At 38.8% G+C, this 46861-nt stretch carries 37 protein-coding genes, 2 pseudogenes and 1 riboswitch; of the genes and pseudogenes, 31 read left to right on the top strand and 8 right to left on the bottom strand.

Annotated elements, in window-relative coordinates; genetic code table 11:
- Nucleotides 1–460 precede the first annotated feature (460 nt).
- The 4 genes and pseudogenes from ESZ39_RS10820 to ESZ39_RS10805 all read left to right on the top strand — a co-directional run bounded on the left by ESZ39_RS10820 (nucleotide 461) and on the right by ESZ39_RS10805 (nucleotide 4466).
- On the top strand, nucleotides 461–1507 hold the full coding sequence (locus tag ESZ39_RS10820; protein ID WP_146879924.1) for an NAD(P)-dependent alcohol dehydrogenase: 1047 nt from the start codon (nucleotides 461–463) through the stop codon (nucleotides 1505–1507).
- A 171-nt stretch (nucleotides 1508–1678) separates the two neighbouring features.
- Nucleotides 1679–2656 (top strand): transposase, encoded by a 978-nt coding sequence (locus ESZ39_RS10815; RefSeq protein ID WP_146879922.1) that lies wholly within the window; start codon nucleotides 1679–1681, stop codon nucleotides 2654–2656.
- A 240-nt stretch (nucleotides 2657–2896) separates the two neighbouring features.
- Nucleotides 2897–3016 (top strand): annotated as a pseudogene (locus tag ESZ39_RS18050) (transposase); the annotation flags it as partial.
- A gap of 532 nt (nucleotides 3017–3548) precedes the next feature.
- A complete protein-coding gene (locus ESZ39_RS10805; RefSeq protein WP_146879921.1) occupies nucleotides 3549–4466 on the top strand; it encodes a histone deacetylase in 918 nt (305 codons plus the stop codon).
- Nucleotides 4467–4555: 89 nt separating this feature from the next.
- Here ESZ39_RS10805 and ESZ39_RS18045 read toward each other — a convergent pair.
- Nucleotides 4556–4951, bottom strand: a pseudogene (locus tag ESZ39_RS18045) (transposase); the annotation flags it as partial.
- Between the two features lie 511 nt (nucleotides 4952–5462).
- Here ESZ39_RS18045 and ESZ39_RS10795 point away from each other — a divergent pair.
- The 9 genes from ESZ39_RS10795 (at nucleotide 5463) to ESZ39_RS10755 (ending at nucleotide 16395) form a co-directional block, all read left to right on the top strand.
- Nucleotides 5463–5780 (top strand): hypothetical protein, encoded by a 318-nt coding sequence (locus tag ESZ39_RS10795; protein WP_223270350.1) that lies wholly within the window; start codon nucleotides 5463–5465, stop codon nucleotides 5778–5780.
- 151 nt (nucleotides 5781–5931) lie between these two features.
- Nucleotides 5932–6450 carry a DUF411 domain-containing protein gene (locus ESZ39_RS10790; protein WP_146879918.1) on the top strand — a complete coding sequence of 173 codons (519 nt, stop codon included), beginning with the start codon at nucleotides 5932–5934 and terminating at the stop codon, nucleotides 6448–6450.
- A complete protein-coding gene (locus tag ESZ39_RS10785) occupies nucleotides 6450–7919 on the top strand; it encodes a TolC family protein (protein WP_146879917.1) in 1470 nt (489 codons plus the stop codon). The genes ESZ39_RS10790 and ESZ39_RS10785 overlap by 1 nt, the downstream gene beginning before the upstream one ends.
- A complete protein-coding gene (locus tag ESZ39_RS10780) occupies nucleotides 7919–9499 on the top strand; it encodes an efflux RND transporter periplasmic adaptor subunit (RefSeq protein ID WP_191321761.1) in 1581 nt (526 codons plus the stop codon). The genes ESZ39_RS10785 and ESZ39_RS10780 overlap by 1 nt, the downstream gene beginning before the upstream one ends.
- Nucleotides 9500–9501: 2 nt before the next feature.
- On the top strand, nucleotides 9502–12654 hold the full coding sequence (locus tag ESZ39_RS10775; protein WP_146879916.1) for an efflux RND transporter permease subunit: 3153 nt from the start codon (nucleotides 9502–9504) through the stop codon (nucleotides 12652–12654).
- 106 nt (nucleotides 12655–12760) lie between these two features.
- Complete coding sequence (locus ESZ39_RS10770) at nucleotides 12761–13081, top strand: hypothetical protein (RefSeq protein ID WP_146879915.1); 321 nt, start codon at nucleotides 12761–12763, stop codon at nucleotides 13079–13081.
- A gap of 67 nt (nucleotides 13082–13148) precedes the next feature.
- Nucleotides 13149–13682: a c-type cytochrome gene (locus ESZ39_RS10765; protein ID WP_146879914.1), complete on the top strand. Its 534-nt coding sequence runs from the start codon at nucleotides 13149–13151 to the stop codon at nucleotides 13680–13682.
- A 67-nt stretch (nucleotides 13683–13749) separates the two neighbouring features.
- Nucleotides 13750–16014, top strand: a complete 2265-nt coding sequence (locus tag ESZ39_RS10760) for a heavy metal translocating P-type ATPase (protein ID WP_146879913.1) — start codon at nucleotides 13750–13752, stop codon at nucleotides 16012–16014.
- Between the two features lie 15 nt (nucleotides 16015–16029).
- Nucleotides 16030–16395 carry a cupredoxin domain-containing protein gene (locus ESZ39_RS10755; RefSeq protein ID WP_191321760.1) on the top strand — a complete coding sequence of 122 codons (366 nt, stop codon included), beginning with the start codon at nucleotides 16030–16032 and terminating at the stop codon, nucleotides 16393–16395.
- Between the two features lie 674 nt (nucleotides 16396–17069).
- On the opposite strand, the gene yfaE is transcribed toward ESZ39_RS10755, so the two are convergent.
- The 5 genes from yfaE to ubiG form a co-directional block, all read right to left on the bottom strand.
- Nucleotides 17070–17327, bottom strand: a complete 258-nt coding sequence (gene yfaE / locus ESZ39_RS10750) for a class I ribonucleotide reductase maintenance protein YfaE (protein ID WP_146879911.1) — start codon at nucleotides 17325–17327, stop codon at nucleotides 17070–17072.
- A gap of 5 nt (nucleotides 17328–17332) precedes the next feature.
- Nucleotides 17333–18463: a class Ia ribonucleoside-diphosphate reductase subunit beta gene (nrdB, locus tag ESZ39_RS10745; RefSeq protein WP_146879910.1), complete on the bottom strand. Its 1131-nt coding sequence runs from the start codon at nucleotides 18461–18463 to the stop codon at nucleotides 17333–17335.
- 340 nt (nucleotides 18464–18803) lie between these two features.
- Nucleotides 18804–21074, bottom strand: a complete 2271-nt coding sequence (gene nrdA, locus ESZ39_RS10740; protein WP_146879909.1) for a class 1a ribonucleoside-diphosphate reductase subunit alpha — start codon at nucleotides 21072–21074, stop codon at nucleotides 18804–18806.
- Between the two features lie 835 nt (nucleotides 21075–21909).
- Nucleotides 21910–22587 carry an HAD family hydrolase gene (locus ESZ39_RS10735; RefSeq protein ID WP_146879908.1) on the bottom strand — a complete coding sequence of 226 codons (678 nt, stop codon included), beginning with the start codon at nucleotides 22585–22587 and terminating at the stop codon, nucleotides 21910–21912.
- A gap of 132 nt (nucleotides 22588–22719) precedes the next feature.
- Nucleotides 22720–23427: a bifunctional 2-polyprenyl-6-hydroxyphenol methylase/3-demethylubiquinol 3-O-methyltransferase UbiG gene (gene ubiG, locus ESZ39_RS10730; RefSeq protein WP_146879907.1), complete on the bottom strand. Its 708-nt coding sequence runs from the start codon at nucleotides 23425–23427 to the stop codon at nucleotides 22720–22722.
- A gap of 479 nt (nucleotides 23428–23906) precedes the next feature.
- Here ubiG and gyrA point away from each other — a divergent pair, with 479 nt between their 5' ends.
- From gyrA to ESZ39_RS10680, 10 genes are all read left to right on the top strand, one after another.
- The gene (gyrA, locus tag ESZ39_RS10725) at nucleotides 23907–26645 is read left to right on the top strand and encodes a DNA topoisomerase (ATP-hydrolyzing) subunit A (RefSeq protein ID WP_146879906.1); all 2739 of its coding nucleotides are present in this window, start codon (nucleotides 23907–23909) and stop codon (nucleotides 26643–26645) included.
- Nucleotides 26646–27074: 429 nt separating this feature from the next.
- Nucleotides 27075–28157, top strand: a complete 1083-nt coding sequence (serC, locus tag ESZ39_RS10720) for a 3-phosphoserine/phosphohydroxythreonine transaminase (RefSeq protein WP_146879905.1) — start codon at nucleotides 27075–27077, stop codon at nucleotides 28155–28157.
- Between the two features lie 109 nt (nucleotides 28158–28266).
- Nucleotides 28267–29625, top strand: coding sequence for a 3-phosphoshikimate 1-carboxyvinyltransferase (gene aroA / locus ESZ39_RS10715; RefSeq protein ID WP_223270349.1), 1359 nt, complete (start codon nucleotides 28267–28269; stop codon nucleotides 29623–29625).
- A gap of 41 nt (nucleotides 29626–29666) precedes the next feature.
- The gene (cmk, locus tag ESZ39_RS10710; protein ID WP_146879903.1) at nucleotides 29667–30359 is read left to right on the top strand and encodes a (d)CMP kinase; all 693 of its coding nucleotides are present in this window, start codon (nucleotides 29667–29669) and stop codon (nucleotides 30357–30359) included.
- 96 nt (nucleotides 30360–30455) lie between these two features.
- Complete coding sequence (gene rpsA / locus ESZ39_RS10705; RefSeq protein ID WP_146879902.1) at nucleotides 30456–32123, top strand: 30S ribosomal protein S1; 1668 nt, start codon at nucleotides 30456–30458, stop codon at nucleotides 32121–32123.
- 98 nt (nucleotides 32124–32221) lie between these two features.
- A complete protein-coding gene (gene ihfB / locus ESZ39_RS10700; protein WP_077286743.1) occupies nucleotides 32222–32509 on the top strand; it encodes an integration host factor subunit beta in 288 nt (95 codons plus the stop codon).
- 70 nt (nucleotides 32510–32579) lie between these two features.
- Complete coding sequence (locus ESZ39_RS10695) at nucleotides 32580–32831, top strand: lipopolysaccharide assembly protein LapA domain-containing protein (RefSeq protein WP_146879901.1); 252 nt, start codon at nucleotides 32580–32582, stop codon at nucleotides 32829–32831.
- Between the two features lies 1 nt (nucleotide 32832).
- On the top strand, nucleotides 32833–34002 hold the full coding sequence (gene lapB, locus ESZ39_RS10690; RefSeq protein ID WP_146879900.1) for a lipopolysaccharide assembly protein LapB: 1170 nt from the start codon (nucleotides 32833–32835) through the stop codon (nucleotides 34000–34002).
- A 265-nt stretch (nucleotides 34003–34267) separates the two neighbouring features.
- Nucleotides 34268–34966, top strand: coding sequence for an orotidine-5'-phosphate decarboxylase (pyrF, locus tag ESZ39_RS10685; protein WP_146879899.1), 699 nt, complete (start codon nucleotides 34268–34270; stop codon nucleotides 34964–34966).
- A gap of 132 nt (nucleotides 34967–35098) precedes the next feature.
- The gene (locus ESZ39_RS10680) at nucleotides 35099–35401 is read left to right on the top strand and encodes a ComEA family DNA-binding protein (protein WP_146879898.1); all 303 of its coding nucleotides are present in this window, start codon (nucleotides 35099–35101) and stop codon (nucleotides 35399–35401) included.
- A gap of 114 nt (nucleotides 35402–35515) precedes the next feature.
- On the opposite strand, the gene deoD is transcribed toward ESZ39_RS10680, so the two are convergent.
- Entirely contained in the window at nucleotides 35516–36220 is a 705-nt protein-coding gene (gene deoD, locus ESZ39_RS10675; RefSeq protein WP_146879897.1) for a purine-nucleoside phosphorylase, read from the bottom strand.
- Nucleotides 36221–36391: 171 nt separating this feature from the next.
- Complete coding sequence (add, locus tag ESZ39_RS10670) at nucleotides 36392–37396, bottom strand: adenosine deaminase (RefSeq protein ID WP_146879896.1); 1005 nt, start codon at nucleotides 37394–37396, stop codon at nucleotides 36392–36394.
- A gap of 230 nt (nucleotides 37397–37626) precedes the next feature.
- On the opposite strand from add, the gene aroG reads away from it, so the two are divergent.
- The 8 genes from aroG (at nucleotide 37627) to ESZ39_RS10625 (ending at nucleotide 46360) form a co-directional block, all read left to right on the top strand.
- Nucleotides 37627–38682: a 3-deoxy-7-phosphoheptulonate synthase AroG gene (aroG, locus tag ESZ39_RS10665; protein WP_146879895.1), complete on the top strand. Its 1056-nt coding sequence runs from the start codon at nucleotides 37627–37629 to the stop codon at nucleotides 38680–38682.
- A 559-nt stretch (nucleotides 38683–39241) separates the two neighbouring features.
- Nucleotides 39242–39610 carry an HIT domain-containing protein gene (locus ESZ39_RS10655; RefSeq protein ID WP_146879893.1) on the top strand — a complete coding sequence of 123 codons (369 nt, stop codon included), beginning with the start codon at nucleotides 39242–39244 and terminating at the stop codon, nucleotides 39608–39610.
- A 150-nt stretch (nucleotides 39611–39760) separates the two neighbouring features.
- Nucleotides 39761–39875: riboswitch (TPP riboswitch) on the top strand.
- Nucleotides 39876–40008: 133 nt separating this feature from the next.
- A complete protein-coding gene (locus tag ESZ39_RS10650; protein ID WP_146879892.1) occupies nucleotides 40009–42102 on the top strand; it encodes a TonB-dependent receptor in 2094 nt (697 codons plus the stop codon).
- A gap of 143 nt (nucleotides 42103–42245) precedes the next feature.
- Complete coding sequence (locus tag ESZ39_RS10645) at nucleotides 42246–42512, top strand: hypothetical protein (RefSeq protein ID WP_146879891.1); 267 nt, start codon at nucleotides 42246–42248, stop codon at nucleotides 42510–42512.
- Complete coding sequence (gene pnuC / locus ESZ39_RS10640) at nucleotides 42512–43192, top strand: nicotinamide riboside transporter PnuC (RefSeq protein WP_146879890.1); 681 nt, start codon at nucleotides 42512–42514, stop codon at nucleotides 43190–43192. Before ESZ39_RS10645 ends, pnuC begins: the two co-directional genes overlap by 1 nt.
- A gap of 105 nt (nucleotides 43193–43297) precedes the next feature.
- Nucleotides 43298–44380, top strand: coding sequence for a phosphotransferase (locus ESZ39_RS10635; protein ID WP_191321759.1), 1083 nt, complete (start codon nucleotides 43298–43300; stop codon nucleotides 44378–44380).
- A gap of 85 nt (nucleotides 44381–44465) precedes the next feature.
- A complete protein-coding gene (locus ESZ39_RS10630) occupies nucleotides 44466–45539 on the top strand; it encodes a sensor histidine kinase (protein ID WP_146879888.1) in 1074 nt (357 codons plus the stop codon).
- Nucleotides 45536–46360 carry a LytR/AlgR family response regulator transcription factor gene (locus ESZ39_RS10625; RefSeq protein WP_146879887.1) on the top strand — a complete coding sequence of 275 codons (825 nt, stop codon included), beginning with the start codon at nucleotides 45536–45538 and terminating at the stop codon, nucleotides 46358–46360. The genes ESZ39_RS10630 and ESZ39_RS10625 overlap by 4 nt, the downstream gene beginning before the upstream one ends.
- The last annotated feature ends 501 nt before the right edge of the window (nucleotides 46361–46861 follow it).

Below are 46861 nucleotides of genomic sequence, written 5' to 3'. Positions count from 1 at the left end.
GTTAAAATAGCTCAAGGCTGTGTTGCTCTCACTCCCAATAGCCAGCTATTGCTCAATCGAGCGCCTTACCTTGAGTTATTTTTCCTGCGCACAACAAGATCACAAACTTAATGGAACTGGTATTAGAGCGATATAACAGCAAGTAAAGAATAACAACTGGTTTATTGTGAGTTTCAAGTCTTTAAAGTATGCGACAAATTTTTTCATTTTAGGCACCTATTAATAAGTGCCGTTACATTACATAAGTAAACTTAGGGTAAGCTGAACATTAGCTTAGATTAAACTGAATATTGTATAAGAAGTTAGATGCTAATAGTGAAGTATTGCCACTGGCTATCGTTAAGGTCGAGGTCTATTTGAGTTAAATATTAGCTTTAAATTCGGGTACATTTAGGTTTACATTCAAAACACATGTACCATACTGTCTGTGTATTAAATTTTTAAAAACTATGGAGTTATGATGAAGACAACTGGATATGCAGCAAAAAGCCAAGGCGCTAAACTCACTGAGTTCTCTTTTGAACGCCGGGTTTTACGAAATAACGATGTAGAAATAGAAATTTTATACTGTGGTGTTTGCCATACAGATTTACATGCAGTACGAAACGATTGGGGTGGCAGTGATTACCCCTTAGTACCTGGACATGAAATTGTAGGTACAGTAATGTCGGTAGGTAGCGACGTTATAAAATATAAGCGGGGTGACACGGTTGCTGTTGGTTGCATGGTCGATTCATGTAAAAGTTGTGACCAATGTGATAACAACGAAGAACAGCTTTGCCGTGAGGGCATGGTTGGAACCTACGCAGGTAAAGACAGAATAAGTGGCGAGATGACCCAAGGTGGTTATTCAAAACATGTTGTTGTACGTGAAGAGTTTGTTCTCTCCGTTCCTCAGAGCCTAGAGCTTTCGCGCGTTGCACCACTATTATGTGCAGGTATTACTACCTATTCTCCGTTACACAAATGGGGCGTAAAAGCAGGCAGCCGTGTTGCAGTCGTCGGCTTAGGTGGACTTGGCCATATGGCGGTTAAAAATGCTGTCGCTATGGGAGCAACCGTTACAGTCATTGGCCGTACTGAGTCTAAAAAAGAAGACGCTATTAACCTAGGCGCACAACATTACTTAGTGTCAACAAATGATGATGAAATGGAAGGCTCAAAGTCTGCATTTGATCTAATTATTGATACGGTACCTGTAAAACATGATTTATCAATTTATACACCACTACTCGATATAGACGGTACGCTTGTTATTGTTGGTCAAATAGGTCCTGTTGACGAAGTTAACACTGTGCCGTTGTTAATGGGTCGCCGCCGTATTGCGGGTTCATTAATTGGTGGTATTAAAGAAACTCAGCAAATGCTTGATTTTTGTGGTGAAAATAAAGTATTGCCAGAATGCGAAATAATCAATATTGACGAAATAAACACAGCATATGAGCGAATGGAACGCTCTGATGTTCGCTATCGTTTTGTTATTGATATGGCGTCGTTAAGCGCATAATTATTTAATGAGTCATTAATAACTAAAACCAGTACTGCTTAGCAGCGCTGGTTTTTTTATGAGCAAGTGTAACAATAACATGGCTAACAATAACATGGCCACCCATGATTATTGGCTAAATAACAAACAATAAACTACGCTTTATTTACCCTTTCAAAATGGTAATTAAAGATGGCCAGACCAAGACAAACAATTGTTAGCCTAGACGACACGCCTTATTATCATTGTTGCTCACGGGTAGTGCGTAAAGCCTTTTTGTGTGGGATCGATAATTCAACAGGTGATAACTTTGAGCATCGGCGTGAATGGGTTGATTCTCGCATACTTGAACTTGCTACCATCTTTGCCATTGATATCTGTGCTTACGTTGTGATGAGTAATCACTTGCATGTGGTGCTAAAGGTCGATGCTGATAAAGCAAAGCACTGGTCAGATAAAGAAGTGTTAGTGCAGTGGCACAAAGGTTTTAAAGGGACATTATTGACGCAAATGTTTGTTAAGGGTGAAGACCTAAACGAATTTGAACTTAAAACAGTGAATGATTGTATTACCCAATACCGACAACGCTTGGTTGATATCAGTTGGTTTATGCGCTCCTTGAGTGAGCCAATTGCTCGAATGGCTAACAAGGAAGATAAGTGCACTGGCAGATTCTGGGAAGGGCGCTTTAAATCACAAGCATTATTAGATGAAGCCGCAGTCTTAGCTTGTATGGCCTATGTTGATTTGAATCCTATCCGTGCCAAAATGGCTACCACACCAGAAACTTCAGACTACACCAGTATTCAACGCCGAATAACCTCAGCGATAAAAGGTGAGCAACCAAAAGACTTACTACCTTTTGTCGGTAATGAACGCCAGGATATGTCAAATGGCCTGCCGTTCAGTGTTAAAGACTATATTGTGCTGGTGGAAGATACAGGGCGAATTATTAGAGAAGATAAACGCGGTGCCATTAGTGCCAGTAGCCAACACATTCTAAATAGGCTTAATATTCCAGCCGAGAACTGGCTAAAAATCACTACAGAGTTTGGCTCATTATTCAAAGGTGCAGTAGGTTCGATACCGGCATTAACAAAATATTGTGAGCATCTCGAGCGCAAACGACGACAAGGGGCATCAAACTGCCAGCGTTGGTTGTGTGCTTAAGGCTTACTATCTAAAAATCTAGAACTAACACGAATACAATACTCTCATTTTAAGCTTGATATCAATCAAGCCGACAGTGCTGCTTTGAATCTGCCACATTGCTTACTATTTTTTATCTAACGTTCAGTTTGTTGATAATTTCCGTTTAATTTATACATTTGAATAGTGCTGAAGGCTACCGTAATCAAGGTTAAAAGCAGTTATGTTAATTCATAATAAAAATGGGTGGCTATGTTTTCTTATGGCTCATTATTCAAAGGTGCAGTAGGTTCGATACCGGCATTAACAAAATATTGTGAGCATCTCGAGCGCAAACGACGACAAGGGGCATCAAACTGCCAGCGTTGGTTGTGTGCTTAAGGCTTACTATCTAAAAATCTAGAACTAACACGAATACAATACTCTCATTTTAAGCTTGATATCAATCAAGCCGACAGTGCTGCTTTGAATCTGCCACATTGCTTACTATTTTTTATCTAACGTTCAGTTTGTTGATAATTTCCGTTTAATTTATACATTTGAATAGTGCTGAAGGCTACCGTAATCAAGGTTAAAAGCAGTTATGTTAATTCATAATAAAAATGGGTGGCTATGTTTTCTTAGCTATGTTTTCTTATAGCTATGTTTTCTTACAATGTTTTTCTTGAAATAAAATAAAAAAATAATCATAATAACTCACATTAAGTAAGCCTAAAGTGCAACAAAAAATAGTCACTTTTCCCATCAACTTTTGGAAGATTTAAAACACTGACAAACCTCTTTTATCTTACTAATGTATAAAGTTATTAGAGAAGGAGGAGAGAAAAACCCCCTGATTACTAAGCGATTAAGACACGTGGTTTAAGCGGTTTTGTTAGTTAGTATTCATCCCTTAACATATTATGGCACAGCTATGTCTCTTCCTCTCGTTACCCATCCACACTACAGTTATTTATTTAAGGAAGCGCATCGTTTCCCTATGCAAAAATTTCGTCTCTTGCATGAGTGCTTGCAAGAGCAGGGAATTGCTAGCGCGGCAAATACTTATCGGCCAGGCACCGCCAAGCGGCAATTACTTGAAGGGACACACTGCCCCGATTATTTGACGCGATTTATTAATAACACTATGGAAAAACCTGAGTTGCGACGCATGGGGCTGCCTTGGAGTGAGGGACTTGTAAAACGCACGCTTATCTCACCAGTGGGTACTTTACTCGCTTGTCAACTTGCTTTAAAAAAAGGAATTGCTTGCCATTTAGCAGGTGGAACCCACCATGCGCACTATGACTTTGCTTCAGGTTTTTGTATCCTTAATGATTTAGCCATTGCTGCAAAAACCTTACTGCTGCAGGGAAAAGTTAAGAAAGTACTGATCTTTGATGCCGATGTGCACCAGGGCGATGGCACTGCGAGGATTTTAGCTAATCAGGGGAATGTATTTACTTGCTCGGTACATTGCGAAAAAAACTTCCCCACGCGAAAAGCGCAGAGTGACTTGGATATTAATATTGGCAAAGGTACCTCTACCGACTCTTATTTAGAGAGTATGGCTCAAGGGTTTGAGGAAGCTATTAGATTAGCTCAGCCAGATTTTATTATTTACGATGCTGGCGTCGATGTTTTTACCGATGACCCCCTAGGGTTACTCAACGTCAGTTTAGCAGGAATTAGAGCGCGTGATAAATACGTATTAAATAGGTGTGTAGAGTTAAATATTCCGGTGGCTACTGTTATAGGTGGAGGCTACGATAAAGATGAGAAGGCCTTGGCTCAAAGACATGCTATTGCAGTACAAGAGGCTTCGAAATTGTTCGACATATTACACGCCTAACCTCAGGTTAGAAAAAGTTCTAATTACCAAGGGATTAATACGTATGATCCCCCACAAGTCATTAGGCCACCCACATCAATACTATTGGCTTTACGCTTTTGATAACGGTAATAGTTATTACTTTTTACACCCAGTACGTGACACATTAGCGCCACTGGCCAGATCTTCTTATGTTGGGCAATAAACGCGTATTTTACTTCTTTTTTTTGGCAAAGAAGACCGTCGCTTTTTTTAAGATCTCACGCTCCATTTTAAGACGTTTTACTTGTGCTTTTAAGTTTCTGATTTCTTCTTGCTCAGGTGTCAGTTTGCCGTTACCACGAAAAGCGTAACCATCATCGTTGTCAGCTTCCTTGATCCAACGACCAAGCATCTTGGGATTGACCCCTAAGTTTCTAGCGGCTTCAGCTTGAGAATAATCTTGGTCACGACTAAAGCAATAGCGTCGATTTTAAATTCTTTGAATACTTTTTACGTTTTGTCATTTTTTATCTCCAGTTAAGTTCATTATACCAGTTCCATTAAGTTTGTGATCTTGTTGTGCGCAGGAAAAATAACTCAAGGTAAGGCGCTCGATTGAGCAATAGCTAGCTATTGGGATTGAGAGCAACACAGCCTTGAGCTATTTTAATTAGTACAAGTGAGCAATAACTTAATGGGATTGGTATTACTCCTTAACTAGCTAGTTGAATCCATTAAACCATGTCAGATTTTTACTTAAATTATTGTAGTGTGTAGTATAAACTTTTAATAACTGTCACTTAATAACTGTCACTTAATCACTGGAATTTGTTGACAGAAAATATAATGAAAGGATAGGGGGCATCAGGATAATATTCTATTTCATCTATTTAAAAACTGTTATTGCATTGAATATAAACAGGGGTTATGCGAATATTCGTCCTAAGTATAATATTTTGTTGGTTTCTTGTGATTTTTAACTGCTCTAAAACATTAATGGTATTGCTGGTATGTTTGACTTTTGTGGGTCAGGCAATGGCGTCTGCTATGATGCCTTACCACATGATAGGTATGGCAGGAATGACGGCACAGTCACAAGATATGCCGATGACAGCTCACAGTAACCATAATATGGCCAGTGATGCTGTTGATGATACAACAGAGTCAACAGAAGATTGTTGTACTCAAGTATGTAACTGCTTTATGGGGGGCTGCTCAAGTGTTGCTGCTTTCATGAAGAACCTATCAAGTGATGCACCAATCGCTGACTTACCCGCCAAAATACTTTCCCATTCTACTTTGGCGTTAAGCCAACAAGCTAGATCATTATATCGTCCGCCAATATTAAGCTAAATACAGCATAAATGTTTCCAAAAATCGGTTCATTTATAACGAACGTCTGTATTAGGCTTTTTGATTTTGTGTGGGTATAAGCACTTCTAACTTCATCAAAAATAACCTAGTTAATTAAAAAATATTAATTAATATCCCTATTGGGGGGGTTATGTTTTCCAATAAATTTCCTTTAAAATTTATAACTACCTTTGTTGTAGTCATTGCGCTTGCAAGCTGTTCAGATAAAGAAGCTGCTACGGCTAAAACTCACAAGGCTACCTCGCAATCTATTGTCCTAGATGTATATAAAAGTCCGACATGTGGCTGTTGTAAAAAGTGGATAAGTCATATCAATGATAATGGTTTTGAATCTAAAGTTCATAGCTCTCAAAATTTTTCAGTCATTAAAGAAGAAAAAGGCATAGCGCCTAGATATCGCTCTTGTCATAGCGCTATTTCAAAAGAGGGTTATGTGTTTGAAGGACATGTACCGGCAAAATTCATCCAACAATTTATGCAAGAGACACACACCGATGATGTTATTGGCTTATCCGTTCCCGCTATGCCTGTAGGCACACCAGGAATGGAAGTTGATGACAAGTTTCAGCCTTACAGAGTCCTACTTTTGAAGTCGAATGGTACGGATGAAATTTATGCCAATGTTCAATCGTATAAGGAACAATTCTAATGAATAAACTTAACCAGCACAGTAAATTTGCTCTCAAGTTTAGTATTAAGCTTGGTGCAGGGGTTTTAGCTTTTTCTGTTTTTTACCTTAGTGCGGCTCAGTCTCCTGTGATGAGTGATAGCACTGCTTTATCTTTTAAAAATGCCATTGCAATGGCTCAAGAAAATGACCCTTGGTTAACGGGCAATAAACATAAACAAAGGGCCGTTGAATTAATGAGTACGGCGGTAAATACCTTACCCAATCCTAAGGTGTCTATTGGTTTGGCTAACTTGCCAACTAACGGCTTTAATTTTACTCAAGAAGGCATGACACAGGCCAAGGTGGGCATTGCACAAATGTTTCCTCGTGGAGATACTTTAGCGATTAAAAGCCAACAATTAAAAACGCAAAGTGAAGCGTTTCCCTATCAAAGAAAAGACCGAGAATCAAAAGTAGCGGTTACGGTAGGAAGTTTATGGTTGGACGCTTATCGAATTCAGCAAAGTATTGCCTTAATTGAAAAGAACAGGTCGTTGTTCGAGCAGTTAGCCGATGTAGCAACAGCAAACTATTCGTCGGCGTTAGGTAAAATTCGTCAACAAGATATTGTTCGAGCACAAGTAGAGCTAACACGTTTAGAAGATAGGTTAGCGCAACTGGTACAACAGAAAAGCGGTTTTTTTGGCATGCTTACTCAATGGTTGAGCCAATTTTATAGCGAAAATAGTGCAGATGAACCGGTATTATTAGCCTCCGAATTTTCTTTACATAAGTTAGTGCTTAGTCAAGAATTGCCTGAAATAGGCTTAATTAACCATACTTTAGTCGCCAAAGAAACCTGGCTTGAGCCAAGAGCGTTAATTCCATACTTTTCAAACCATCCTGCGGTTATGGCGTTAGAAAAAAACATCAAGGCGACTAAAACAGGCATTAAATTAGCGCAGCAAAAATATCAAGCTGAATGGGGCATAAACGCAAGTTATGGCTATCGAGCCAATGATCCTATGGGCAGCAGCCGAGCTGATTTATTCTCTGTTGGTGTGACCTTTGATCTGCCAATTTTTACTCATAATCGACAAGATAAAGAAGTGCAATCAGCGGTATCTGCAACAGCAGCGGTGAAGACTGACAAAATTTTATTACTCAGACAATTATTGGCTGCTTATTCAAGTGCCAAAGGCAGATTATTACGCTTAAAAGAGCGACAAACGCTTTATAAATTTAAGTTACTCCCTCAAATACACGATCAAGCAGCAGCCTCTTTATCTGCCTATACCAACGACGATGGTGACTTTGCTGAAGTTGTGCGTTCACGAATTGCTGTGCTAAATACTGAAATAGACCTACTAACACTGAACGTAGAAGAACAGAAAATAGGCTTAGAGCTTAATTATCTTTTTATCGGCAGTCTCAATACGGCAGACACCTACAACAAATCTAATTTAATTAATAACAATCAAACTGTTGTTTATTCGGGACAAAAATAATGAGTAAAAATATCATAAACAATAATATTCAAACCATCATTATTGGCATGGTTATTGGCTCAATACTCACTCTGGGTGCTTATAGTTTTATAGTTCCTGCAGAAAATGAGCAAGCCAATAGCGCTAAAACGGCTGAGAAAAAACCGCTTTATTGGGTGGCGCCGATGGATGCAAATTATATCAAAGACAAGCCAGGTAAATCACCTATGGGTATGGATTTAGTGCCGGTTTATGACGATGATGGCAAAGGACCTAATGAAGGTGTTGGTACCATCCGTATTTCTCCTGATGTGGAGAATAACTTAGGTGTAAGAACAGCTATAGCGAACTTTAGCTCACTGCACAGTGAAATAAACACCATGGGCTATATTACTTTTGATGAAAGAAAAATTGTTCATATTCATCCACGTGTTCAAGGTTGGATAGAAAAGCTCTATGTTAAGGCGGTAGGTGATCCTGTTAAGAAAAATCAAGCACTTTATGATATTTACTCGCCTGAGTTAGTCAATGCTCAAGAGGAATTATTATTGGCATTAGAGCGGAAAAACAGTCGCTTAATCACTGCGGCTGAAAATAGACTGATGGCATTGCAGTTACCTCAGTCGGCGATTGTAAAGCTGAAAAAAACCAAGCAAGTTCAGCAAAAAATAACTTTTTACGCACCGCAAAATGGTGTGGTAAAAATGCTAAACATACGTGAAGGTTTTTTTGTTAAGCCGGATACTACTTTGTTGTCAATTGGCGACTTGTCTGAAGTTTGGCTTGAAGCAGAAGTTTTTGAACGACAAGCGCACCAAGTTAAAACTGGTACACCGGTCACTATGACATTAGATTATTTACCCGGTAGAACATGGCAAGGGCAAGTAGATTTTATTTACCCAACGCTCGATGCTAAAACACGAACGGTGAAAGTACGCTCACATTTTAGCAATGAAGAGGGTGAGTTGAAGCCTAATATGTTTGCACAAATTGTTATCCATTCTACCGGTGATGAACAAGCGTTGTTAATTCCACAAGAAGCTCTGATTAGAACGGGTAAGCAAAATAGAGTGGTGCTAGCTTTGGGTGAAGGTAGTTTTAAATCTATTGCCGTCACTGTAGGTCGATATGACCGCGATAATGTTGAAATACTTAGCGGACTTGATGCTGGTGAAAAAGTGGTTAGCTCAGCGCAATTTTTATTAGATTCAGAATCAAGTAAATCATCTGATTTTAAACGTATGCATCATGAAGCTGACCAAGCAGAGCCTAGCCAAGACAAGCCGAGCGAAATGGATATGAGTAACAGCGCTTCTGTTGACACAGTTTCCTCAGCGACTGTCAACGGTACAGTCGTTAACGTAATGGCTGCTCATAGAATGGTCACCATTGACCGTGAAGCCATCGTAAAATGGGACCGTGCAGCAGGCAGAGTTGACTTTATGGTTGATGACAATGTTGATATGGCCTTATTTTCAAATAATGCTTATGTCATGTTCACCTTTGAAATACGTGAGGGCATTTTTATTATTGTCAGTGCGATGACAATGCCTAAAACTGACGCGGTAATGAAAAATACTGCAAACGACAAAGGAGCATAATAATGATCACTGCTATTATTCGTTGGTCGGTTAGTAATCGATTTTTTGTCTTACTAGCGACAATATTACTGGTGGGTGCTGGATTATATTCTGTCAGTAAAACCCCGATTGATGCATTGCCTGATCTATCCGATGTGCAGGTAATAATAAAAACAAGCTACCCAGGTCAAGCACCACAAGTGGTTGAAGATCAGGTCACCTACCCAATGACTACCGCCATGTTGTCAGTACCGGGTGCGGTTACCGTACGAGGCTTTTCGTTTTTTGGTGATTCATATGTTTACGTTATTTTCGACGAAGATACCGACCTTTACTGGGCAAGATCAAGAGTACTTGAGTATTTAAGTCAAGTTGCGCCTAATCTACCTAGCGATGCTCGTCCACAACTGGGGCCTGATGCGACGGGCGTTGGTTGGGTCTATTTGTATGCGCTAACAGATAAAACAGGCCAACATGATTTAAGCCAACTACGCAGTATACAAGACTGGTTTTTAAAGTTTGAGTTACAAACTGTGCCTGGCGTATCAGAAGTTTCTGCGCTTGGCGGTATGGTTAAGCAATATCAAGTTAGGGTCAGTCCTGATAAATTACGCGCCTTTGGTATACCGCTGTCACTTATTCAAACCGCCATTAAACAAGGTAATCAGGAGATAGGTGCTTCAGTGGTAGAAATGGCTGAAGCCGAGTATATGGTCAGAACTACCGGCTATATAAAAAGTATTGAAGATCTTGAAAATATTCCACTAGGGTTTAATAAAAATGGTACGCCGTTACTGTTAAAAGATGTCGCAGATATTGGTACTGGCCCGCAAATGCGTCGTGGTGTCGCTGAACTTAATGGTGAAGGCGAAACGGTTGGCGGTATTGTCGTGATGCGCTTTGGTGAAAATGCTCAGCAAGTGATTAACCGCGTAAAGGCAAAGCTTGAACAGCTTAAAAAAGGCTTACCTGATGGCGTAGAAATAGTACCAGTTTATGACCGTTCTGCATTGATAGAACGAGCAGTCGATAACTTGGCCTCTAAGTTATTAGAAGAATTTGGTGTAGTTGCCTTAGTTTGCGTTATTTTCTTATTTCATGTGCGTTCTTCTTTAGTGGCGATTGTTAGTTTACCTGTAGGTATTTTAACCGCCTTTATTATCATGCACTTGCAAGGACTTAACGCAAACATTATGTCATTAGGTGGCATCGCTATTGCTATTTGCGCGATGATTGATGGTGCTATCGTCATGATAGAAAATATGCATAAACACATGGAACGACTCACGGCTAAAGGGAAAGCACTCACCAAAGAGAACCGCTGGCAAGTAGTCACTGAATCAGCCAGTGAAGTAGGGCCTGCATTATTCTTCAGTTTATTAATTATTACCGTGAGTTTTGTGCCAGTGTTTACCCTAGAAGCACAAGAAGGGCGTATGTTTGCCCCGCTAGCATTTACCAAAACTTATGCTATGGCGGCATCTGCGGCATTAGCCATCACTTTAGTACCGGTATTAATGGGCTATTTTATTCGAGGTAAAGTACTACCTGAGCATAAAAATCCGGTCAATAGATCGCTAACTTTTATCTATATGCCAGCCTTGAAAACTGTTTTACGTTTTCCCAAAGTGACACTAGTTGCTGCATTAGCTGTGCTTGCGGTTGGTATTTATCCACTGGATAAAATCGGTAGTGAGTTTATACCACCGCTTGATGAAGGTGACTTGATGTACATGCCCACCACTTATCCCGGCATTTCGATAGGTGAGGCCCGACAACTTCTGCAACAAACTGACAAGTTGATTAAAACGGTACCCGAAGTAAAAACCGTATTTGGTAAAGTAGGTCGTGCTGAAACCGCAACCGATCCTGCGCCATTAACCATGATAGAGACTTTTATTCAGTTTAAGCCCCATGATCAATGGCGTGAAGGGGTAACAACTGAAAGTTTGAAAAAAGAACTTGACGCGCTAATTCAATTGCCAGGCGTAACTAATGCTTGGGTGATGCCGATTAAAACCCGCATTGATATGCTAGCAACAGGCATTAAGACCCCTGTCGGTATAAAAATAGCAGGGCCTGACTTATTGGCTATTCAAGACATTGGCAAACAATTAGAGCAGATATTAAAAGACGTACCTGGCACAACATCGGTTTATTCAGAACGTGTTGTCGGTGGTCGATATATAAAAGTTGATATTGAGCGAGCGAAAGCGGCTCGATACGGTTTGAATATCGCTGAAATTCAGCAAGTAGTAGCCACCGCTGTCGGTGGCATGAATGTTACTCAAACCGTTGAGCGCTTAGAGCGTTATCCGGTTAATGTGCGTTATCCGCAAGACTATCGTGACTCCCCAGAGCAATTATCATTGTTACCTATTGTTACACCAAATGGCCAAAATATTGCCTTAGGGGACGTAGCCAATATTTATATCGAAGATGGCCCTCCAGGCATTAAATCTGAAAATGCGCGCTTAAACGGTTGGGCTTTTATTGATATTGACGGCGTTGATGTCGGCACTTATGTTGAAGCTGCCAAGAAAGTAGTTACAGATAAATTAGTACTACCTGCCGGTTACTCAGTGACCTGGGCGGGACAATACGAATATATGCAGCGTGCTAAGGCGAAGTTGGCTTATGTGGTGCCATTAACCTTATTTATTATTGTTATTTTACTTTATCTTAACTTTCGTAACGTGATTGAAGTGGTGATAATTATGGGCACTTTACCATTAGCCATGGTGGGCAGCATATGGTTAATGTATTTAGAAGGCTTTAACTTCTCAGTAGCCGTTGGCGTTGGCTTTATTGCGCTCGCAGGGGTGGCGGTAGAAATTGGCGTTATTATGCTGGTGTATTTAAATCAAGCGTATCAAGCCATGCTTGATGAACACCACTCAAAAGACATTGTGACAACGAAAGAAGATGTATTACAAGCAGTGCTGTATGGCGCAGGTAGGCGTGTTCGTCCGGTGATGATGACGGCAGCAGCGATTATTCTTGGTTTATTACCGATTTTATATGGCACAGGCACAGGGTCTGAAGTGATGAGCCGCATCGCAGCGCCGATGGTTGGCGGCATGATGAGTGCCGTGTTATTAACCTTGCTGGTATTGCCGGTATTGTTTTATTTATGGCGTTCATCATCAATAAAGCTTACAGGGTCGAAAGCCTAGAGCTATAAATTGATAAAAAACGCAGAACTTTGATGGCAATAATACGGCAGTTAATGAATTTATCTAGAAAATGTTAAATATTAAATAACTAACCCAGGAGTAAAACATGAAAACAGGCTTAATTAACACAATCAGTAAAATCGCTTTGGTATTAATACCAACCATTACTTTGTCAATGGCAGCGACTGCACATGATCCCAGTATGCACGTAAAAAAGGCTGAAAAAGCGGATTGTAGCAAAATGGATCATAGCAAAATGGATATGAATGATCCGGTCGCTATCGCCATGATGAAAAAATGCATGCAACAAGCTGAAAAATCAAATGAGAAGATGGACCATAGCAAAATGGACAAAAAAATGGACCACAGCAAAATGAAAAAAATGGATGACAACAATATGAAAAAAGATGAGCACAATAACCATTAATTAAATTTGAAAAGTCACTTAGCGTAAATACATGCACTAAGTGATTTTCAATGTAGTAGGAATATCCATGAAAAAACTTAAATTAGTACTATTTCTGTCAGTTTTAGGCGTTGGAGTTACTGCCGCAGTAATATATTCGGGAATTGTTAATGTGGCTGCCGATGAACCTCACAGTGACTTAGTTTATTGGCTTTTAGAAGCAACAAGAGAAAATTCAATAACAAAGGCTGCTGAAAATATTAAAGTGCCAGATTTAACCGACCCTGAATTATTGTTATCCGGCGGTGTTGACTACGAATTTATGTGTGCTAGTTGTCATTTAAAACCAGGACAGCGTAAGAGTGATATGAGTTTAGGTTTATATCCAACACCACCAAATTTAGCTGTTTCTAATGATAGTCATGAAGGACATGAACATGGTGATGACAGGCAAGCTGATCGTAATAATTTCTGGGTTATTAAGCACGGCATTAAAGCCTCAGGAATGCCCGCTTGGGGTAAAACTCATGATGATCAGCGTATCTGGGCAATGGTGGCTTTTATAAAACGCCTACCAAGCTTAACACCTGAACAATATCAAATACTTACAGCTATAGAGTGACGTTCAGCTATAATAAGTATAAAAGAAAAGTATAAAAGCGAAGACAACAGACACCAAGGAGGTAACAATGAATAAGTTAACTGGCAGCACGGGTAATCAAAATACCCAAGAGCTGATCATCGAAGGCGCAGGCTGTGCAAGCTGCGTTGGTAAAATTGAAACCGTGTTAAAAAACATTAATGGCGTAGACAGTGCAGAAATGAATTTTGCCTTGCGCACGGTTTCTATAGCCGGAAATGTTGCCCCTGAAATACTTATAAAAGCTATTGAAACTATAGGTTACAACGCTAGCAGTGCCAGTGATCGTAGTGATGATGAATTACTGGATGAAAAAGATATTGCCGACCAAAAATACTACACCAACCTAATGAGGCAGGTTTGGGTTGCTCTGGTTCTGGGTGTGCCATTGATGATTTACAGTATTTTTGGTGGTCCTATGACTGTTGAAACACCGCTAGAGCGCGTTATTTGGTTATTTATTGGTGTTTTATGCGCTGGCATTATGTATTTTGCAGGTAAACATTTCTATATAGGTGCTTGGAAATCATTGGTAAATCACACGGCTAATATGGATACCTTAATTGCGCTTGGAACAGGCACCGCGTGGATCTATTCCATGGTCGTTGTGTTCTTTCCTATGGCATTGCCAGAGATGGCACGACATGTTTATTTTGAAGCGACAGCCATGATTATCGGGTTAATCAACTTAGGGTTAGCACTTGAAGTGAAAGCAAGAGGCAGAACGAGTGAAGCGATAAAGCGTTTAATTGGTTTACAAGCTAAAACTGCACGTGTTGTGCGTGACGAGAAAGAAATGGATATCGCTATTGAGCAAGTTTTACTCAATGACATTGTACGAGTAAGGCCAGGAGAAAAAATTCCAGTCGACGGTATTGTAACGCAAGGACACAGTTCAATCGATGAGTCGATGTTAACGGGTGAGCCTATGCCGGTTGAAAAAGTTGCAGGCGATACCATCGTTGCAGGTGCTTTAAATAAAACCGGTTCAATTTTATTTAAAGCAACGCGGGTGGGTAAAGACACGGCCTTAGCACAAATCATTAATATGGTTAAAAGAGCACAAAACTCTAAACCGCCGATTGGCCGTTTAGCTGACGTTATTTCAGGCTATTTTGTTCCAATAGTGATGATTATTGCTATCGTCAGCGCGTTAGTCTGGCTTAACTTTGGTCCTGAGCCAACATTAGCCTTTGCCGTGGTTTCAGCAACAACAGTTTTGATCATCGCTTGCCCTTGTGCGCTCGGCTTAGCAACACCGATGTCGGTAATGGTTGGCGTTGGTAAAGCAGCGGAGGTAGGGGTGTTGATACGTAATGGTGAAGCATTGCAAGCCGCTTCAAAAATTACCACCATGATTTTGGATAAGACCGGCACAATCACTGAAGGTGTGCCTAAAGTAACTGATATTATTGTTGCTGATGAAAGCTATACAGAAAAATATATTTTAACTGTAGCCGCCAGTATTGAGCGTGGCTCTGAACATCCACTGGCACAAGCCATTGTTGACTCAGCCATTGAGCAAGATGTTGAACTTGAACATACTACTGATTTTCAAGCCATTGCAGGTCATGGCGTAACTGCAACATGCCATGGTCAACAAGTACTTTTTGGCAATCAAAAGTTGATGTTAAAAAACGATGTTGTGTTAAATGATGTTGTTGCTAAAGCGCAAAAACTTGCCAATGAAGCTAAAACACCGATGTATTTAGCGATTGATAACAAACTTGCCGCCATTATCGCGGTATCTGATCCCATTAAGCAAGACTCTGTTGAAGCTATAAAGAGGCTTCAGGTTAATGGTATCCGTGTCGTCATGCTAACGGGTGACAACAAAGCAACAGCCAATGCAGTAGCGAAAAAAGTCGGTATTACCGAAGTGTTTGCTGAAGTATTACCCGAAGAAAAATCAAATAAAGTAGCAGAGCTGCAAGCTCAAGGCGAAATTGTTGGCATGACAGGGGACGGTATTAATGACGCCCCCGCATTGGCATTGGCCAATGTTGGATTTGCTATCGGTACCGGCACTGATGTTGCGATTGAAAGTGCAGATATTACCTTAATGAGAGGTTCATTACATGGCCTTGCGGACGCGATAGCCGTGAGTAAAGCCACACTACGCAATATTAAACAAAACCTTTTAGGTGCATTTATCTACAACGCAGCCGGTGTACCTTTTGCCGCAGGCATTTTATACCCATTTTTTGGCTTGTTATTGAGTCCAGTTATTGCCGGTGCTGCCATGGCATTTTCATCATTAACGGTGGTCAGCAATGCCAACCGTTTACGCTTTTTTAAACCACAAGATCATTAATTTAAGGAGATCAATATGTTAATAATCAATTTAATGGGCTTAGGGTTAATTGCTTTAATTATTTTGTGGTTTTGGTTATATAAAGCACCATCAACTCAAGTGAGTGATGAACAATATAAAAGTCAAATAACGGTAGTGGTTGAAGACGGAATTTATCAACCGGCACATATTTCATTGCTTAAAGACAAACCGCTGACCATTACATTTATTCGTAAAGATGCCAGTCCTTGCGCGGCAACTGTGCTATTTCCTGATTTAGAAATCAGTGCTGATTTACCGTTAAATAAAGCGTTTTCAGTACAATTACCAGCGATGAAGAAAGGAGAATATGCCTTTCATTGTCAAATGAAAATGTATAACGGCACGGTTGTTGTTAAGTAATACCAGTTCCATTAAGTTTGTGATCTTGTTGTGCGCAGGAAAAATAATTCAAGGTAAGGCGCTCGATTGAGCAATAGCTGGCTATTGGGATTGAGAGCAACACAGCCTTGAGCTATTTTAACGAGTACAAGTGAGCAATAACTTAATGGGATTGGTATAATACCAATTTGATTAATTAAGTGATCACCTTTTTCATGAGGAAAAATGGATAAATACAAGGCATAAAATTTAGTCAGTAGTTATTCACCTTATAAATTTTATAACGCTGTAGTTATTCATTTTAACCCTTAAAAATGAGCAGGTAATTAATCAACTTGGTATAAATATACCCTTACAGAGTCTGGGTATTATGACCAATTTAGATGAGGGAGTCGGCGTTAGAGAAAATGGCTTGGTAGCTAGGCATAGTAGGTATTTATAATATTGGGTTTTTCAATATTCGGCTTAGACAAGGAGCTAAGCTTTCATTTAGCTTATGATTTAATCAATTTTTACTTCAATAATATATTGAATGAATTCACCAGTTATGGCGAATTTTTACTTAATAAGGTCATAAAAAAATATTGTACTCAAAACGTTAAGGTCAACAATATTGTTTAACATCAAGCTTGGCGTTGTTATAAAAAAACGCCAAGCTCGACTATTATAAAACCTTAATATCACAAGGGTGAAACTTAGCCGTGTATATCTATCTCTATATCGCTGGTAGGCGTTGAACAGCAAGTAAGAATTTCATTGTCACCGATAAAAGCCAAGGGGAATTGAGCATACTCAACCGTGCCCTTTTTTAGCAAACAACGACAAGTACCACAAAATCCATCTCGGCAATGAAATTGTGAATTAATATTTTTTCTTTCTAAAGCATTAAGAATATTTTTGTCTTCATCGAGGAACGTTATCTTTCGCCCCTCGACGGTAATATTAAAAGCCATCAAGGCTATAAATCGAAGTCGTCAAAATCATCACTTGATACTGATGAGTCAACTTGTCCGACTAAGTAGCTAGAAATTTCTGTTTCTTGTGGTGCCACTTGTACATTGTCACTCACTAAATAAGAATTCATCCAAGGTAGTGGGTTACTTTTTATATCAAATGGGGCATCAAAGCCGATAGCACTTAAACGTTGATTACTAATGTATTCAATGTATTGTTTTAAAATAGCAGCATTAAGACCAATCATTGAGCCATCTTTAAATAGATAATCAGCCCATTCTTTTTCCTGTTCTACCACGTCCATGAAAATCTGTTTACCTTCTTCACGAAACGTTTTAGAAATTTCTTGCATTTCAGGGTCGTCTCTACCTGACATCCAGTTATTGAGAATATGCTGTGTACCGGTTAAATGCAGTGCTTCGTCGCGAGCAATGAGTTTAATAATTTTTGCGTTACCTTCAAGTAACTCACGTTCTGCAAAGGCGAAAGAACAAGCAAAACTAATATAAAAACGAATAGCTTCTAAGGCATTTACCGAACAGATGGCTAAAAATAAGCGTTCTTTCAACTTACGTTCGCTAACCTCGATAGTGTTACCCTCAACTTGATAACTACCTGGGCCTTGCGACTGTAATAATTGCGTAGTGATAATAACCGAGTCAAAGTATTTTGCGATGCTTGAAGCTCGCTTCAAAATTGACGGATTGACCATGATGTCGTCAAACACTTCACTGGGGTCGGTAAATAAATTACGTAAAATATGCGTGTATGAGCGAGAATGAATGGTCTCACTAAAGGCCCACGTCTCAATCCATGTTTCTACTTCAGGCAACGAAACTAGTGGCAATAATATTGCGTTAACTGAGCGTGCAGTTATTGAGTCGAGTAGCGTTTGGTATTTTAAATTGGAGATAAAAATATGCTTTTCAGAGTCAGTTAAACTCTGCCAATCGGCCCGGTCCTTTGATACGTCAATTTCTTCTGGACGCCAAAAAAATGATAATTGTTTTTCGATCAGTTTTTCAAACGCCATAAAACGTTGTTGATCGTATCGTGCAATATTAACACTGTTTCCCAAAAACATTGGCTCTAACAAGGCATTGTTAGCTGTTTGGTTAAACGTAGTGTACGACATTTATATCTCCTAGAAATAGCGCCATATGAGGCGCGATATTTCATCTTTTAATAGTGATAGCAATCTCACTCATTATCTGATCATTTATACTGGTTAAAACAACCCGCTACTGCGTTATTTATTTACTCATTATCGCTGCATGGATGCAGCTTATTAGACAATGCAGGCGCCTATTGTCCTGAACAACGAGTTATTAAAATAAATACCTTGTATTTGGTTGTTTTCCCTGTGTATAAAGTAGACCACCTAATTAATGAAATTGGCATAATTAAGCTAATTTTTATGCAGGTAAATATGTAGGTAAAAAAGAGGAAAATCAGGTGTTCTCCTCTGACTACCGCTATATTTTACATGCGCCACCGGCACAATCGTCTTCAGCTTCTATGAAGCTGTCGTCAGCACCATCACGCGTGTTGTGATAATACATCGTTTTAATACCAAGCTTGTAGGCGGTTAAAATATCTTTTAATACTTGTTTAATTGGCACCTTGCCACCTTCAAAACGAGAAGGGTCATAGTTGGTATTCGCTGAAATAGTTTGGTCAATAAACTTTTGCATAATGCCAACTAGTTGTAGATAACCTTCATTACTTGGAATATTCCAAAGCAGTTCGTAGTTGTCTTTTAATTTTTCATATTCAGGAACAACTTGCTTTAAAACACCATCTTTACTGGCTTTAATGCTGATTAAGCCACGAGGCGGCTCAATGCCATTAGTTGCATTAGAGATTTGTGATGAGGTTTCTGAGGGCATTAATGCTGAGACAGTTGAGTTTCTAACACCATGTTCCTTAATGCTAGCACGCAGCGACTCCCAGTCTAAACGTAAGGGTTCAGCGGTAATATTATCGATTTCTTTTTTGTAAGTATCGATAGGTAATATACCTTGAGATAAACGCGTTTCATTAAACTTAGGGCAAGCACCTTGCTCAATAGCTAACTGATTCGACGCTTTTAACAAGTAGTATTGAATAGCTTCAAAAGTACGATGGGTTAAATTATTGGCACTACCGTTTGAGTAATAAACCCCGTTTTTTGCTAAGTAATAAGCGTAATTAATAACACCTATACCTAATGTACGACGCCCCATGGTCGCGGTATGTGCAGCAGGAACAGGGTAGTCTTGATAATCTAATAAGCTATCTAAAGCACGTACGGCTAAGTCAGCTAGACCGTCGAGTTCTTCAAGGTTTTTAATTGCGCCTAGGTTAAAGGCTGATAATGTACATAGGGCAATTTCACCATTGGGATCATTAACATCTTCCATTGGCTTGGTTGGTAAGGCAATTTCTAAACATAAATTACTTTGACGAATCGGTGCTACAGTAGGGTCAAATGGAGAATGAGTATTACAGTGATCTACGTTTTGTAAGTAAATACGACCGGTACTGGCGCGTTCTTGAGCAAACAATGTGAACAGTTCGATAGCTTTAATACATTTTTTACGAATTGAATCATCAGCTTCGTATTTAACGTAAAGCGCTTCAAATTTTTCTTGATCTTCAAAGAATGCATCGTATAAACCAGGTACATCACTTGGGCTAAACAAAGTAATAGATTGACCTTTGATCAAGCGCTGATACATCAATTTATTAAATTGCACGCCGTAATCTAGATGGCGTACACGGTTTTCTTCGACACCGCGGTTATTTTTAAGCACCAGTAAGCTTTCAACTTCTAAATGCCAAAGTGGATAGAATAGGGTCGCTGCACCACCACGAACCCCACCTTGTGAACAACTTTTTACCGCAGTTTGAAAGTGCTTATAAAATGGAATACAGCCAGTATGAAATGCTTCGCCATTTCGAATAGTACTGCCCAATGCGCGAATACGACCAGCATTGATACCAATACCAGCACGTTGAGAAACATACTTAACAATAGAACTTGAGGTGGCATTGATTGAATCTAAACTATCACCACACTCAATCAGTACACATGAAGAGAACTGACGAGTGGGCGTACGCACACCAGCCATAATAGGGGTTGGTAGCGAGATTTTAAAGGTAGAAATAGCGTTATAAAAACCTTTAACATAATCTAAGCGCGTTTCTTTTGGGTATTTAGCGAATAAACAAGCTGCCACTAAAATATAAAGAAATTGCGCACTTTCATAAATTTCACCGGTCACACGATTTTGTACCAGGTATTTGCCTTCCAACTGCTTTACTGCCGCATAACTGAAATTTAAATCACGGCCATGCTCCATAAAACTTTCTAACTGTTCAAATTCGTCAGCGCTGTAATCAATTAATAAGTGTTGATCGTATTTACCGGCCTCTACTAACTTCACGACATGTGGGTAAAGCTTAGGCGGTTCAAATTGGCCATATGCTTTCTTACGCAAATGGAATATAGCTAAGCGCGCTGACAGGTATTGATAATCAGGTGTTTCTTCTGAGATCAAATCAGCCGCTGCTTTAATAATGGTTTCATGAATATCAGAAGTTTTAATACCATCATAGAACTGAATATGAGACTTCAGTTCAACTTGAGATACCGAAACATTGTCTAGGTCTTCAGCAGCCCAAGCAATTACTTTATGGATTTTTTCTAAGTCGATGAGTTCTTTTGAACCATTGCGTTTTGTGACAAAAAGTTTGTTAGTCATGAAGTACCTGTAAATCTGTTTGTTGTTATAAACACCCAAAATAGATGGATATAATGTTAATTGCCTCAAGATGATATTTACACACGGTAAATGGTATTTCATGCAAAATGCCTTTGAATGAAAAATGCACTATATCTTGGGGTTTTTAAGAAACTAATCACAAGATAGTGCGGTTTGCGTGATATTGCAAGGATAAAAGATGTCGAATATTAGTTGCTTTTTTTACAGTGAAAGTTCTGTTAGTAACAACTAACTTAGTAGCGCTTTTCAATTTTGATTTCTCTAAAACGCAACGGTTATTTTTATTTTTTTTTAGCTTTAAATTATTTTAAGTTAATTTTTATATTTCATATGTCTAAAGGTAATATAAAATATAAAAACTATAATATTCAGTAGCTTATGTTTTAGGTTGATTCTTGAACGCATAAATTGACGAGTGATTGTTTTATCAACGCAAATAGATGATATTTTGCTTCTATTATTTAAAGCGCTAGTTAATATGAAGAGCTTATTAGCCACTAAAACGTGCTGTTTGTAATATTGAGGTTAATTTGGTGTTGGTAGGCTTGCTGTTAGTGAAGTCGGTAATGGCCTAAAATAGTAGGCAGAGTAAAGCTGCTTTAAAACTAATACCAGTTCCATTAAGTTTGTGATCTTATTGTGCGCAGGAAGAATAACTCAAGGTAAGGCGCTCGATTGAGCAATAGCTGGTTATTGGGAGTGAGAGCAACACAGCCTTGAGCTATTTTAACTAGTACAAGTGAGCAATAACTTAATGGGATTGGTATTATACAGTAGTGCAGCTTATCATTAAGTATCGGTTAATAATTCAGTATCAATTAATAAAGTTGAGCAGGTCTAATGGCTTAGCGATGATATGATCTGCTTGCCAAGTTTGACAGTTTTCGTTGCTAAGAATATATCCCCATTTAGCCACGAACGTGGTCATTGCTGCACTATTACCTGCTTGGATATCACGTAGGGCATCACCGACATAAAAACATTGCTTATGATCAACATTAATTTGCTGACAAGCATGTAATATTGGCTCAGGATCAGGCTTTCGTTTAGTTAAGGTGTCACCACCGACCATAACAGCACAATTTGCAAACTCAGGGTAATAAGGAAGAAGCCGTTTTGTTAAGCCTTCAGGCTTATTGGTGATAATGCCCCAAGGTATATTGTTAGTTTCTAAGTTTTCCAGTAATTGAGCAACGCCTGGATAAAGGCAGGTGTGCTCAGCAATATTTTCTTGATAGTAAGTGAGGAATTGTTGACGTAATACGTCATAGTCATATTGTTTGATGGTTGCACCAAAACCAAGGTTTAGTAATCCTAAAGCACCGTCAGAGGCTATAGGGCGATAATGCTTTGCCACTACAGTTTGCTTATTGTAATGGCTTAAAACATGATTTAATGCCGCGCCTAAATCATCCGCGGTATCTAACAATGTGCCGTCTAAATCAAAAAGTACACTGGCAAGTTGCTTTGTAGGATGCTGGATAGTTGACATAATATCGCTCTAGTTAGTTATAGTTATTGAGGCGTAGCGTCGATAGTAAAATTTTATATCGACGCGTTAATTTATATCCATTGTATTTTAAAGTGTAGTTTCAAGATGCAGTTTCAGGTTAAGCTAGGATTGTTAAATGCGTTGACAGCAAAGAATATAGTTCACATCAAGTGATGAGTTTAACTTATGATTTTCAGTCAAAGGATTATAGTGAATACCAGCGGCATCGATGCATTTTAACTCATACGACTCAGCCCATGCTATTAACGTTGATGGGCGAATAAAACTCTTGTGGTCATGAGTGCCATTAGGCACCAGTTTCAAAATTTTCTCTGCGGCGACTATCGCCAGTAAATATGCTTTTAATGACTTATTCAGGGTAGAGAAAAAAACAAAACCACCGGGTTTCACCATTTGTGCACAGGCCTTTATGATGGATTCGGGATCAGGTACATGTTCGAGCATTTCCATACAAGTAACGACATCGTAGTGTTGTGGCTGTTGTTGGGCTTTTTCTTCGGCGGTTATTTTTTGATAGTCGACACTAACACCGGCTTCTAAAGCATGCAGTTTGGCAACATTTAAGGGCGCTTGTCCCATATCAATACCGGTAACATCTGCACCAAGTTGCGCAAGACTTTCTGCTAAAATACCGCCACCACAGCCGACATCAATTATTTTTTTTGCAAATATATCGCCGACATGCTGGCAAATAAACTGTCGGCGCAAAGGGTTAATTTGGTGTAAAGGCTTAAAATCACCATCAAGCTCCCACCATTGGCTAGCAACTTGTTCAAATTTAGCGATTTCGTCCGGATTAACGTTTAAAGGATTAGACATAGCTACCATCGTTGTTGGTCTTTTAATATTGTCGATTCTAAAGCAATAATTACTGCAAGCCTAGTGTGAAAGTTGATTCACCTTAAATCTACAGAAAAAATGCAGATATTTCTGTTTGCAGTGCAATTGCTTATACAGCATTAGCTTGTTCTTTCAAACTTAGGTTGGATGTATATGGGTTACAATGATGGTAAAATAAGCACTTGAATAGGAGATATGTTTAAAATGCCAATAATAGCTAATATTCCTGAGTATATGGACTTAAATTTAGCCGATAAAGACCTCTAAAATCAAGTCCATATTATTGTTGTGGTTAATATCGAGTATTTACTTGAAACTTTACCTTTTAAACGGCAAGATTAAGCAATACAAAGCGGTAGGGCATGACAAATATTTATGCTAGTATGCCGTGTTAATTATAAATATAATAATTTCGAAATTTTCTGAATTAGATTTACGTTAAGGGATACCATCAATTTATGACCGATTTGGCGAATAATATTGCTCCTGTCAATATTGAGGACGAGCTAAAAAGCTCCTATTTAGATTACGCAATGAGTGTAATTGTAGGTCGTGCATTACCAGATGTACGTGATGGCTTAAAGCCAGTGCATCGTCGTGTACTTTTTGCGATGAACGTATTAGGTAACGACTTTAACAAGCCGTATAAAAAATCAGCACGTGTTGTTGGTGATGTTATTGGTAAGTATCATCCACATGGTGATACTGCTGTTTATGACACGATTGTTCGAATGGCGCAGTCATTTTCATTACGCTACATGCTTGTTGATGGCCAAGGTAACTTTGGTTCTGTTGATGGCGATTCAGCGGCGGCTATGCGTTATACCGAAATTAGAATGTCAAAAATTGCCCATTCTATTTTGGCCGACTTAGACAAGGAAACTGTTGATTACGTTGCCAACTACGATGGCACAGAAATGATACCAGCAGTAATGCCAACGCGCATTCCTAACCTACTGGTTAATGGTACCTCAGGTATCGCAGTAGGTATGGCAACTAATATTCCTCCCCATAATTTAACTGAAGTTATTAATGGTTGTTTAGCTGTTATAGAAAATGACGATCTTAGCTTTGAAGAATTATTAGAATATATTCCCGGTCCAGACTTTCCAACCGCCGGTATTATCAGTGGTCGAGCGGGTATTCAAGAAGCTTACCTTACCGGCCGCGGAAAGATTAAAATTCGTGCTCGAGCTAGAATTGAAGTTGATGAAAAGTCGGGTAAAGAAACCATTGTTGTCTATGAATTACCTTACCAAGTTAACAAGGCCCGTTTGATTGAAAAAATGGCTGATTTGGTGAAGGAAAAACGTTTAGAAGGTATTTCTGCTTTACGTGATGAGTCTGATAAAGACGGCATGCGTATGGTGATAGAAGTGAAACGTGGTGAAGTGGGCGAAGTTATCTTAAATAACTTATATAAGCTGACTCAAATGCAAGTTTCATTTGGTTTAAATATGGTAGCTTTGACTAACGGTCAACCTAAATTATTTAATCTGCGTGAAATGATTGATGCCTTTGTTTTACACCGTCGTGAAGTAGTAACACGCAGAACTATTTTTGAATTGCGCAAAGCACGAGAACGCGCACATTTACTAGAAGGTTTGTCGATTGCACTTTCTAACATCGACCCGATCATCGCGTTAATTAAAAATTCACCAACACCTAGTGAAGCAAAAGAGCAACTATTAGCTTGTGGCTGGGAATTAGGTCTTGTCGCTGACATGTTAGCGGCTGCCGGTGATGATGCTGCACGTCCTGAGTGGGTTGAAGAAGAGTTTGGTATTCGTGATGGACAATATTTTTTAACGCCACCACAAGCACAGGCGATACTTGACTTACGTTTACATAAGTTAACCGGCCTAGAACATGAAAAAATTATAAGTGAATATAAAGTATTATTAGATGTAATTGCTGAATTACTTTATATTTTGGCAACACCTACTCGCTTAATGGAAGTTATTCGTGAAGAGCTTGAAGCGATTCGTGATGAATTTGGTGACGAACGCCGTACTGAAATTACTAATGCTTCACATGACTTATCTATGGAAGATTTGATCACTGAAGAAGACGTGGTAGTCACGCTTTCTCATGAAGGTTATGTTAAGTATCAAATATTAAGTGATTATCAAGCGCAACGTCGCGGTGGTAAAGGTAAAGCAGCAACGAAAATGAAAGAAGAAGATTTCATTGAACGCTTACTGATTGCCAACACTCATGACACTATTTTATGTTTCTCTGATCGCGGTAAACTCTATTGGTTAAAAGTGTATCAATTACCATTAGCTAGTCGTACCGCTCGTGGTCGTCCAATCGTTAATATTTTACCACTTGATAAAGGTGAACGTATTACCGCTATTTTACCAGTACGCGAATACGAAGAAGACAAATACATTATTATGGCGACAGCGTCAGGAACAGTGAAGAAAACTGCTCTGACTGCTTATAAAAATCAGCGTGCTAATGGCATTATTGCCCTGAATTTACGTGATGATGATACCTTGATCGGCGTCGCTATTACTGACGGTAACAGCGACATTATGTTATTTTCTGACGCTGGTAAAGTGGTTCGTTTTAATGAAAAAAGACGTGACAGTGAAACGGGCGAAATAAAGCTTGATCCTGAAACAGGTCTAGAGCAGTGGGCATTAAAACCTATTGGTCGTACCGGAACAGGTGTTCGCGGTATCAAGTTAGAGGGTGAACAAAAAGTTGTTTCTCTGATTGTGCCTCAAAATAATGGTCCTATTATGACTATTACTGAAAATGGCTACGGTAAGCGTACGGCATTAGATGAGTATCCTGCGAAGAGTCGCGCAACTAAAGGTGTTGTTTCAATTAAAGTCAGCGAACGTAACGGCCCTGTTGTTGGCGCGGTGCAAGTTGAAGATCAAGACGAAATTATGCTGATCACAGATAACGGTACCCTAGTGCGTACGCGTGTTAGTGAAGTTAGTGTCATTGGTCGTAACACTCAAGGTGTTCGTATCATTCGTACTATTGAAGGGGAACATGTTGTTGCCTTGCAGCGTATCGATGAAATAGCAGAAGTTGAAGCATTTGAAGAGAATGAGGATGGCGAACTTGTGCCAATCCAAATAGTAGAGGGTGAGCAAGTTGATACGCCTGAAATTGATATAGATAGCGAGAGTGAAGGCGAAGCGCCAACACTCAATAATGACGATACTCCTGAGTAACCGTCGTTAACTTATAAAAAGGCGGTTATAACCGCCTTTTTTTATGTGTGAAATTTATTAATTTAACTGGTTTGATAATGCTTATATCAAATTCTATTTTTGAATTGATGCTACCTATTAAACAGGTATGCTAGTAGCGGTTGAATTTCATCTCAATTTTTACAGTATTTACAATTAATTCGATCAATTTATTACCGACTTGTGCTCGTTAAAATGGTACAAGGCTGTGTTGCTTAGATAGAGGTGAGTACTTAGGTTTAGTTTAAAACAATAAAATGTGCCTTGATTTATTTCTTCTGCGCACAACAAGATCATAAATTTAATGGCGCTGGTATGGTACCAAGAGATAATAAAATAACTTGCTATTGATTACCTAATGTCATGCCAATTCCAATTTAATAAGTTTAATAAATAAGGGTGTAGTGTTAAATGTCTAGTGTTTACAATTTTTGCGCAGGTCCTGCGATGTTACCTGTCGATGTAATGAACAAAGCGCAGAGTGAATTTTTAAATTTTGCCGATACCGGTAGCTCTGTAATGGAACTAAGTCATAGAAGTAAAGAGTTTCTTGTTGTTGCAGGACAAGCTGAAGTAAATTTACGTAAGCTGATGGCTATTCCTGAAAATTATAAAGTACTTTTCTGTCACGGCGGAGGTCGCGGTCAATTTTCTGCTGTCGCGCTAAATTTGTTGGGTAAGAGTAAAAAAGCAGATTATATCGTCAGTGGTTCTTGGTCTCAATTAGCAGCAGAAGAGGCTAGCCATTACGGCAATATTAATGTCATCAATGCAATGGATAGTATTGATGGCGTTCAGTGTATTAAACCCAGTAGTGAGTGGCCCATTAGACCAGATGCAGCCTATGTACATTATTGCCCCAATGAAACAATAGATGGCATCGAAATTTTTGAGGTGCCAAACACCGGTAATATCCCGTTGGTTGCAGATATGTCTTCTACTATTTTGTCACGTGAATTCGATGTTAGTAAATTTGGTTTGATCTATGCTGGTGCGCAAAAAAATATTGGTCCATCAGGTTTAACGATAGTTATTGTACGCGAAGATTTACTGGGTGATGCGCATTTAACCACCCCATCAATTTTGAACTATGAAATACAGGCTAAAAATGGCTCAATGTATAACACACCACCGACTTATGCTTGGTACTTAGCGGGTCTTGTTTTTGACTGGCTATTGGCTAAAGGCGGTGTCAGTGCTATTGCTGAAATTAACCAGCATAAAGCGCAGTTACTCTATCAATATATTGATCAAAGTACTTTTTATAAAAACTCAATCGTGTCAGAAAATAGAAGCTTGATGAATATACCTTTTTGGTTAACGGATGACAGTTTATCTGCTGAATTTGTCAAGCAAGCCGAAGCCAAGGGCTTAACTGCCCTGAAAGGTCACCGTATGGTTGGTGGCATGCGAGCGAGTATATATAACGCCATGCCAATAGAGGGCGTGCAAGCATTGATTAACTTTATGGACAACTTTGCTCAACAGTATTAAGTGCTAACATTTGATAATTAATGCATCAAATTGGTATAACAGCCTAGTGAAACAATAGCCTAGGCTAAGCGGGAAGTTTCCGTAAATGAAAAACTTAACTGGAATCATAATGTCAAACCTACAAGATAAAAAAAATAATACCTTAACGATAACAGCGAAACCTAGCAATAAAGTCAGTGGAAATATTTTAGTACCGGGTGATAAGTCCTGTTCTCACCGTTCTATAATGTTTGGCGCGCTTGCTGAAGGCACCACACATATTAGTGGTTTTTTACCGGGTCAAGACTGTTTGGCAACGATGAATACATTTAAAGCCATGGGTATTGAAATTGAAGGCCCAGATAGCGAACATAATGTCACCGTGCATGGTAAAGGTTTACATGGTCTGAGCAAACCAGAAGCATTATTAGATATTGGTAACTCAGGCACATCAATCAGACTACTGTCAGGTATTTTAGCAGGCCAACGCTTTGAAACTCGTATGGCTGGCGATAATTCTTTAAACAAACGTCCAATGGGGCGAGTGATCACCCCATTACAACTGATGGGCGCTAATATTACCGCCGCTAGTGACGGCACGCCGCCAGTGGTGTGTAGTGGTTTAGCCGCAGATGAAAAACTTAATGCCATTGACTATTTGTTACCGATGGCCAGTGCACAAGTAAAATCGTGTGTGTTATTGGCGGGTATGTATGCCAATGGTACAACGTCGGTGACTGAACCTGGCATTACGCGCGATCATACAGAACGCATGTTAACCGCATTTGGTTATCCGGTTAAGTCGATAGAAACTGAACAAGGTAAGAAAATATCCATTGAAGGTGGCCATAAGTTAACTGCCTGTGACATTCAAGTGCCTGGCGACATATCTTCCGCTACTTTTTTTATGGTAGCGGGCTTAATTGCCAAAGAAGGACAAATAACTATTCGTAATGTTGGGATGAATCCAACACGTATCGGAGCCATTAATATTTTACAGCAAATGAACGGGAAAATTCTTGTTACCAATGAACGACTAGCAGGAGGTGAACCTGTTGCCGATCTTGTGGTATCATCTTCGCCGCTTAAAGGTATCGATATTGATGAACGTGATGTGCCACTTGCTATAGACGAGTTCCCAGCGATATTTATTGCTGCGGCTTGTGCAACCGGTATTACACGATTAAGAGGTGCTGAAGAATTACGGGTTAAAGAAAGTGATCGTATTCAAGCAATGGCAGATGGCTTAGTCGAGCTAGGTATTGATTGTACCGTTTACCCTGATGGTATTGATATTACCGGTGGTCAGCTAACCTCAGGTACGGTTGAAAGTCATGACGATCATCGTATTGCTATGTCATTTGCTATTAGCTCGCTAAGAGCTACCGGTGAAATAACAATTTTAGAGTGTGACAATGTGGCGACTTCGTTTCCAAATTTTGTTGCATTAGCAAACCAAGTAGGATTGACGTTAATCCCAAATAACTAGCACCTTATGGTGTTAGAAAAAAGTCAGCTAGGAAGAATTGAATGAACCAACAAATCCCTGTAATTACAATTGATGGACCAAGTGGTGCGGGTAAAGGTACCGTTGCGCATATTGTCGCTGAGCAACTAGGTTGGCACTTATTAGATAGTGGTGCCATTTATCGGGTATTAGCCGTAGCAGCTCAGCACCATAATATTAGCGTAGAAGACGAACAGTCCTTATTACCGGTAGCAGCGAATCTTGATGTACAGTTTCAAACCGGTAATAAAGGTGAAGGTAAAGTCATTTTGGAAGGCGAAGATGTATCTAACGCCATTCGTACAGAAGAAATAGGCGCTTTAGCATCAAAAGTTGCTGCGTTTCCTCGTGTGCGTGAAGCATTACTGCGACGCCAGCGTGCTTTTAAAGTTACACCTGGTTTAGTTGCTGATGGTCGTGACATGGGTACTATAGTATTTGTTGATGCGCCAGTTAAGGTGTTTTTGACCGCCAGCGCTGAAGAAAGGGCGCAAAGAAGATTTAATCAGTTGAAAGAAAAGGGCTTTGATGTTAAAATAATGCGCCTTTTGGATGACATACGTCTGAGAGACGAGCGAGATCAAAACCGCAAGGTGGCGCCGCTTGTTGCTGCAGAAGGTGCGTTAATTATTGATTCTACTGAACTTTCTATTGAAGAAGTGGTTAGTAAAATCCTTTCATTTAGTAATGAAAGATTAATGCAAACTGAACATTAACCTATAGCCTACTGTAAGGATGCACTGGGCAACTATTTAATTACCCCATGAAACAATGACGTTGACTGGATTAATAACTGAGTTTATATACAAGTTATGACTGAAAATTTTGCACAACTATTCGAAGAAAGCTTAAAAACGATCGAAACACGTCCTGGTTCAATTATCAAAGGGACTGTAGTCGCCATCACAAAAGACAACGTTTTAGTAGACGCTGGCTTAAAATCTGAATCTGTTATTTCAATCGATCAATTCAAAAGCCTTACAGGCGAAGTAGAAGTATCTGTTGGTGATGAAGTTGATGTGTCGCTTAAAGCTACAGATGATGGTTTCGGTGAAACTATTCTTTCTCGTGATGACGCTAAACGTCATGAAGCATGGCAAGTACTTGAAAAAGCATATGAAGAAAAAGAAACTATTATCGGTGTTATCAACGGTAAAGTTAAAGGTGGTTTCACAGTTGAAGTTAGTAACATCCGTGCTTTCTTACCTGGTTCATTAGTAGATGTACGTCCTATTCGTGATACTACTCATCTTGAAGGTAAAGATTTAGAATTTAAAGTTATTAAGCTTGATCAAAAGCGTAATAACGTAGTTGTATCTCGTCGTGCTGTTATTGAATCAGAAAGCAGTGTTGAACGTGATGAACTACTAGCTTCTCTTGCTGAAGGCATTGAAGTTAAAGGTATTGTTAAGAATCTTACTGACTACGGTGCATTCGTAGACTTAGGCGGCATTGACGGCCTACTTCACATCACAGATATGGCTTGGAAACGTGTTAAGCACCCAAGCGAAATCGTAAATGTTGGTGATGAAATTCAAGTTAAAGTACTGAAATTCGATCGTGAGCGTACTCGTGTATCTCTAGGTATGAAGCAGTTAGGCGAAGATCCATGGGTTGCTATCGCTAAGCGTTACCCTGAAGGCGCTAAGCTTACTGGTCGCGTAACTAACTTAACTGACTACGGTTGTTTTGTTGAAATTCAAGAAGGCGTTGAAGGTCTAGTTCACGTTTCTGAAATGGATTGGACTAACAAAAACATCCACCCATCTAAAGTTGTTAACTTAGGTGATACAGTTGAAGTTATGGTGCTTGAAATTGACGAAGAACGTCGTCGTATTTCTCTTGGCCTTAAACAATGTATCCCGAACCCTTGGGAAGAGTTCGCTAAGAACTTCAACAAAGGCGATAAAGTATCAGGCAAGATCAAGTCAATTACTGACTTTGGTATCTTTATTGGTCTTGACGGCGGCATTGATGGTCTTGTTCACTTATCTGATATTTCATGGGCTGGCGGTGAAGAAGCTGTTCGTGAATACAAGAAAGGTGATGAGATTTCAGCGGTAGTACTACAGGTTGATCCAGAGCGCGAGCGTATCTCTTTAGGTGTTAAACAAACTGAAGATGACCCGTTTAATCAATATCTTGCAGATAACAAAAAAGGTGCTATTGTTACAGGTAAGGTTATTGAAGTAGACGCTAAAGGCGCTAAAATTGAATTAGCCGAAGGCGTTGAAGGTTACCTTCGTGTTGCTGATATTTCACGTGAACGTATCGAAGATGCGACTACTGAATTATCTGTTGATGACAGCGTTGAAACTAAGTTTGTTGGTGTTGATCGTAAGAATCGCACTATCAGCTTATCAATCAAAGCTAAAGATCAAGCAGACGAACGTGAAGCTATGGATACATTGAACCAAGCTCCAGAAGAAGAATCTGGTCTAAGTGCAATGGCTGAAGCGTTTAAAAACGCTAAGATATAATTCCTAGCAATACCAAGAGAAGAAGAGCTGCATTAAAGCAGTTCTTCTTTAATGTTTAAATCCGATGGCGCGAAGCTATAGTGAACACTGGAGGTCATATGACCAAGTCAGAACTCATTGAAAGATTAGCAGATAAATTAAATCATTTAGCTGCGAAAGATGTAGAACAAGCTATTAAAGAAATTCTTGAAATGATGGCGCACACTTTGTCAAAAGGTGAGCGTATTGAAATTAGAGGTTTTGGCAGCTTTTCGTTGCATTATCGTGCTCCTCGTGTGGGACGGAACCCAAAAACTGGCGAGTCTGTCGAGCTTGACGGAAAATATGTTCCACATTTTAAACCTGGTAAAGAATTACGTGAAAGAGTAAACCTTTCAATCGCGTAATTGCAGAATTGATGACTAAACGGCATGCTATTAGCATGCCTTTTTTTTGTGTTGTTTTGGACGAACTATTATGCGCCTTTATATTACTGTTATTCTTTTTCTTATCTTACTTGCCATCGCGTTTGTTTTTGGTAGTCAAAACGATCAAGTACTGAGCTTAAATTATTTGATTGCAAAAACTAATCTTTCAGTTGCTGCAGCCGTGAGTTTATTTACCTCAATTGGTTTTGTGTTAGGATTATTGTTTGCTTTGTTTTGGAAGCTGCTTGGCATGATAAAAACCACTAAAAATAATCAACTGAATACGGAGAAGAAGTCTTAGTATGCTAGGATTATTATTCTTATTGTTACCGGTTGCCATGGGCTATGGCTGGTTTATGGGGCGCAATAGCGTTAAACAAAACGATCATTCTGCGACACAAGAACTTTCTATTAAATACTCCACCGGATTAAACTACTTATTTTCAAATCAACAAGATAAAGCGATTGATTATCTACTTGAAGCGTTAAAGGTTGAAGATGATACGGTAGAAGCTCATTTTGCTATGGCGAATTTATTTAGACGCCGTGGTGAGCTTGATAGAGCATTGAAAGTGCATGAGCATTTAGTACGTCAAAAACACTTACCCAATAGTGCCAAACAGCAAGCAGTATTTGAGCTGGCAAAAGACTTCCTCAGCGCCGGTTTATATGATCGTGCTGAAGCGATGTTTCATAAACTACTAAAATCAAAAATTTATGGTTTAAAATCATTAAGCGCTTTAATGCAGATTTACCAATCAACTAAAGATTGGCAACAAGGTATTGCGCTTAAAAAAGCTATTGCCAAAACTCGTGATACAAAACTCTTACATACTTTAGCTAATTTTTATTGTGAACTGGCTTCACGAGCATTAGAAAAAGATGAATTTATTGCGGTCATTGAGCTATTAGACAATGCATTAAGTCATGATCCTAATTCATCGCGAGCAAATTGGCTGATGGCACAAATATATGAAAATCATCAGCAATACAATGAAGCTTGCCAATGTTACAAGGCTATTTATGAGCAAGATAAAGAATTTTTCCCTGATGTAATAGAACAAATGTTTATTTGTTATCAAGCACTTGATGCTGAAGAAGAGTTTTTTCAATTTATTAAAAAAGTTTACGAGGAAACGGGTGCTACGTCTGCTCTTATCAAATATTTAACCCATGTTGAGCAAGTTAAAGGTGTTAACCAGGCGAAAAAATTTATTTTATCGGCATTAAAGCGCCGACCTACTATTCGTGGCTTTAAGCATTTTGTGAAGATGCAAATGAATGATGGTGAGTCTGAAAATACTTCAGAAAACCTTGAAGTGATCCGCGAGCTTGTTTCAGCCTATTTAAATGTTAAGCACCGTTATAGTTGTAGAAGCTGTGGTTTTAATTCTAGTACCCATTATTGGTCATGTCCTTCATGCCATGATTGGGAGCAACTTAAACCCGTACGGGGTTTAGATGGCGAGTAATACCAAGTTGATTAATTACCTGCTCATTTTTAATGGTTAAAATAAAAAACTACAGCGTTATAAAATTTATAAGTAGAATAACTACTTACTAAATTTTATGCCTTGTATTTCTTCATTTTTCCTCATGAAAAAGTAGATCACTTAATTAATCAAATTGGTATAATACTACATTTTAGCGCCTAAATTTACAGTCTTAGTAGCTCAAAATTTTGAGCTACTAAGATAAATAATTGAAACATAATATTTACCGAGTAAGGAAAACAGCATGAGAGATGCGAAAGTTGTTGTGGCGTTAGATTTTGATAACAAAGATGAGGCATTATCTTTTGTAGATAAAATTCAGCCGAGTGATTGTCGATTAAAAGTAGGTAAAGAAATGTTTACTCACTTTGGCCCTGATTTTGTTAAAGAACTTGTTCTGCGTGATTTTGATGTTTTTCTGGATTTAAAATTTCATGATATCCCTAATACGGTCGCTAAAGCGGTTGCAGCCGCTGCTGATTTAGGAGTTTGGATGGTTAATGTTCACGCTTCTGGCGGTCTTAAAATGATGGAAAACGCCAAAGCAGCTTTATTGCCCTATGGCGATAAAGCACCCTTGTTGATCGCGGTTACTGTGTTAACCAGCATGGGGCCAGAAGATTTAGCTGGAATAGGTATTACTAAATCACCAGCTGAACACGTACTGCATCTAGCATCGTTGACTAAAAAAGCCGGCTTAGACGGTGTTGTGTGCTCAGCAATGGAAGCCGAATCACTAAAGCAATTGTTGGGTAAAGAATTTAAGTTAGTAACGCCAGGTATACGTCCAGTAGGGACTAATGCTGATGATCAAAAACGTATTATGACGCCTAAAAAAGCGATTGATATTGGCGTTGACTATTTAGTGATTGGTCGACCGATCACCAAAGCGGAAAATCCTCAGGCTGTATTACAAGAAATTAATCAATCAATTAGTTCTTAGATTCAACGATTAAATTAAATTTTATCCTATCTATTTGACAAATAACAATAAGACTTCTAAACCTAATAAAGTGAATTATTATTTATGATAGTTCACCTATATGGAAATTCATTTTATTAGAAGGAAGGTCTTATGAAAAAGCATATCTGTTATTCTCTTGTTATTTTATTTACGGTGATGTCAATGCCACTTAAAGCGGCAGGCTTAAACGAAACGCCAGTAGCGATCTCACCTCAAGAAATACAAGTTATTGATATTAATAAAGCTGATACTGAAACTTTAGCTTTATTAAAAGGTATTGGAAAAAAACGAGCAAAAGCAATCATCGCTTATCGAGAGTTAAATGGTGTATTTAATTCTCTTGATGATTTACGGAATGTTAAAGGTATAGGCCAGCGCACATTACAACTTAATAAAGGGAGGATTAAGTTGTAATTCTTGGTGACTTTACACCAGCAGTGAACTCATTATGCTAGATATTATAGTATTAATGGTTTTAACATGAGAAAGTCGGTGTGATAACTGGCTTTCTCATATTTAGCCTATTATTTACAACAGACTATCTAGGGTCAATTCCATCATACCTTTGAAGGTTGTTTCACGTTCATCAGCAGTGGTTTGCTCACCAGTTTTAATATGATCGCTCACCGTTAATACCGTTAGTGCTTTTTTGCCATACTCAGCAGCAACCCCATACAAACCTGCGGCTTCCATTTCAACCGCTAAAATGCCGTACTTTTCCATTAAGGCAAACATTTCTGGTTGTGGTGTGTAAAACAAGTCAGAGGTAAAAATATTACCAACACGAATCTTTTTACCCGTTTTTTCAGCCGTTTTCACTACGTTATGCAGCAAGTCAAAATCAGCTGTAACGGCGAAGTCACAACCATTTAAACGTGAACGATTAACATTTGAATCTGTGCTTGCGGCCATACCTACAATGATGTCGCGTAGTTTTATATCATCACGCACTGCGCCACAAGAGCCAATGCGAATAATACTTTCAACGCCATAGTCTCTATATAATTCTGTCGCGTAGATAGAAATTGATGGTATGCCCATCCCAGAGCCCATCACTGAAACCGGCTTGCCTTTATAACTACCTGTGTAACCAAACATGTTACGTACACGGGTGACACATTTTGCGTCATCAAGAAAATTTTCTGCTATATATTTTGCGCGTAGTGGATCGCCTGGCATAAGTACCGTTTTGGCGAAATCACCTGCGTTTGCTTCTATGTGTGCTGTTGCCATGAGAGTTAACCCTTGTTAGTGGTGTGCAATCACAGTAAGTTTTTAGCCATTGCTGATATCTGTTATTAATTCAGCCGCTATCAAGGGTGTTTTACTGATATGTTTTTAAATATTTAAAATAGGATTCTAACTGAAAAAGCGCTCGATGATCCAGTGATAACTTACCTTGTGTTAGCGGTTATTAAGCACTTTTTGCTTTAACGCTGATTTTTCACTGTCTGATAAAAAACTGGCCTTAAGTGAATTTTCTTGCAGTTGCTTGATATCGTTATCATCAAAACCTAGTAGGTCACGAGCAATTTTATATTCATTTTTTAACTCAATACCTTGTACCGCAGGGTCGTCAGTATTTAAACAAACCAATAATCCACGGGCTAGAAAGTCTTTGATCGGGTGTTGGCTTAACTCTTTAATGGTACCGGTTTGATAGTTTGACGTTAAACAAGACTCAATGGCAATATCATGTTTTATCATATAATCCATAAGTTTCTCATCATAACGACACGCAACACCATGACCAATGCGTTTAGCATGTAATTGATTTATTGCTTGCCAAATACTTTCAGGTCCTGCCGCTTCACCCGCATGGATAGTGGCATGTAATTGTGCTTTTTGTACTTGATTAAAATGCTCAACAAACATTTCACCGGGAAAATTGTATTCATCTCCAGCTAAATCAACCGCAATTAAATGTTGCTTATGGGTAAGTAGGGCGTCTAACTCCACTTGGCACTTTTCTACACCAAAGGTTCTACTTAAAATACCAATAAGGTTAATTTTTACATCGTAGATTTTACATGCTGCGTTAACACCATCAATAACGGCGGCGACAACATCAGCAACCACAAGGTTATTTTTCATGGCCATGTAATAGGGTGAAAAGCGTAATTCTGCATAATGGATACCAGCGTTAAAGGCATCTTCAACGTTTTCAAATGCTATACGTTTACAATCGTCTAAAGTTTTAAGGACCGCAACGCCCCAATCAAGTTTACTGAGAAAAGCTAATAAATCGCTTTCACTGCCTTGTACTTGCACATGTGGAATAAAGGCTTCAAAGTTAGTTTCAGGCAAAATGATGTGATGCTTTTGTGCTAATGCCCAAATAGTTTTAGGGCGAATATTACCGTCTAAATGTCGGTGTAAATCAATTAATGGTAGCTGAGAATGCGTCATAGTTATTGGCAACCTAGATGAATATGTTTGATGAAAAGTACGATCAGAGTTTTCTACAATAAGCGTATTTATCTTGCTCTGATGTAAGATAATCTTATTATACCGTCTTTTTCGTATTTTATGTTGCTATTAGCGTGATAACACTGATAAATTAACTAAGAGACTAATCATCTAGGTGTCTAGACGTAAATATTAAGTAGCAATTATTCGCAGTATAAAGAGAAAAAAATATGTTTGAGCAAACCGACGACGTTCGTATTAAAAACATCAAAGAACTTTTACCTCCTATCGCATTACTTGAGCGATTTCCTTCATCAGAACAAGCAACAAAGTCGGTTTTTGCTGGCAGAAAAGCCATAAGTGACATTTTTAATAATCAAGATGATCGTTTGCTTGTGGTTATCGGGCCATGTTCGATACACGACCCCAAAGCGGCCTTGGAATATGGTGAGCGGTTAGTTAAATTACGTGAAAAATATCAAGACACGTTAGAAATTGTTATGCGAGTTTACTTTGAAAAGCCAAGAACTACTGTTGGCTGGAAAGGTCTTATTAACGACCCTTATATGGACAATAGCTTCCAACTTAACGATGGTTTGCGTATTGGCCGTAAGTTACTGCTTGATTTAAATAACTTAGGTCTACCTACCGCTGGTGAGTTTTTAGATATGATTACCCCGCAATATATGGCTGATTTCATGTGTTGGGGTGCTATTGGTGCTCGCACTACAGAAAGTCAAGTGCATCGAGAATTGGCGTCAGGTTTGTCATGCCCCGTCGGTTTTAAAAATGGTACTGATGGTACGATTAAAGTCGCTATTGATGCTATTGGCGCTGCTAGTGCTTCACATCACTTCCTTTCGGTAACAAAATATGGCCATTCTGCTATTGTTGAAACCACAGGTAACGAAGACTGTCATATAATTTTACGTGGTGGTAGAAGCACAAACTTTGATGCTGATAGTGTTAAAGCGGTTACTGAGCAGCTTGATAAATCTGGTTTAAATACCAATATTATGATCGACTTTAGTCATGCTAACAGCAGCAAAAAGTTTGAGAACCAAATGTTAGTTTGCCGTGATGTTTGTCAACAAATGAGTGACGGTAATAAGCAGATTTTTGGTGTGATGGTAGAAAGCCATTTAATTGAAGGTCGTCAAGACTTAGCACTTGGTGAAACGGGCACATATGGCCAAAGTATCACCGATGCCTGTATTGGCTGGCAAGATACTGAAACTTTACTGGCTGAACTTGCTCAAGCCGTCATCCAGCGCCGCGCACTGTAGTCATTTTAATTAGCACTAGATAACACAAAATAAAGAAAAATAGACTATTGATTACGCCAGTCAGTTAATTTCTGACTGGCGTTTTTTGTGATAGCCAATCAGTGATAGTGAATTAACTCAGTTAATTAAAGCATAAGAATTTAATACACTGATGACATATTGCTTTGTCACCAGTGTATTTGTCGTTAAACTATAAGTTATACCAATTTGATTAATTAAGTGATCTTGTTGTGCGCAGTAAAAATAACTCAAGGTAAGGCGCTCGATTGAGCAATAGCTGGCTATTGGGATTGAGAGCAACACAGCCTTGAGCTATTTTAACGAGTACAAGTGAGCAATAACTTAATGGGATTGGTATTATACCAGTTCCATTAAATTTGTGATCTTGTTGTGCGCAGGAAAAATAACTCAAGGTAAGGCGCTTGATTGAGCAATAGCTGGCTATTGGGATTGAGAGCAACACAGCCTTGAGCTATTTTAACTAGTACAAGTGAGTAATAACTTAATGGGATTGGTATTATCAATATCTAAAAATTCATAAGCATAAAGAGGTTAAACCATGGCTGATAACAATACGGCAGCAGAAACCATATTTTCAAAAATTATTCGCCAAGAAATTCCAGCACCGTTACTTTTTCAAGATGAACTAGTTTCGGCGTTTCGTGATATTAGCCCGCAAGCTAAAAGTCATATTTTAATTGTGCCTAATAAGCTCATTCCAACGGTTAATGATATTGAGGCAGAAGACGAGCTGACTATTGGTCGTATGTTTACTGTTGCGAAGAAACTGGCAAAAGCAGAGGGCATAGCGGAAGACGGCTATCGTTTGATTATGAATTGTAATCAACACGGTGGCCAAGAGGTTTATCATATTCATCTGCACTTGGTGGGTGGAGAACCGTTAGGCAGAATGTTAAACCCTAAGTAAATTAGGCGCTTAAATAAATATCTTATTAGTTACAGGTCATTACTTACTACCTATCGCTGAAGTTAATATAAGACAGTATAAGACAGTATAAAAATTTGTGCCTATTTAGGTTTTTACGCTGTACTTTTAAATAAATATTGTTAGTATGCATATCGAACCAAGGGGTGCCTAAAAATTGTTAACAATTTTAGTGGCTGAGATGTGAAGCGAACCCTTAGAACCTGAACCGGATAGTACCGGCGTAGGAATGGTTAAGCTAATCGCATTACCGTTCTGTAACTTTATATTTTAGGCCTTACTCGCTGGTAACTATAATGCTACAGATTAATATCGAGCAGCTATCTCACTCCCCATGCCGGATCCCATAACGTATTCCTAATCGAATTTATGAGATCATAATGAAATTTACAAAATCACCTATTACTCTAGCTATTTTAACTAGCATTGTTGCCTCCACAACTTTTGCCGCTGACAGCCCAATTAACACGACAGAGCAAGCAATAGAAGTTATTACCATTGATGGTGATTTCCGCTCTATGTCATTACAAAAAACGGCTAGTTCTTTATCTGTGATCGCTAGTGATGAAATTAGCGCGCGTAATGCACAGAACCTAGAAGAAATAATCGCTCGAACACCCAATGTTAATTTCTCTAGTGGCACTCAGCGCGCTAGGTATTATCAAATTCGTGGTATTGGCGAGCGTAGCCAGTTTAAAGAACCGATTAATCCATCCGTTGGTTTAGTTATTGACGGTATAGATTTTTCTGGTATCGGCAGCATAGCGTCAACTTTTGATGTTGAACAAGTTGAAGTTTATCGTGGTCCCCAAGGCACTCGTTTTGGTGCTAATGCCATGGCGGGCATGATTAATATTACCTCAAGTGCACCGACCGATGTTTTTGAAGGTAAAGTACGACTATCTGCCGGCAATTATGACAGCTATAGCGCGGGTTTGGTTTTATCTGGTCCAGCGACTGAAAAGGTAAATTACCGCTTAGCGGTTGAACAGTACCGTAGTGATGGTTTTATCGATAATGATTTTTTAAATCGTGATAACACTAACAACCGTGATGAATTAACCATGCGTGGTAAATTAGCTATTGAGCTGAGCAAAGACTTAACCATTGATATAACGACATTTATTGCTGATTTTAATAATGGCTACGATGCCTTTTCACTGGATAATACCCACCATACCTTATCAGACCAACCGGGTTTTGATCGCCAAGACACTAAAGCATTAGCCACTAAATTTACTTATCAAGGTTTTAGTGATTTTACGCTTGAGACTATTATTAGCTATGCTGACTCAGCTTTAGACTATGGCTATGATGAAGATTGGGCCTATGTGGGTATTCGTCCGGCTTGGGAATATAGCTCAGAAGATCATTATTTTCGTGATAAAACATCAGCAACACTTGAGCTAAGAGCGCTTTCAGAGCAAGGAGGCGAAATTTTTAATGGCAGTACCGCTTGGGTAACAGGAATATACTTCAAGCAAGAAAAAGCAGACTTATTACGTCAATATACTTATTTGTCTAGTGACTTTACCTCGTCTTTTGATAGCGATAATATTGCTGCATTTGTGCAATTTGATAGCCAACTTACTGAGCAGTTAAGCCTAACAACGGGCTTAAGGTTAGAGCGTAGAAACTCAGATTATACCGATTCAGAGCAACTTAGCTTTGGTCCAAGTGATACCATGGTGGGTGGTAAAGTGGTGTTATCGTATCAAATGGATAAAAATAATTTATTCTATGGCTCAGTAAATCGCGGCTACAAGGCAGGGGGTGCAAACACCGAAGGCAGTCTGCCAACTAACTTACGTGAGTTTACTCCTGAGTATTTGTGGAATTACGAATTAGGCTATAAAGTGAGTTTATTGGATAATCAAGCCTATGTTCGTAGCGCAGTATTTTATATGGACAGGGATGACATGCAGGTACGCACGTCATTTTTAAAAGAACGTGAAGATGGCAGTACCGACTTTGTGTCATATTTAGGTAATGCGGCAACCGGCACCAATTTAGGTCTTGAACTAGAAGCAGGGTGGCAGATCAGTCCAGTATTTGAAATCTATGGCGCTATTGGACTATTAGATACAAAATATAATGGTTTTATTGATGCTAACGGCAATGATAAATCAGGTGACGAACAAGCGCATGCACCTAGTTACCAATTTAATCTTGGTTTGAACTATCAATTATCTGATCACTTACAGGTGAATATTTCTGTTGATGGTAAAGATGAGTTTTTATTCTCTGATAGTCATCAAGAAAAATCTGCAGCAATTGAAGTGGTTAATATGTCAATTAGTTATACAAAAGATGACTGGCAAGTGAAATTATGGGCGCGTAATTTGTTTGATGAAAGTTATGCTACGCGTGGGTTTTACTTTGGCAATGATCCAAGAGACGAATATACCGCAAAAGCCTATTACCAGTTAGCTGAGCCGGCTGTTTTTGGCGCAACATTTAACTATGATTTCTAGGGGGTATAGTTAAATACTAGTCTCTTAGGTTTAGCCTCTTAGGTTTAGCAAATAGTTTAAGTATCAATGAATGGTGTAGCCTGTTCGACTCAGGGTTTAATACGCTACACCGCTGTTCTAGCCAAATAAGAAGAAAGTTATTTATGAAAATATCAATTGAAATCAGTTTATATCCGTTAGCAGAAGAAAAGTTTAAAACAGAAATTTGGGCGTTTATTAAACGTTTACGCTTAGTGTCAGAGCTTAAAGTAGTTACCAACGGTATGAGTACTCAAGTATTCGGCGATTACGATTTAGCTACTAAACATGTCATGGCAGAAATTAAACATGTGCATCAAACGCTCAATGCCGCGGTTTTTATTTGCAAGTTTATAGGCGGCGATCGCTCTGTTGTAGAAGCCGAAACATAATGGCGAGTGCTATTAGTGCAACCAGTGAAATTATTACTTATTTTACTACCTTGCCCTTATTCGAGTTAATCGCGGTTGCAGCATCATTGCTGTATGTGGTTTTAGCAGCAAAAGGTAATATTTGGTGCTGGCCTGCTGCTATATTAAGTACTGTGTTATATACGATTATTTTTTATGATGTTTATCTTTGGATGGACAGTTTATTACAGTTATATTATTTATTAATGGCTGTTTATGGTTGGTTTTGTTGGCATAAAAATAACATCACAAACACAAAAGAAAATAGCCATTCGAAGACGCTTTTATACAGCCAATGGACCTTACAGCGCCATTGTGGCATTATTTTGGCTTTAACCCTTGTGTCTTTAGCTTTAGGTTGGTTAATGGCGACTTATACCCCAGCACATTTTCCGTATCTTGATAGTGCGACGACAGTTTTTGCGGTGTTTGCGACCTATTTAATTACCCAAAAGGTATTAGAGAATTGGTTATACTTTATTGTTATTGATATTGTCTCGATATATCTCTATCTTGAAAAGGGTTTGATCCCAACAGCAGCACTATTTGGTGGCTTCGTGATCTTAGCGGTTTATGGTTACTGGCAATGGCGCAAACAATATAAACTGCAATTTAGCCAAGAGCACAATAACCTGTGCATCAATAATTCTGTTGTAGGATAACCTTCCATATAAAAAGTTGTATAAAAAGTTGTATAAAAAGTCGCATAGAAAAACCAATAGAGTCTCGGATAAAACTTAGAGTAATAGCGATTTGTGGGAAGCATTTTGAAATTTGAGCAAGCAATAATAGACCGGGGACAAGAGTCGCTAGCACTGAAGTTAAGTTATCTACCTTGTTTTAATGAACTCAAGAGAGATAGTATTAGTGTCATTGATGCGGGGCTAAGCCAACCCTGTTTTCAAGTTAATTATGAAAATAAAGCCTATTTCGCCAAGTATTTAATCGCTGATAGTATCGAGCCTTTTGCCAGTGAACTTGCGGCCAGATATGGAATTTCTCCTAAGCTGATATATGTTGAACAAAACTGGTTAATTACCGAGTTTATAGCCGGTCAGGGGCTTGATAACGGTTATCAAAGTGAAGCAGAAAAATTAGCTATTACAATAGCGCTATTGGCGCGCTGTCATAGCATTTCCTTACCGAGTACTATTAGTAACAGCGAAAATAGTCACAGCAATCATCAAAACGTAGTACAGACAATATCACCAACCGATGAGCAACGATCAAAACAATTTTATTTATCTGAGCTTGATATATCCGCCACTATTCAGCAATTATTACAAAATATAGCACTTAGTTTTGCTCAGCAACAAGCGCTAAAATCCTTAAGCAATGTGTTGCAGCAAAACTTGGCTAAGGCCAATAAAATAGTGCAGCACACCAAACAAGTCTTTTGTCATGGTGACGCTAATTTTAGCAATGTTATGGCGTTGAAAAATGATACTAAAAACACAGAAAACTTATATAAAATAATTGATTTTGAATGTGCATGTATCGCGCCGGTAGCTTACGATCTTGCGATGCTAATGGCGGTTAATGGTATTGATAGCAGTAAAGTTGAAACGATTACTTCGCTCTATCAGCAGGCTTTAATTAGCCTAAATCAGCAAAAAAATTCAACAGGTATTGTCGACAATTTAACAGTGAATACACAGGGAAATACTGCTACGTCGACAATATTGGTTACGTGTTACCTTGATTTTTCACTTTTAATCAATAGTTTATGGTATTTGTGGCAATATCAGGGACGTAAGCTAATAAAATACAAAGTATTGTCAACAAAGCAATTAATCTTACTGGCAAAGAGGCATTCACAGGCAAATAGGGTCTTAGATGAAATGAGATAAGGCGTACAAATCTTAAGATTAGTGGTAGTGCTAGAGTTGTGTGCTTAGCGCATAATTGCACTAACCCCACTGATTGGTACCTTGTGTGAATTGGAAAGAGTTTGTAGAAAATAGAAATCGCTTATTTTGGTTGGTTCATACAGCTGGTTGGTGTGGTTTTGCCTTAGTACATTACCTAGGTTCATTGTTGCACGATTTACGCGATATTTTTCTGATTATTATCTTATTGAATACTTATGCCGGTTGGTTACTTACCGCTCCATTAAGGTATATTTACCGCCGTGTTTGGAATTTTGCACCATTAAAAATTGCCATTGTGGTGATTTTGACGTCTTATTGCACAGGTGTACTGTGGCAAGTGGTAAAAAATATCAATTATTGGGAAATATACAAACATGGCTATCAACCCGATTTTTGGCTTTATTACACAAAAAATAGCTTGTTATCTTTCTTCATTATTTTAAGTTGGAGCGCTTTATATTTTGGTACTAAATATTATCAAATGCTGCAAAAAGAAAAACAGAATGTATTGCGTGCCAATACAGTTGCCCATCAAGCACAGTTAAAAATGCTACGTTATCAGCTTAACCCTCACTTTTTGTTTAATACCCTAAACGCGATATCAACGCTAATTTTGGTGCAAGAAAACAAAGCAGCCAATGGCATGGTTACTAAGTTAAGTGAATTTTTACGTTACTCGCTAGAGAAAGATCCTATGAAGCGAGTCACACTCGATAGTGAGTTGCAGGCTCTCAGGCTTTATTTAGACATTGAAAAAGTACGTTTTGAAGAACGCTTACAAGTCACCTTTCATGTTGCTAGCGACTGTAACTTAGCCTTAGTGCCGAGCATGATATTACAACCCTTAGCTGAAAACTCAATAAAACATGCGGTAGCAGTACAAGAGCAAGGCGGTGCAATTAACGTGGCCGTACATCGTTTTGGTAACGACTTACTGATTGAGTTGGCTGATGATGGTCCAGGCGCAGAAATTAAAAATGGTCACTTATTTCGTGAAAATGGTGTTGGTTTGGTTAATACCCGAGAACGATTACAAGCCTTATATCAGAATGATTTTTCGTTAGTTGTTGCCAACAATATACCCACTGGTGTTAAAATCAGTATACGAATTCCTTATGAAGTTGGCGGCCGAATATGAGCAAGCAGCTCAGTACCATAATTGTTGATGATGAACCCCTTGCTAGAAAAGGCTTAGCGGTTCGTCTGCAAGAGCACAAAGATATCGACATTATTGCCCAATGTACTAATGGTAGAGAAGCATTAGAAGCGGTTCGAACCTATCAACCTGACTTAATATTTCTTGATATTCAAATGCCAGGTTTAAATGGTTTTGAAGTCGTTGAAGCCATTATCGCACAGGGTTTGCATTTGCCTATGGTGGTATTTGTTACCGCTTTTGATCAATACGCTATGCAAGCTTTTGAGGTACATGCACAAGATTACCTGCTTAAACCTGCTGACGAACAACGCCTTGCTCAAACCTTAGATAAAATACGTCAAAGTATCAGTAGTGAGGTCAATGCCCTTCACAAATCTAAGTTGGTGCGTTTAGTCAGCGATGTTACGGGTAACGATTGTGATAAAATATTACAAGAGCTAGAAAATAACGAACCGGTCAGTGTTTCTCGCTATTCAGATGTACTAGCGATAAAAGATGCTGGAGAAGTTAGCCGGGTGCCGGTAAAAGATATTTTATGGATCGACGCTGCCGGCGATTATATGTGTGTTCATACCAACGATAATACCCATATTTTGCGTAAAACCATGAAACAACTTGAAGAAGTGTTAGACCCTCGACGATTTCTACGCAGCCACCGTTCTACCATAGTGAACAAAAGTTATATTGATAAGTTTTGCAGCCAGCTCAATGGTGAATACTATTTAGTCATGACAAACGGCAAAGAGTTAAAAGTTAGCCGTAGTTATAAAGAAAAGGTTAAAAAAGCGGTAGTTGCATAGCTCGCTGAATGACATTGCGCTTATTGCAAAAAGCAAACAAGCGATGTTTGATATTTTATGTATTGTTATGTCCAAGATAAACGTTACAACGCGTTTGCAGGCGACAGAGCATTGGTGTCATTCTAAGTGAACGTTTTAGTGCAAAATAGTGGCTTGAAGTCTACCGCGAGTAAAAGTAACTTTAAGGGAATGCTGCAACCTTTCGAAATTGAAAAGCTACATTGACATAAAAATCAAACAAACTAAGTCATACGATATATTTGTAGAATATTAGTGTAGAACCCTAGCATTTAGTAAACATGTTGCCAGTATGTGCTCTGCCTTTACTAGAGAACTAGCCCAATTTATTAATAAACCAAGGCTAATGTTTTGAGTTATACCAGTTCCATTAAGTTTGTGATCTTGTTGTGCGCAGGAAAAATAATTCAAGGTAAGGCGCTCGATTGAGCAATAGCTGGCTATTGGGATTGAGAGCAACACAGCCTTGAGCTATTTTAACTA

This window comes from Colwellia sp. C1TZA3 (genome assembly GCF_007954265.1).
GTDB lineage: Bacteria > Pseudomonadota > Gammaproteobacteria > Enterobacterales > Alteromonadaceae > Cognaticolwellia.
Note: the sequence above shows the minus strand (reverse complement) of the source record. Positions and strands in the feature narration are given on the sequence as shown.

What these genes read in the sequence shown, in the direction of transcription:
- ESZ39_RS10820 (WP_146879924.1), top strand. Translation starts at nt 461, where the DNA reads ATGAAGACAACTGGATATGCAGCAAAAAGCCAAGGCGCTAAACTCACT.
- yfaE (WP_146879911.1), bottom strand. Translation starts at nt 17,327, where the DNA reads ATGGCTTTTAATATTACCGTCGAGGGGCGAAAGATAACGTTCCTCGAT.
- ESZ39_RS10795 (WP_223270350.1), top strand. Translation starts at nt 5,463, where the DNA reads ATGGCGTCTGCTATGATGCCTTACCACATGATAGGTATGGCAGGAATG.
- ESZ39_RS10755 (WP_191321760.1), top strand. Translation starts at nt 16,030, where the DNA reads ATGTTAATAATCAATTTAATGGGCTTAGGGTTAATTGCTTTAATTATT.
- ubiG (WP_146879907.1), bottom strand. Translation starts at nt 23,427, where the DNA reads ATGTCTAATCCTTTAAACGTTAATCCGGACGAAATCGCTAAATTTGAA.
- ESZ39_RS10655 (WP_146879893.1), top strand. Translation starts at nt 39,242, where the DNA reads ATGGCTGATAACAATACGGCAGCAGAAACCATATTTTCAAAAATTATT.
- ESZ39_RS10645 (WP_146879891.1), top strand. Translation starts at nt 42,246, where the DNA reads ATGAAAATATCAATTGAAATCAGTTTATATCCGTTAGCAGAAGAAAAG.
- ihfB (WP_077286743.1), top strand. Translation starts at nt 32,222, where the DNA reads ATGACCAAGTCAGAACTCATTGAAAGATTAGCAGATAAATTAAATCAT.
- ESZ39_RS10760 (WP_146879913.1), top strand. Translation starts at nt 13,750, where the DNA reads ATGAATAAGTTAACTGGCAGCACGGGTAATCAAAATACCCAAGAGCTG.
- ESZ39_RS10805 (WP_146879921.1), top strand. Translation starts at nt 3,549, where the DNA reads ATGTCTCTTCCTCTCGTTACCCATCCACACTACAGTTATTTATTTAAG.
- aroA (WP_223270349.1), top strand. Translation starts at nt 28,267, where the DNA reads ATGTCAAACCTACAAGATAAAAAAAATAATACCTTAACGATAACAGCG.
- lapB (WP_146879900.1), top strand. Translation starts at nt 32,833, where the DNA reads ATGCTAGGATTATTATTCTTATTGTTACCGGTTGCCATGGGCTATGGC.
- ESZ39_RS10650 (WP_146879892.1), top strand. Translation starts at nt 40,009, where the DNA reads ATGAAATTTACAAAATCACCTATTACTCTAGCTATTTTAACTAGCATT.
- aroG (WP_146879895.1), top strand. Translation starts at nt 37,627, where the DNA reads ATGTTTGAGCAAACCGACGACGTTCGTATTAAAAACATCAAAGAACTT.
- add (WP_146879896.1), bottom strand. Translation starts at nt 37,396, where the DNA reads ATGACGCATTCTCAGCTACCATTAATTGATTTACACCGACATTTAGAC.
- ESZ39_RS10780 (WP_191321761.1), top strand. Translation starts at nt 7,919, where the DNA reads ATGAGTAAAAATATCATAAACAATAATATTCAAACCATCATTATTGGC.
- ESZ39_RS10735 (WP_146879908.1), bottom strand. Translation starts at nt 22,587, where the DNA reads ATGTCAACTATCCAGCATCCTACAAAGCAACTTGCCAGTGTACTTTTT.
- ESZ39_RS10790 (WP_146879918.1), top strand. Translation starts at nt 5,932, where the DNA reads ATGTTTTCCAATAAATTTCCTTTAAAATTTATAACTACCTTTGTTGTA.
- ESZ39_RS10785 (WP_146879917.1), top strand. Translation starts at nt 6,450, where the DNA reads ATGAATAAACTTAACCAGCACAGTAAATTTGCTCTCAAGTTTAGTATT.
- ESZ39_RS10765 (WP_146879914.1), top strand. Translation starts at nt 13,149, where the DNA reads ATGAAAAAACTTAAATTAGTACTATTTCTGTCAGTTTTAGGCGTTGGA.
- rpsA (WP_146879902.1), top strand. Translation starts at nt 30,456, where the DNA reads ATGACTGAAAATTTTGCACAACTATTCGAAGAAAGCTTAAAAACGATC.
- nrdA (WP_146879909.1), bottom strand. Translation starts at nt 21,074, where the DNA reads ATGACTAACAAACTTTTTGTCACAAAACGCAATGGTTCAAAAGAACTC.
- ESZ39_RS10680 (WP_146879898.1), top strand. Translation starts at nt 35,099, where the DNA reads ATGAAAAAGCATATCTGTTATTCTCTTGTTATTTTATTTACGGTGATG.
- cmk (WP_146879903.1), top strand. Translation starts at nt 29,667, where the DNA reads ATGAACCAACAAATCCCTGTAATTACAATTGATGGACCAAGTGGTGCG.
- deoD (WP_146879897.1), bottom strand. Translation starts at nt 36,220, where the DNA reads ATGGCAACAGCACACATAGAAGCAAACGCAGGTGATTTCGCCAAAACG.
- pyrF (WP_146879899.1), top strand. Translation starts at nt 34,268, where the DNA reads ATGAGAGATGCGAAAGTTGTTGTGGCGTTAGATTTTGATAACAAAGAT.
- ESZ39_RS10695 (WP_146879901.1), top strand. Translation starts at nt 32,580, where the DNA reads ATGCGCCTTTATATTACTGTTATTCTTTTTCTTATCTTACTTGCCATC.
- ESZ39_RS10775 (WP_146879916.1), top strand. Translation starts at nt 9,502, where the DNA reads ATGATCACTGCTATTATTCGTTGGTCGGTTAGTAATCGATTTTTTGTC.
- gyrA (WP_146879906.1), top strand. Translation starts at nt 23,907, where the DNA reads ATGACCGATTTGGCGAATAATATTGCTCCTGTCAATATTGAGGACGAG.
- ESZ39_RS10625 (WP_146879887.1), top strand. Translation starts at nt 45,536, where the DNA reads ATGAGCAAGCAGCTCAGTACCATAATTGTTGATGATGAACCCCTTGCT.
- ESZ39_RS10815 (WP_146879922.1), top strand. Translation starts at nt 1,679, where the DNA reads ATGGCCAGACCAAGACAAACAATTGTTAGCCTAGACGACACGCCTTAT.
- ESZ39_RS10770 (WP_146879915.1), top strand. Translation starts at nt 12,761, where the DNA reads ATGAAAACAGGCTTAATTAACACAATCAGTAAAATCGCTTTGGTATTA.
- pnuC (WP_146879890.1), top strand. Translation starts at nt 42,512, where the DNA reads ATGGCGAGTGCTATTAGTGCAACCAGTGAAATTATTACTTATTTTACT.
- nrdB (WP_146879910.1), bottom strand. Translation starts at nt 18,463, where the DNA reads ATGTCGTACACTACGTTTAACCAAACAGCTAACAATGCCTTGTTAGAG.
- serC (WP_146879905.1), top strand. Translation starts at nt 27,075, where the DNA reads ATGTCTAGTGTTTACAATTTTTGCGCAGGTCCTGCGATGTTACCTGTC.